Origin of the sequence: Escherichia sp. MOD1-EC5433, assembly GCF_002966005.1 — a bacterium.
Classification (GTDB): Bacteria; Pseudomonadota; Gammaproteobacteria; order Enterobacterales; family Enterobacteriaceae; genus Escherichia; species Escherichia ruysiae.
Map to the genome: position 1 here is coordinate 57,152 of NZ_PTRL01000005.1, position 55,373 is coordinate 112,524.

The 55,373-nt window shown below is 49.1% G+C and carries 66 protein-coding genes and 3 tRNA genes (2 of these 69 running past the window's edge); 35 read left to right on the forward strand and 34 right to left on the reverse strand.

The genetic code is table 11. The annotated features are described in order from the left end of the window. Positions 1-38 carry the start of a glycosyltransferase family 9 protein gene (locus C3D30_RS11860; protein ID WP_105286916.1) on the reverse strand. The gene continues 1,021 nt to the left of window position 1, outside the view, so only the first 38 of its 1,059 coding nucleotides appear in the window; it begins with the start codon at positions 36-38; its stop codon lies off the left edge, out of view. Between the two features lie 298 nt (positions 39-336). Beyond that, the gene (gene hchA / locus C3D30_RS11865; protein ID WP_105286917.1) at positions 337-1,188 is read right to left on the reverse strand and encodes a glyoxalase III HchA; all 852 of its coding nucleotides are present in this window, start codon (positions 1,186-1,188) and stop codon (positions 337-339) included. A 572-nt stretch (positions 1,189-1,760) separates the two neighbouring features. Here hchA and C3D30_RS11870 point away from each other — a divergent pair. Beyond that, positions 1,761-2,165, forward strand: a complete 405-nt coding sequence (locus C3D30_RS11870; protein WP_105286918.1) for a universal stress protein — start codon at positions 1,761-1,763, stop codon at positions 2,163-2,165. An 86-nt stretch (positions 2,166-2,251) separates the two neighbouring features. On the opposite strand, the gene C3D30_RS11875 is transcribed toward C3D30_RS11870, so the two are convergent. Continuing rightward, the gene (locus C3D30_RS11875) at positions 2,252-3,367 is read right to left on the reverse strand and encodes a porin (RefSeq protein WP_016158468.1); all 1,116 of its coding nucleotides are present in this window, start codon (positions 3,365-3,367) and stop codon (positions 2,252-2,254) included. A gap of 650 nt (positions 3,368-4,017) precedes the next feature. On the opposite strand from C3D30_RS11875, the gene drpB reads away from it, so the two are divergent. The 4 genes from drpB (at position 4,018) to C3D30_RS11895 (ending at position 6,970) form a co-directional block, all read left to right on the forward strand. Continuing rightward, on the forward strand, positions 4,018-4,299 hold the full coding sequence (drpB, locus tag C3D30_RS11880) for a cell division protein DrpB (protein WP_016231791.1): 282 nt from the start codon (positions 4,018-4,020) through the stop codon (positions 4,297-4,299). A gap of 39 nt (positions 4,300-4,338) precedes the next feature. Beyond that, a complete protein-coding gene (locus C3D30_RS11885; protein ID WP_001053190.1) occupies positions 4,339-5,034 on the forward strand; it encodes a phosphohydrolase in 696 nt (231 codons plus the stop codon). 66 nt (positions 5,035-5,100) lie between these two features. After that, positions 5,101-6,519: a DNA-cytosine methyltransferase gene (dcm, locus tag C3D30_RS11890; RefSeq protein ID WP_021550946.1), complete on the forward strand. Its 1,419-nt coding sequence runs from the start codon at positions 5,101-5,103 to the stop codon at positions 6,517-6,519. After that, positions 6,500-6,970, forward strand: a complete 471-nt coding sequence (locus tag C3D30_RS11895) for a very short patch repair endonuclease (RefSeq protein ID WP_000132886.1) — start codon at positions 6,500-6,502, stop codon at positions 6,968-6,970. Before dcm ends, C3D30_RS11895 begins: the two co-directional genes overlap by 20 nt. Here C3D30_RS11895 and yedA read toward each other — a convergent pair. After that, on the reverse strand, positions 6,959-7,879 hold the full coding sequence (gene yedA, locus C3D30_RS11900; RefSeq protein WP_001212254.1) for a drug/metabolite exporter YedA: 921 nt from the start codon (positions 7,877-7,879) through the stop codon (positions 6,959-6,961). The genes C3D30_RS11895 and yedA overlap by 12 nt on opposite strands. 171 nt (positions 7,880-8,050) lie before the next feature. Here yedA and C3D30_RS11905 point away from each other — a divergent pair, with 171 nt between their 5' ends. The 3 genes from C3D30_RS11905 to dgcQ all read left to right on the forward strand — a co-directional run bounded on the left by C3D30_RS11905 (position 8,051) and on the right by dgcQ (position 11,238). Beyond that, positions 8,051-8,968, forward strand: a complete 918-nt coding sequence (locus tag C3D30_RS11905) for a DUF808 domain-containing protein (RefSeq protein WP_000922669.1) — start codon at positions 8,051-8,053, stop codon at positions 8,966-8,968. 78 nt (positions 8,969-9,046) lie between these two features. Beyond that, positions 9,047-9,229 carry a YodC family protein gene (locus tag C3D30_RS11910; RefSeq protein ID WP_000011631.1) on the forward strand — a complete coding sequence of 61 codons (183 nt, stop codon included), beginning with the start codon at positions 9,047-9,049 and terminating at the stop codon, positions 9,227-9,229. A 314-nt stretch (positions 9,230-9,543) separates the two neighbouring features. Then, a complete protein-coding gene (gene dgcQ, locus C3D30_RS11920) occupies positions 9,544-11,238 on the forward strand; it encodes a cellulose biosynthesis regulator diguanylate cyclase DgcQ (RefSeq protein WP_010356097.1) in 1,695 nt (564 codons plus the stop codon). On the opposite strand, the gene C3D30_RS11925 is transcribed toward dgcQ, so the two are convergent. Together C3D30_RS11925 and yodD are read right to left on the reverse strand one after the other, a co-directional pair. Further along, complete coding sequence (locus tag C3D30_RS11925; RefSeq protein ID WP_105286919.1) at positions 11,235-12,050, reverse strand: mannosyl-3-phosphoglycerate phosphatase-related protein; 816 nt, start codon at positions 12,048-12,050, stop codon at positions 11,235-11,237. The two genes, dgcQ and C3D30_RS11925, sit on opposite strands and share 4 nt — an antisense overlap. 296 nt (positions 12,051-12,346) lie before the next feature. Next, a complete protein-coding gene (gene yodD / locus C3D30_RS11930) occupies positions 12,347-12,574 on the reverse strand; it encodes a peroxide/acid resistance protein YodD (RefSeq protein WP_010346997.1) in 228 nt (75 codons plus the stop codon). Positions 12,575-12,737: 163 nt separating this feature from the next. Between yodD and dsrB the strand changes: the two genes are divergently transcribed. Continuing rightward, positions 12,738-12,926 carry a protein DsrB gene (gene dsrB / locus C3D30_RS11935; protein ID WP_000867217.1) on the forward strand — a complete coding sequence of 63 codons (189 nt, stop codon included), beginning with the start codon at positions 12,738-12,740 and terminating at the stop codon, positions 12,924-12,926. Positions 12,927-12,969: 43 nt separating this feature from the next. On the opposite strand, the gene rcsA is transcribed toward dsrB, so the two are convergent. From rcsA to fliF, 14 genes are all read right to left on the reverse strand, one after another. Then, a complete protein-coding gene (gene rcsA / locus C3D30_RS11940) occupies positions 12,970-13,593 on the reverse strand; it encodes a transcriptional regulator RcsA (RefSeq protein WP_000104007.1) in 624 nt (207 codons plus the stop codon). Between the two features lie 289 nt (positions 13,594-13,882). Next, a complete protein-coding gene (fliR, locus tag C3D30_RS11945; protein WP_000942310.1) occupies positions 13,883-14,668 on the reverse strand; it encodes a flagellar biosynthetic protein FliR in 786 nt (261 codons plus the stop codon). A 7-nt stretch (positions 14,669-14,675) separates the two neighbouring features. Then, complete coding sequence (gene fliQ / locus C3D30_RS11950; RefSeq protein WP_000187358.1) at positions 14,676-14,945, reverse strand: flagellar biosynthesis protein FliQ; 270 nt, start codon at positions 14,943-14,945, stop codon at positions 14,676-14,678. 9 nt (positions 14,946-14,954) lie between these two features. Next, on the reverse strand, positions 14,955-15,692 hold the full coding sequence (gene fliP / locus C3D30_RS11955) for a flagellar type III secretion system pore protein FliP (RefSeq protein WP_001253450.1): 738 nt from the start codon (positions 15,690-15,692) through the stop codon (positions 14,955-14,957). Next, positions 15,692-16,057 (reverse strand): flagellar biosynthetic protein FliO, encoded by a 366-nt coding sequence (gene fliO, locus C3D30_RS11960; protein WP_010351023.1) that lies wholly within the window; start codon positions 16,055-16,057, stop codon positions 15,692-15,694. The genes fliP and fliO overlap by 1 nt, the downstream gene beginning before the upstream one ends. Positions 16,058-16,059: 2 nt before the next feature. Next, the gene (fliN, locus tag C3D30_RS11965; RefSeq protein WP_001281689.1) at positions 16,060-16,473 is read right to left on the reverse strand and encodes a flagellar motor switch protein FliN; all 414 of its coding nucleotides are present in this window, start codon (positions 16,471-16,473) and stop codon (positions 16,060-16,062) included. After that, positions 16,470-17,474, reverse strand: a complete 1,005-nt coding sequence (gene fliM / locus C3D30_RS11970; protein ID WP_010351026.1) for a flagellar motor switch protein FliM — start codon at positions 17,472-17,474, stop codon at positions 16,470-16,472. Before fliM ends, fliN begins: the two co-directional genes overlap by 4 nt. A 4-nt stretch (positions 17,475-17,478) precedes the next feature. Then, a complete protein-coding gene (fliL, locus tag C3D30_RS11975; RefSeq protein ID WP_000133128.1) occupies positions 17,479-17,943 on the reverse strand; it encodes a flagellar basal body-associated protein FliL in 465 nt (154 codons plus the stop codon). A gap of 104 nt (positions 17,944-18,047) precedes the next feature. Next, positions 18,048-19,175 carry a flagellar hook-length control protein FliK gene (locus C3D30_RS11980; protein WP_105286920.1) on the reverse strand — a complete coding sequence of 376 codons (1,128 nt, stop codon included), beginning with the start codon at positions 19,173-19,175 and terminating at the stop codon, positions 18,048-18,050. Continuing rightward, positions 19,172-19,615 carry a flagellar export protein FliJ gene (gene fliJ, locus C3D30_RS11985; RefSeq protein ID WP_000807573.1) on the reverse strand — a complete coding sequence of 148 codons (444 nt, stop codon included), beginning with the start codon at positions 19,613-19,615 and terminating at the stop codon, positions 19,172-19,174. Before fliJ ends, C3D30_RS11980 begins: the two co-directional genes overlap by 4 nt. 21 nt (positions 19,616-19,636) lie before the next feature. Then, positions 19,637-21,007, reverse strand: a complete 1,371-nt coding sequence (gene fliI, locus C3D30_RS11990; protein WP_105286921.1) for a flagellar protein export ATPase FliI — start codon at positions 21,005-21,007, stop codon at positions 19,637-19,639. Beyond that, on the reverse strand, positions 21,007-21,693 hold the full coding sequence (gene fliH / locus C3D30_RS11995; RefSeq protein WP_105286922.1) for a flagellar assembly protein FliH: 687 nt from the start codon (positions 21,691-21,693) through the stop codon (positions 21,007-21,009). Before fliH ends, fliI begins: the two co-directional genes overlap by 1 nt. Then, positions 21,686-22,681: a flagellar motor switch protein FliG gene (fliG, locus tag C3D30_RS12000; RefSeq protein ID WP_000067965.1), complete on the reverse strand. Its 996-nt coding sequence runs from the start codon at positions 22,679-22,681 to the stop codon at positions 21,686-21,688. Before fliG ends, fliH begins: the two co-directional genes overlap by 8 nt. Next, a complete protein-coding gene (fliF, locus tag C3D30_RS12005; RefSeq protein WP_105282718.1) occupies positions 22,674-24,332 on the reverse strand; it encodes a flagellar basal-body MS-ring/collar protein FliF in 1,659 nt (552 codons plus the stop codon). The genes fliG and fliF overlap by 8 nt, the downstream gene beginning before the upstream one ends. Positions 24,333-24,546: 214 nt before the next feature. Here fliF and fliE point away from each other — a divergent pair, with 214 nt between their 5' ends. Then, positions 24,547-24,861 (forward strand): flagellar hook-basal body complex protein FliE, encoded by a 315-nt coding sequence (gene fliE / locus C3D30_RS12010; protein WP_016231789.1) that lies wholly within the window; start codon positions 24,547-24,549, stop codon positions 24,859-24,861. Positions 24,862-25,451: 590 nt separating this feature from the next. Here the strand turns inward: fliE and pliG are convergent. Both pliG and C3D30_RS12025 read right to left on the reverse strand, forming a co-directional pair. After that, positions 25,452-25,853, reverse strand: coding sequence for a g-type lysoyme inhibitor PliG (pliG, locus tag C3D30_RS12020; protein WP_000700155.1), 402 nt, complete (start codon positions 25,851-25,853; stop codon positions 25,452-25,454). A gap of 185 nt (positions 25,854-26,038) precedes the next feature. Then, positions 26,039-26,443, reverse strand: coding sequence for a DUF1398 family protein (locus C3D30_RS12025; protein WP_000373062.1), 405 nt, complete (start codon positions 26,441-26,443; stop codon positions 26,039-26,041). Positions 26,444-26,666: 223 nt separating this feature from the next. Between C3D30_RS12025 and zinT the strand changes: the two genes are divergently transcribed. Beyond that, positions 26,667-27,314, forward strand: a complete 648-nt coding sequence (gene zinT, locus C3D30_RS12030) for a metal-binding protein ZinT (RefSeq protein ID WP_105286923.1) — start codon at positions 26,667-26,669, stop codon at positions 27,312-27,314. Between the two features lie 94 nt (positions 27,315-27,408). Here the strand turns inward: zinT and yedF are convergent, their stop codons facing one another. Next, entirely contained in the window at positions 27,409-27,642 is a 234-nt protein-coding gene (gene yedF, locus C3D30_RS12035) for a sulfurtransferase-like selenium metabolism protein YedF (RefSeq protein WP_000790504.1), read from the reverse strand. After that, positions 27,639-28,844, reverse strand: a complete 1,206-nt coding sequence (yedE, locus tag C3D30_RS12040; RefSeq protein WP_105286924.1) for a selenium metabolism membrane protein YedE/FdhT — start codon at positions 28,842-28,844, stop codon at positions 27,639-27,641. Before yedE ends, yedF begins: the two co-directional genes overlap by 4 nt. A gap of 185 nt (positions 28,845-29,029) precedes the next feature. Here yedE and yedD point away from each other — a divergent pair, with 185 nt between their 5' ends. Continuing rightward, a complete protein-coding gene (gene yedD, locus C3D30_RS12050; protein WP_105286037.1) occupies positions 29,030-29,443 on the forward strand; it encodes a lipoprotein YedD in 414 nt (137 codons plus the stop codon). A gap of 33 nt (positions 29,444-29,476) precedes the next feature. On the opposite strand, the gene amyA is transcribed toward yedD, so the two are convergent. The 4 genes from amyA to fliD form a co-directional block, all read right to left on the reverse strand. Continuing rightward, positions 29,477-30,964: an alpha-amylase gene (gene amyA / locus C3D30_RS12055; protein WP_001245730.1), complete on the reverse strand. Its 1,488-nt coding sequence runs from the start codon at positions 30,962-30,964 to the stop codon at positions 29,477-29,479. A gap of 87 nt (positions 30,965-31,051) precedes the next feature. Then, the gene (gene fliT / locus C3D30_RS12060; RefSeq protein WP_001015043.1) at positions 31,052-31,417 is read right to left on the reverse strand and encodes a flagella biosynthesis regulatory protein FliT; all 366 of its coding nucleotides are present in this window, start codon (positions 31,415-31,417) and stop codon (positions 31,052-31,054) included. Then, the gene (gene fliS, locus C3D30_RS12065) at positions 31,417-31,827 is read right to left on the reverse strand and encodes a flagellar export chaperone FliS (RefSeq protein ID WP_000286600.1); all 411 of its coding nucleotides are present in this window, start codon (positions 31,825-31,827) and stop codon (positions 31,417-31,419) included. The genes fliT and fliS overlap by 1 nt, the downstream gene beginning before the upstream one ends. 15 nt (positions 31,828-31,842) lie before the next feature. Continuing rightward, positions 31,843-33,258: a flagellar filament capping protein FliD gene (gene fliD, locus C3D30_RS12070; protein ID WP_000146818.1), complete on the reverse strand. Its 1,416-nt coding sequence runs from the start codon at positions 33,256-33,258 to the stop codon at positions 31,843-31,845. A gap of 246 nt (positions 33,259-33,504) precedes the next feature. Between fliD and C3D30_RS12075 the strand changes: the two genes are divergently transcribed. The 8 genes from C3D30_RS12075 (at position 33,505) to sdiA (ending at position 40,763) form a co-directional block, all read left to right on the forward strand. Next, the gene (locus tag C3D30_RS12075) at positions 33,505-34,779 is read left to right on the forward strand and encodes a FliC/FljB family flagellin (protein ID WP_105286925.1); all 1,275 of its coding nucleotides are present in this window, start codon (positions 33,505-33,507) and stop codon (positions 34,777-34,779) included. Positions 34,780-35,082: 303 nt separating this feature from the next. Continuing rightward, the gene (gene fliA / locus C3D30_RS12080) at positions 35,083-35,802 is read left to right on the forward strand and encodes an RNA polymerase sigma factor FliA (protein ID WP_000839543.1); all 720 of its coding nucleotides are present in this window, start codon (positions 35,083-35,085) and stop codon (positions 35,800-35,802) included. 45 nt (positions 35,803-35,847) lie between these two features. After that, positions 35,848-36,399, forward strand: coding sequence for a flagella biosynthesis regulatory protein FliZ (gene fliZ, locus C3D30_RS12085; RefSeq protein WP_024192242.1), 552 nt, complete (start codon positions 35,848-35,850; stop codon positions 36,397-36,399). An 87-nt stretch (positions 36,400-36,486) separates the two neighbouring features. After that, positions 36,487-37,287 (forward strand): cystine ABC transporter substrate-binding protein, encoded by an 801-nt coding sequence (tcyJ, locus tag C3D30_RS12090; RefSeq protein WP_105286926.1) that lies wholly within the window; start codon positions 36,487-36,489, stop codon positions 37,285-37,287. Between the two features lie 104 nt (positions 37,288-37,391). Continuing rightward, positions 37,392-38,378 (forward strand): D-cysteine desulfhydrase, encoded by a 987-nt coding sequence (dcyD, locus tag C3D30_RS12095; RefSeq protein ID WP_105286043.1) that lies wholly within the window; start codon positions 37,392-37,394, stop codon positions 38,376-38,378. Between the two features lie 14 nt (positions 38,379-38,392). After that, the gene (gene tcyL, locus C3D30_RS12100) at positions 38,393-39,061 is read left to right on the forward strand and encodes a cystine ABC transporter permease (protein ID WP_001158229.1); all 669 of its coding nucleotides are present in this window, start codon (positions 38,393-38,395) and stop codon (positions 39,059-39,061) included. Next, positions 39,058-39,810: an L-cystine ABC transporter ATP-binding protein TcyN gene (gene tcyN / locus C3D30_RS12105; protein WP_001273017.1), complete on the forward strand. Its 753-nt coding sequence runs from the start codon at positions 39,058-39,060 to the stop codon at positions 39,808-39,810. The genes tcyL and tcyN overlap by 4 nt, the downstream gene beginning before the upstream one ends. Positions 39,811-40,040: 230 nt before the next feature. Beyond that, complete coding sequence (sdiA, locus tag C3D30_RS12110; RefSeq protein ID WP_001154263.1) at positions 40,041-40,763, forward strand: quorum-sensing transcriptional regulator SdiA; 723 nt, start codon at positions 40,041-40,043, stop codon at positions 40,761-40,763. Between the two features lie 66 nt (positions 40,764-40,829). Here the strand turns inward: sdiA and yecF are convergent, their stop codons facing one another. Beyond that, entirely contained in the window at positions 40,830-41,054 is a 225-nt protein-coding gene (gene yecF / locus C3D30_RS12115) for a DUF2594 family protein YecF (RefSeq protein ID WP_000106474.1), read from the reverse strand. Further along, the gene (locus C3D30_RS20345; protein WP_032147866.1) at positions 41,041-41,217 is read right to left on the reverse strand and encodes a hypothetical protein; all 177 of its coding nucleotides are present in this window, start codon (positions 41,215-41,217) and stop codon (positions 41,041-41,043) included. Before C3D30_RS20345 ends, yecF begins: the two co-directional genes overlap by 14 nt. Before the next feature lie 296 nt (positions 41,218-41,513). On the opposite strand from C3D30_RS20345, the gene uvrY reads away from it, so the two are divergent. The 7 genes from uvrY to yecA all read left to right on the forward strand — a co-directional run bounded on the left by uvrY (position 41,514) and on the right by yecA (position 45,916). After that, complete coding sequence (gene uvrY / locus C3D30_RS12120) at positions 41,514-42,170, forward strand: UvrY/SirA/GacA family response regulator transcription factor (protein WP_000611331.1); 657 nt, start codon at positions 41,514-41,516, stop codon at positions 42,168-42,170. After that, entirely contained in the window at positions 42,167-43,999 is a 1,833-nt protein-coding gene (gene uvrC / locus C3D30_RS12125) for an excinuclease ABC subunit UvrC (RefSeq protein ID WP_000116021.1), read from the forward strand. Before uvrY ends, uvrC begins: the two co-directional genes overlap by 4 nt. A gap of 56 nt (positions 44,000-44,055) precedes the next feature. Further along, a complete protein-coding gene (gene pgsA / locus C3D30_RS12130; RefSeq protein ID WP_105286927.1) occupies positions 44,056-44,604 on the forward strand; it encodes a CDP-diacylglycerol--glycerol-3-phosphate 3-phosphatidyltransferase in 549 nt (182 codons plus the stop codon). Positions 44,605-44,755: 151 nt separating this feature from the next. After that, a tRNA-Gly gene (locus tag C3D30_RS12135) sits at positions 44,756-44,831 on the forward strand. Positions 44,832-44,883: 52 nt separating this feature from the next. Then, positions 44,884-44,957, forward strand: a tRNA-Cys gene (locus C3D30_RS12140). A gap of 12 nt (positions 44,958-44,969) precedes the next feature. Then, positions 44,970-45,056, forward strand: a tRNA-Leu gene (locus C3D30_RS12145). Between the two features lie 194 nt (positions 45,057-45,250). Continuing rightward, positions 45,251-45,916 carry a UPF0149 family protein YecA gene (gene yecA / locus C3D30_RS12150; protein WP_105285540.1) on the forward strand — a complete coding sequence of 222 codons (666 nt, stop codon included), beginning with the start codon at positions 45,251-45,253 and terminating at the stop codon, positions 45,914-45,916. A gap of 62 nt (positions 45,917-45,978) precedes the next feature. Here the strand turns inward: yecA and tyrP are convergent, their stop codons facing one another. Continuing rightward, the gene (gene tyrP, locus C3D30_RS12155) at positions 45,979-47,190 is read right to left on the reverse strand and encodes a tyrosine transporter TyrP (RefSeq protein ID WP_105286928.1); all 1,212 of its coding nucleotides are present in this window, start codon (positions 47,188-47,190) and stop codon (positions 45,979-45,981) included. 191 nt (positions 47,191-47,381) lie between these two features. Here tyrP and C3D30_RS12160 point away from each other — a divergent pair, with 191 nt between their 5' ends. Then, positions 47,382-47,621, forward strand: coding sequence for a YecH family metal-binding protein (locus C3D30_RS12160; RefSeq protein WP_105286929.1), 240 nt, complete (start codon positions 47,382-47,384; stop codon positions 47,619-47,621). 37 nt (positions 47,622-47,658) lie between these two features. Here C3D30_RS12160 and ftnA read toward each other — a convergent pair whose 3' ends face one another. Together ftnA and yecR are read right to left on the reverse strand one after the other, a co-directional pair. Further along, positions 47,659-48,156 carry a non-heme ferritin gene (gene ftnA, locus C3D30_RS12165; protein WP_000917207.1) on the reverse strand — a complete coding sequence of 166 codons (498 nt, stop codon included), beginning with the start codon at positions 48,154-48,156 and terminating at the stop codon, positions 47,659-47,661. A 178-nt stretch (positions 48,157-48,334) separates the two neighbouring features. Then, entirely contained in the window at positions 48,335-48,658 is a 324-nt protein-coding gene (yecR, locus tag C3D30_RS12170) for a YecR family lipoprotein (RefSeq protein ID WP_105286930.1), read from the reverse strand. Positions 48,659-48,922: 264 nt separating this feature from the next. Between yecR and azuC the strand changes: the two genes are divergently transcribed. Together azuC and yecJ are read left to right on the forward strand one after the other, a co-directional pair. Then, on the forward strand, positions 48,923-49,009 hold the full coding sequence (gene azuC, locus C3D30_RS20350) for a stress response protein AzuC (protein ID WP_077629254.1): 87 nt from the start codon (positions 48,923-48,925) through the stop codon (positions 49,007-49,009). A 114-nt stretch (positions 49,010-49,123) separates the two neighbouring features. Then, positions 49,124-49,375 carry a DUF2766 family protein YecJ gene (gene yecJ, locus C3D30_RS12180; RefSeq protein WP_000082114.1) on the forward strand — a complete coding sequence of 84 codons (252 nt, stop codon included), beginning with the start codon at positions 49,124-49,126 and terminating at the stop codon, positions 49,373-49,375. 83 nt (positions 49,376-49,458) lie between these two features. Here the strand turns inward: yecJ and C3D30_RS12185 are convergent, their stop codons facing one another. Further along, positions 49,459-49,962 carry a non-heme ferritin-like protein gene (locus C3D30_RS12185; RefSeq protein ID WP_000246122.1) on the reverse strand — a complete coding sequence of 168 codons (504 nt, stop codon included), beginning with the start codon at positions 49,960-49,962 and terminating at the stop codon, positions 49,459-49,461. 789 nt (positions 49,963-50,751) lie between these two features. Between C3D30_RS12185 and araF the strand changes: the two genes are divergently transcribed. The 5 genes from araF to otsA form a co-directional block, all read left to right on the forward strand. Next, complete coding sequence (gene araF, locus C3D30_RS12195; protein WP_000548667.1) at positions 50,752-51,741, forward strand: arabinose ABC transporter substrate-binding protein AraF; 990 nt, start codon at positions 50,752-50,754, stop codon at positions 51,739-51,741. Between the two features lie 73 nt (positions 51,742-51,814). After that, positions 51,815-53,329, forward strand: a complete 1,515-nt coding sequence (gene araG, locus C3D30_RS12200) for an arabinose ABC transporter ATP-binding protein AraG (protein ID WP_001187791.1) — start codon at positions 51,815-51,817, stop codon at positions 53,327-53,329. 14 nt (positions 53,330-53,343) lie between these two features. Next, positions 53,344-54,330: an arabinose ABC transporter permease AraH gene (gene araH / locus C3D30_RS12205; protein ID WP_010356944.1), complete on the forward strand. Its 987-nt coding sequence runs from the start codon at positions 53,344-53,346 to the stop codon at positions 54,328-54,330. Positions 54,331-54,493: 163 nt separating this feature from the next. Next, a complete protein-coding gene (gene otsB, locus C3D30_RS12210) occupies positions 54,494-55,297 on the forward strand; it encodes a trehalose-phosphatase (RefSeq protein ID WP_000138762.1) in 804 nt (267 codons plus the stop codon). Next, positions 55,272-55,373: the beginning of an alpha,alpha-trehalose-phosphate synthase gene (gene otsA / locus C3D30_RS12215; protein WP_105286932.1), read on the forward strand. Its footprint extends 1,323 nt past the window's final position; only the first 102 of its 1,425 coding nucleotides appear in the window; it begins with the start codon at positions 55,272-55,274; its stop codon lies off the right edge, out of view. The genes otsB and otsA overlap by 26 nt, the downstream gene beginning before the upstream one ends.

Consider the following 55,373-nt stretch of genomic DNA (forward strand, 5'->3'; position numbering starts at 1 on the left):
CTGAATGCAATGCGTCTAAAAATTGACACTAACGACATTTCCAACCTCGCTTCCCTACTGGTTAAAACGTGATGGAGTTTATCAGAGATAGTCGTTTTCTAAAATCGCTAAATAGCGAGATAATACATAATTTATTTCTATTATTAATTTTTAATTATTCAATTAAATTATGTTTGTATCGCAAAAATACTTGTATTGCATAGCTTCAATGTACATTTCAATCTGAAGTCGATGCTAAGTGAAGGTAAGAGAAGAGATAAAACGTCAGCAATCAGAGTGATTATCTAAGTGGGGGAAATACCCCCACTTTTTTACTATACCGTAAGTGATGTCCGATTAACCCTGGTACGCAGCCAACATTTCCTGTGCTGCGAGTTTACCCAGTGCATTTGCCGCAAAAGGACTGTCTCCGGTGAGAAGTTTACGATCCTTATGTACCCGGCCAGTAATATCATCATTGATGATATTCATTCCCATTTTTTTCAGTTCTTCACCAAAGTACCAGGTCAGATGACCAGGCATATAGCCAATATCTGGCGTTTGTTTATCTGCGGCGTCAGGGAACGCACAAATGGAATAACCGTTTAGTGGGTTATCGCCATGGCGAAGCGCCAGAAACGCAGCCGGACCATGGCAGAGGGAGATAACAAAACGGTCATTTTCAACTGCCCATTTTAAAGCGCTTGCAACTTCTTTGCTTTCCGGTAAGCCAATGAGAGCGCCATGACCGCCGGGAACAAAAATTGCTGCGTACTCGCTGTCTGCGTTCAAGCTGGCGACAACATCTGCTAATTTCTTCGGATTGCGGAACAAAGATTTATGTTGCTCAAAGAATGGCATCACTTTTTCATCTTTGTGCGGCATAGCCCAGTATTCAAACTTCGTCATCAGGCCGGAAATGGTCGCAACTTCAAACTCGAAACCTGCTGCATACAGGTGATACAGCGGCAGCAACGTTTCAATCGGATGGTTGCCCGTTGAGAACAGTTTACCGTTATCGGTCGGCAAATAGCGTTCGTCAGCGGCGATCACCAGAATTTTGTGCTTGCCGCTATACGGTTTTGGATAGTCCACACCATCAAGGTCAGATACCGGACTGGTATATTGGCTAAGCGAAAATTCTGAAGGGAAGAACGCATTATCTTCAGCAATATCGATCTGCGGATTCTTACTTGTTTGAACAGTCATAGTGTATTCCTTATTGTTACTTAGGTAGGTTAGTCACTATATTCGCGACTGAGCTGGGTGCTATATTTAACCAGGAGCGTAAAATGAGTCAATATACCGAAAGCGGTAGGGGAGGATGTTAAATACGGTTGGGTAAACACACAGCTATTATCGAATAGTGATCTCACCGATTCCACCTTATTTGCAATAAAAAACTCAAAGTGTAGCAATGTATTTTAGTTCATTTTTCAGAAAAGATGAGATTGCATACCCTCATCATAGTGGGGGATTGCAAGATTCGTCGATAAGATTTTTAGCAAAAAAATAATGATGAAACTGCCCTGTAAGGCCGTTAGTCGCGAAAAAATGATGATCCAGATTAAGGTTTAACTGATGACAGATATGATTAATTACATGTCATCAGATGTGATAATTACAGGAGCTGCCTGGAGCTGCTCTGCCAGGAGTGGCTAAGGCGCAGCTGATTTAATGTGCCCAATGATGCTGTATTTATGGCGTAAGTATAAAATTTAACAGATAAATTAATAATAATGTAAATTCTTTTTATATTCAGATGTTTTCAGGGATTTTCTATGTACCGAAATATTGTTATTCCGGTGAATGTCTTTTCCCGGGATGATAGAGAGCAAGCGTTTTGTCATGCGCAATTTTTCGCCAATGTTTCATCAGGGCATGTTCATTTGCTTGGCTTTATACCGGAGTATGTAAGGATACTGGAGCGGGGATATGTTTCTGACATGCATCGTCTGGAATATGTGCTACGTGACCAGGCTTTGCGCCGTTTAGCTACACTGGCAGAACAGTTGGTTTTGCCTGAAGGGTTTATCCATACCTATGTTTATTTTGGTACTCTTCCGGAAGGAGTGAAAGAGCTGGCTGAACAGCAACTGGAAGATGTTATTGTGCTGGGAGCTACTCAGGAATTGGGTTTTGTCGATATGCTACGGCAGTTTAGCGTGCCGCTGTTGCTGATTTGATGACGATAAAAAAGCCTGAGTTCGATGAGTGACGAACTCAGGCGGGTATTAGGTTTTACAGTAACACGCCGAGGCGCGTTGGCTGATTAGAACTGGTAAACGATACCAACTGCAAACTGGTCATCAGTTGCTGCGCCAGTAATTGCCGCGTCATCTTTATCCAGCATATTGAATTTGTACGCTGTATAAACGTTCATATTCTTATTAAAGAAGTACCAGGTGCCTACTTCGATGTAGTTCACGCGGTCGGCGTCAACATATCTATGGCCTGGGACGCCTTTGATATCCTTACCTTTGGAGTAAACATAACCCAAGGAAGGACGCAGACCAAAGTCGAACTGATACTGAACAACGGCTTCAAAGTTCTGAGTTTCGTTGATCAGTTGATCATGCATTATCGAGTTGCCGTCGTTGTCGAAGCCACCTGTATTAACTGATGTCGGTGTCATATTACGAGTTTCACCATACATCACAGCAGCGTAGACATTGTTAGCATCATATTTTGCTGCCAGAGACCATAATTCTGCATTAGAACCGTTTCCATCAGCAACTTGCTCATTAGTACGGTCAGATTTGCTATATGCACCTACAAAACCAAAACCTTCGATGTTGTAGTCTACAGACAACGCATAGCCATCACCGTTTTGTTTTGTAACGCTACGGTTGCTGTTCTTCCCTTGATACTGAACTGCAAAATTCAGACCATCGACCAGACCAAAGAAATCGGAGTTACGATAGGTTGCAACACCGTTGGTACGACCGTTCATAAAGTTATCAGCGGAAGCCCAGGAATCACCACCCCATTCAACTAACATATCGGTATAAGCTGCAGCGTCGTAGGCGACACCGTAGTTACGACCATAGTCGAAAGATCCGAGTTCGTTATATTTCAAACCAGCGAAGGTTAAACGGGTTTTTTCCTGGTTAGAACCTTCAGGTTTGCTGGCGTCGAGGTTGTATTCAAACTGACCAAAACCAGTCAGTTCGCTGGTGATTTGAGTTTCACCTTTAACACCGAAACGAGCATAGGAAGTATCTTCGTTTTCGCTGTTATTATCATCAGTGTTCGACCAGATGCGCTCGCCGACCATCTTGCCGTAGAAATCAACTTTATTGCCATTTTTATTATAAATTTCAGCCGCATTTGCTGCGCCAGCAACTAATAACGCCGGGACCAGCATTGCCAGAACTTTTCTTTTCATTATGTATTCCCTTGTGATTATAATCTTCATGAATATAACAATAAGTGCCGTTATCCAAAAAAAAGCACATTTGGATACTATTCTATGAAGTTCATTTTATTTTAAAGATTACATGTAACAAATGTATTTAAAAGATTTCAAAATGTTTCTAATCTATTTAATATAATTCAAGATTATGAATTGTAAATACAAACATTCATAGGGTTTATGGGTTTATATCAAATAGTTATTGGTTTTTTATAAGAATGGATTGAGTCAATGATTGTTTCGCTAAAACTCGAGTGTGATCTTGCGCACATTATAAAATGGCATAAAAAAAAGCCGGCTTCATGCCGGCTCAAAAATATAAACAAGACGATAAAAGGCTAATAACGGAGTTATCATGACACAGAAAACAAAAAAGGTATAATTGTATTCCTCGCTAATATATTGAATTAGTGAATTAATAAAACCACGATCAAAGTTAAATAAAATTTTTTATGACTGTTTTTCCAGTAATTATTGCCATTGAACAAAAATCATCTATTTGTTCAAAAAATGAGTGAGTCTTGACTGGCTCATCTAATGTGGAAAAATGTGACCTTTATCACATAACAACATGAAGTCTGAATTTTCCGGTTTAACTTAATATGGAGCATGGTTCGACAACAATGGAAGAAAGACTCTCTCGCAGCCCTGGCGGCAAACTGGCTTTATGGGCTTTCTATACATGGTGTGGCTATTTTGTCTGGGCGATGGCGCGTTACATCTGGGTAATGAGTCGGATCCCCGATGCCCCCGTGTCAGGATTTGAAAGTGATTTAGGTTCAACTGCGGGAAAGTGGTTAGGTGCGTTAGTGGGATTTTTATTTATGGCCATGGTAGGGGCATTGTTAGGTGGTATTGCCTGGTACACCCGACCACGGCCTGCGCGAAGCAGACGCTATGAGTAAAAACTGCTAAGGTTGCGACCCTTTGGCAGCGGAGCGCGTATGAACTTACAACACTGGCAGGCACAATTTGAACGTTGGTTGAAAAACCATCACACACACCAGGACGCGGCTCATGACCTGTGTCATTTTCGTCGCGTCTGGGCGACAGCGCAGAAACTGGCGGCAGATGAAGACGTCGATATGCTGGTCATTTTAACCGCCTGTTATTTTCATGATGTCGTGACTCTGGCGAAAAATCATCCGCAACGGCAGCGTTCCTCATTATTGGCAGCAGAAGAGACGCGTCGCATTTTAAGTGCGGAATTTGCTGATTTTCCGCCAGAGAAAATAGACGCCATTTGCCATGCCATCGCGGCACACAGTTTCAGCGCGCAAATTACGCCTTTAACGGTGGAAGCCAAAATCGTGCAGGATGCAGACCGGCTGGAAGCATTAGGTGCGATAGGTCTGGCGCGCGTGTTTGCAGTTTCAGGCTCATTGGGGGTGGCGCTGTTTGACGGTGAAGATCCGTTCGCGCAACGTCGCCCGCTCGATGATAAACGCTACGCGCTGGATCATTTCCAGACGAAGTTGCTGAAACTACCACAAACTATGCAAACGGCAAAAGGTAAACTGCTGGCACAACATAATGCCCGTTTTCTGGTGGAGTTTATGGCTAAGCTCAGTGCCGAACTGGCGGGCGAGAATGAAGGTGTGGATCATGCGGTGATTGATGCATTTTCGCCGGCTGACTGACCGCGTAGCCCTAAACAGAAGTAATTATGTTAACCTGTCGACCATCTCAGATGGCCGGTTAAATCTATGCAGGAAAATATATCAGTAACCGATTCATACAGCACCGGGAATGCCGCACAGGCAATGCTGGAGAAACTGCTGCAAATTTATGATGTAAAAACGCTGGTAGCGCAACTTAATGGCGTGGGAGAAAACCACTGGAGTCCGGCGATTTTAAAACGTGCGCTGGCTAACGACTCGGTGTGGCATCGTTTGAGTGAAAAAGAGTTCGCCCATTTGCAAACGTTGTTACCCAAACCGCCAGCACATCATCCGCATTATGCGTTTCGCTTTATCGATCTCTTTGCCGGTATTGGTGGCATCCGTCGCGGTTTTGAATCGATAGGCGGTCAGTGCGTGTTTACCAGCGAGTGGAATAAACATGCGGTGCGCACCTACAAAGCTAACCATTATTGCGACTCGGCGACGCATCACTTTAATGAAGATATCCGCGACATCACTCTGAGCCATAAAGAGGGCGTGAGCGATAAAGCGGCGGCAGAACATATTCGTCAGCACATTCCTGAACATGATGTTTTATTGGCCGGTTTTCCTTGCCAGCCGTTTTCACTGGCTGGCGTATCGAAAAAGAACTCACTTGGTCGTGCGCACGGTTTTGCTTGCGATACCCAGGGTACGCTGTTCTTTGATGTAGTGCGTATCATCAATGCCCGTCGTCCGGCGATATTTGTGCTTGAAAACGTCAAAAACCTGAAAAGCCACGACCAGGGCAAAACATTCCGTATCATCATGCAGACGCTGGATGAACTGGGCTATGACGTAGCCGATGCCGAAGATAATGGCCCGGACGATCCGAAAATCATCGACGGCAAACATTTTCTGCCGCAGCACCGTGAACGCATCGTGCTGGTGGGCTTTCGTCGCGATCTGAATTTGAAAGCAGATTTCACCTTGCGGGATATCAGTGGCTGCTATCCGGCACAACGTATTACGCTGGCGCAGTTACTGGACCCGGTTGTTGAAGCGAAATATATCCTGACGCCGGTACTGTGGAAGTACCTCTATCGTTATGCGAAAAAGCATCAGGCGCGCGGAAACGGCTTCGGTTACGGAATGGTTTATCCGAACAACCCACAGAGTGTTACGCGTACGCTTTCTGCCCGTTATTACAAAGATGGTGCGGAAATTTTAATCGATCGCGGCTGGGATATGGCGACAGGTGAGAAAGACTTTGACGATCCGCAGAATCAGCAACATCGTCCACGTCGGTTAACGCCTCGAGAATGCGCACGTTTGATGGGCTTTGAAGCACCCCATGAAGCAAAATTTCGCATTCCGGTTTCTGACACTCAGGCCTATCGCCAGTTCGGCAACTCGGTGGTAGTTCCGGTATTTGCTGCAGTGGCAAAATTGCTTGAGCCAAAAATCAAACAGGCGGTGGCGTTGCGTCAGCAAGAGGCACAACATGACCGACGTTCACGATAAGGCCACGCGTAGCAAAAATATGCGCGCGATTGCCACGCGCGATACGGCAATCGAGAAACGTCTCGCCAGCTTATTAACCGAGCAGGGGCTGGCGTTTCGTGTTCAGGATGCCAGTCTGCCAGGACGCCCGGATTTTGTCCTCGATGAGTATCGCTGTGTGATATTTACGCATGGCTGTTTCTGGCATCATCATCACTGCTATCTGTTTAAAGTGCCTGCTACACGCACTGAGTTCTGGCTGGAGAAGATTGGCAAGAATGTAACGCGTGACAAGCGGGACATTAGCCGCTTACAGGAATCGGGTTGGCGTGTATTGATTATCTGGGAGTGTGCGTTACGCGGACGGGAGAAGTTGACGGATGCGGCGCTTGCCGAGCGTCTGGAAGAGTGGATCTGCGGCGAGGGCGCCAGCGCGCAGATCGACACTCTGGGGATTCATCTACTCGCGTGATGCGTCCTGAATGACTGGCGCGACAACGGGTTTTGCAGGGAAGAGATATTTTCCCAACGTGACCAGCACCACAGCGAAGACAATTACGCCCAGCGCCAGCCATTCAATCCGCGATAGCGTTTCGCCACCCAGCCCTGTACCCAGCAATACCGCTACAACCGGATTAACGTATGCGTAGCTGGTAGCCAGAGCCGGGCTGACATTGCGGATTAAATACATATAAGCATTGATGGCGATGATCGAGCCGAACAGCGCCAGATATCCGACCGCAAGGAAGCCCGAAAGAGAAGGGAGCGCCGTCAGTTTTTCACCTGCAATCATCGACGCGATCATTAACACCACGCCTGCCGCCAGCATCTCAATGGCGCCCGCCATCATGCCTACTGGTAGGGTAATGCGCGAGCCATAAACCGAACCAAACGCCCAACTCACAGAACCGATCAAAATCAGAATCGCGCCCCACGGATTGCCGCTTAAATTACCGCCGCTATTGAGCATGATGATTCCGGCAAGCCCAATGGCGATACCCACCCATTCCAGCTTGCGCGTTTTAATGCCAAACAGGCGGCTGAAACAGAGAGTAAAGAGAGGTACTGTTGCCACCACTACGGCGGCAATGCCGGAGGGAACATTTTGATGCTCAGCCACCGTTACCATACCGTTACCGACAGCAAGCAGTAATAAACCAATCAACGCGGCATTAAGCAGAGGACGCAGTGGCGGCAGTTTGTGCCCACGCAGCAGTAAAAAGGCCATTAATAAAATACCGGCAGCCAGAAACCGCACGCCCGCCATCATTAACGGTGGCCAGCTTTCAACCCCAATCCGAATGACAAAATAGGTTGAGCCCCAAATGATATACAACGCAAACAGCGCGCCAAAAAGCGGTAACAACTGGCGGAAACGCATAATCCCTCACGATGGAAATAAAAAGCCGGTTCATAGTAAACGTGAAAATCATTTCGCTGGCGAGAGATATAATTGCGTTTGATTGTTAAAAAAATGTTGACCTGTGAAGCAAGTATCAGCCGGGCTGATTTTGCTTCATACTTAGCGCGTCAACGATAAAAATGAGAGGGAATGCTTTTGGCCGGGAGTAGTTTACTGACATTGCTCGATGATATCGCCACTTTGCTGGACGATATCTCCGTGATGGGCAAGCTGGCGGCGAAGAAAACCGCCGGTGTATTAGGGGATGACTTGTCGCTCAATGCGCAGCAAGTTTCAGGTGTGCGTGCCAATCGGGAGTTGCCCGTGGTCTGGGGCGTGGCGAAGGGATCGCTTATCAACAAAGTGATTCTGGTGCCGCTGGCGCTGATCATCAGTGCTTTTATCCCATGGGCGATTACGCCACTGTTGATGATTGGCGGCGCATTTCTCTGCTTTGAAGGGGTAGAGAAGGTGCTGCATATGCTGGAGGCGCGTAAGCACAAAGATGATCCGGCGCAGAGTCAGCAGCGTCTGGAGGCGCTGGCGGCGCAAGATCCGCTGAAGTTTGAAAAGGACAAAATAAAAGGGGCGATTCGTACCGATTTTATTTTGTCTGCGGAAATCGTCGCCATCACGCTGGGGATTGTGGCGGAAGCGCCGCTGCTTAATCAGGTGCTGGTACTTTCAGGGATCGCACTGGTGGTTACCGTGGGGGTTTATGGTCTGGTGGGTATCATCGTTAAGATTGATGATCTGGGCTACTGGCTGGCGGAAAAATCCAGTACGGTTATGCAAGCATTGGGTAAGGGGCTATTGATTATCGCCCCCTGGCTGATGAAAGCGTTATCGATCGTCGGCACACTGGCGATGTTCCTGGTTGGTGGCGGCATTGTGATACATGGCATCGCGCCGCTGCATCATGCGATTGAACATTTCGCCGGGCAGCAGAGTGCACTGGTCGCAATGATATTACCGACTGTTTTAAATCTGATTCTTGGTTTTATCATCGGTGGTATCGTCGTGTTGGGAGTGAAAACGATAGCAAAATTGCGCGGTCAGGCACATTAATATTCTCATTGGCTATTATGCAAAATTCGCCATTCTCGACTAAGGTGAACAAGTTTCACTCGAAAAAAGGAGGCGAGTATGAGCTTTGTGGTTAGTGAGGAAGTGACGGTCAAAGAGGGCGGCCCGAAGATGATTGTTACTGGGTATTCCAGCGGCATGGTTGAGTGTCGCTGGTATGACGGTTACGGTGTCAAACGGGAAGCCTTTCATGAAACTGAGCTTGTTCCGGGGGAGATGCGTCGTTCGCCGGAAGAAGCCTGAAAGCGTATAATTAACACCAGTCCGGATAAGGCTTTCATGCCGCATCCGGCTGTTGTGCAGCGTCTGCATTGAATGTCTGATGCGACGCTGGCTAGTCTTATCATGCCTGGGTTATAAAAATAATCGATGTCTGGCGGTAGAATCAAAAGTAGGCCGGATAAGGCATTCATGCCGCATCCGGCTGTTGTGCCAGCGTCTGCATTGAATGCCTGATGCGTCTTATCATGGCAACATTATAAAATTATTGCTGTTTGGCGGTACGTTATCGCCAGGTTATGCCAGAATCATAAGAAAGCAGGTTGGGAGTCGTCAGGGTGCAGCACGAGACAGAAATGGAAAACCAGAGCTGGCTGAAAAAACTCGCGCGCCGCCTGGGGCCTGGTCATGTCGTTAATCTCTGCTTTATTGTGGTGTTGATCTTCTCAACGTTACTCACCTGGCGTGAAGTGGTGGTTCTGGAAGATGCCTATATTTCAAGCCAGCGTAACCATCTGGAAAATGTTGCCAACGCGCTTGATAAACAACTGCAATATAACGTTGATAAATTATTGTTTTTACGTAACGGGATGCGTGAAGCTCTCGTTGCGCCGCTCGATTTCACCTCTCTGCGCAATGCCGTTACCGAGTTTGAACAACGTCGCGATGAACATGCCTGGCAGATAGAACTCAACAGACGGCGCACCTTGCCAGTAAACGGCGTTTCGGATGCATTAGTCAGCGAGGGGAGTCTGCTTTCCCGCGAAAATGAATCCCTGGATAATGAAATTACCGCCGCGCTGGAAGTCGGTTACTTACTACGCCTGGCGCACAACTCCTCATCAATGGTTGAACAGGCGATGTATGTCTCGCGCGCCGGATTTTACGTTTCAACGCAGCCGACGCTATTTATTCGCAATGTGCCTGGGCGTTACTACGAATTTGTCACCCAACCCTGGTTTATCGGTCATTCACAACGAGAAAACCGTCAACGCGCGGTGCGTTGGTTTACCTCTCAGCATGAGCATAACAATGCTACAGAGCCACAGGTCACTGTAAGCGTGCCGGTCGACAACAATAATTACTGGTATGGCGTATTGGGGATGAGTATTCCCGTGCGTTCAATGCAGCAATTTTTACAGAATGCTATCGATAAAAATCTCGATGGCGAATATCAACTCTATGACAGCAAACTGAAATTATTGACCTCGTCCAACCCGGACCATCCTGGCGAAGATCTCTTTGACCCTCGTGAACTGGCATCACTTGCGCAGGACATTGAACACGATACGCGCGGTGGTATTCGGATGAACAGCCGCTATGTTAGCTGGGAACGGCTGGATCATTTCGATGGCGTATTAGTGCGTATCCATACGCTTAGTGAAGGCGTACGTGGAGATTTCGGCAGCATAAGCATTGCATTAACCCTGTTGTGGGCGCTTTTCACCACCATGCTACTTATCTCCTGGTATGTGATTCGCCAGATGGTAAGTAATATGTTTGTCCTGCAAAGTTCGCTGCAATGGCAGGCGTGGCACGATACCTTAACCCGCATGTATAACCGTGGAGCACTGTTCGAAAAAGCGCGCCCGCTTGCTAAATTGTGCCAGACACATAAGCATCCTTTTTCTGTTATTCAGGTCGACCTTGACCATTTTAAAGCGATTAATGACCGCTTTGGTCACCAGGCGGGCGATCGTGTGTTGTCACATGCCGCTGGATTAATTAGCCGTTCATTGCGAGCCCAGGATGTTGCCGGACGAGTTGGCGGCGAGGAGTTTTGTGTGATTCTGCCGGGCGCTAACCTGGAGCAGGCAAAAGAAGTTGCCGAACGCATTCGTCTGAAGCTGAATGAAAAAGAGATGTTGATTGCCAAGAGCAAAACCATCCGCATTAGTGCTTCGTTGGGTGTGAGCAGCAGCGAGGAAACCGGTGATTATGATTTTGAACAATTACAGTCGCTTGCCGATCGTCGGCTTTATCTCGCTAAACAGGCAGGGCGTAATCGGGTCTTTGCGAGCGATAACGCTTAACGAGCGGTGAAAAAGTGATCCAGCCCTTCGCGCCAGCCTTCCGGTCCTTCTCGTTGCGTTCGCCAGACCCGGGCAGGGTTCTCATTTTGCAGATGAACACCTTCCCGGTTTAGCCCTTTCACAATGACTGCGTAATCCATCACCTCCAGTAAGGGGGCATCATTTGGACCATCGCCTAAGCCGAGCGTCGTCGGACGTTTTCCACCTGATTGTTGATATATCGCGATGATCCAGTTAGCCGCCTGATCTTTTCCGGCAGAGGCATCCAGCACATGCCAGAAGCGCGCACCTTGTACAAACTGTAATCCTAGCTCGTTCAGACGAGCAGTAAATTGCGCCATCCGCTCGTCACTGTCGCGCCAGATGAGCGTGACTGAGGCTTCATGCAACTGCGTCAGCGTCGCCTGGCTGCGGCTTAATCCCGTCCATTCCGCAATGGTTGTATCATCGACATCATCAAAGGTGGTGAATTTGAAATGTTCTTTCTCGCGCAGCGTATTCAACACCAGACTGATTTCACTATGGGCAATGCCCGAGATGATCCGGGGAAAACCGTCGATATCTTGCCATTGATGATCCAGTTGGATCACCGCGCCGTTTTCGGCAATCAGCGGCAAACCTTGTAGCCCTACGTTTTTTTGCAGGTACAGCATTTCCGCCGACGTTTTACTGCTACAGAGAATCACAGGCACGCCTGCTTCCCGTAAACGGTTTAGCCAGGGAGCAGCAGGCTGCCAGTCATAACTGTGACTATCTAACAGGGTGCCATCGAGATCGGTGAAAATTAGCAGTGGTTGTTGAATTGAAAGCATGGTAGCGCATACTCCCTTTACCAGGATGTTTCTCAAAATAGCACGATTTGTCTTTAATCATTTTTCGGGAGCGATCCCGCTCGTAGCAGAGCCCGTAAGGGGTGACGAAGGTCACAGATCCATTCATTAATGACATTAATCATTCACGCGAAGAATATTTCCTTGTCAGCGAAAAAAATTGCAGATAAGGTGATGAACACATCAGATTTCCTGGTGTAACGAATTTTTTAAGTGCTTCTTGCTTAAGCAAGTTTCATCCCGACCCCCACAAGGGTCGGGATTTTTTTATGTTACATTTAGCGGTTCACTTCCGAGACGCTAAAGTCATGGATATCCAGCTCAAAGGCATCTGCTAATTCACGCCATGTATGATATTCACGCCCATCAACGCTGACGTGTTCTGAATCGCTCTGGCTGCGATGAACTTCGCTTTCGCTAATTTCATTGATCGCCGCCAGCAGGGCATCGACATCGACGCTGACCTCTCGTTTTGCGGTATCGCTGTACTCTTTTGCGGTCTTCATCATCTTTCCTCGCAACCGTTACTCATTTGTTGCTGCCGACACGTTATGTAAGCCAGGCATCTCTTAAGTATAGACCGTCGAGAAAATCAGCACCCGCGCGCGCCCGACGCTGCCAGAAAAACGAAATTGTTCTACACTGGCACAAAGCCACAGGAGGAAAATGATGAAGGTGAATGATCGGGTAACAGTCAAAACGGATGGCGGTCCGCGTCGTCCTGGCGTGGTACTGGCAGTTGAGGAGTTTAGTGAAGGCACAATGTACCTGGTTTCGCTGGAAGACTACCCGCTCGGCATCTGGTTCTTTAATGAGGCAGGGCATCAGGACGGTATCTTTGTGGAGAAAGCAGAGTAATTTCATTCAGCCTGACTGGTGGGAAACCACCAGTCAGAATGTGTTAGCGCATGTTGACAAAAATACCATTAGTCACATTATCCGTCAGTCGGACGACATGATAGATAACCTGTTTATTATGCGTTTTGATCTTACGTTTAATATTGCCTTTATGAGATGAAACAGTCTTGGCTTTGATATTCATTTGGTCGGAGATTTGAATGGTTCCCTGACCTGCCATCCACATTCGCAACATACTCGATTCGGTTCGGCTCAATGATAACGTCGGCATATTTAAAACAGTGGCCATCGTTGTCTCTTTTTTCAGAATATCGCCAAGGATATCATCGAGAGATTCCGGTTTAATCGATTTGGAACTGATCAATAAATTTTTTCTGACCAACAGATATTCATCAAAATGAACGTTGGCAATCGCCATAAAAACGATAAATAACGTATTGGGATGTTGATTAATGATGTGCTTGATGCGCTGACTGTTAGAAGTATCGTGGATAAAACAGTCCTCATTAATAAACACCACTGAAGGGCGCTGTGAATCACAAGCGATGTCAAGGTCATCAACGGTTTCGATGTCGTTGATTTCTCTTTTTTTAACCCCTCTGCTCAACAGATACCCGGTTAAACCTAGTCGGGTGTAACTACATAAATCCATAATAATCGTTGACATGGCATACCCTCACTCAATGCGTAACGATAATTCCCCTTACCTGAATATTTCATCATGACTAAACGGAACAACATGGGTCACCTAATGCGCCACTCTCGCGATTTTTCAGGCGGACTTACTATCCCGTAAAGTGTTGTATAATTTGCCTGGAATTGTCTTAAAGTAAAGTAAATGTTGCGATATGTGAGTGAGCTTAAAACAAATATTTCGCTACAGGAGTATCCTGGAAGATGTTGTCTGATTTTATTTTTCAGATAATCCTTAGGATAACACGATAAACATTACGGAATCATATTGCTGGAAATTCGCTAATAATATCTGCCAGTAAATTAAAAATTTCACTAAATAAATGTTCGCAAAATGGAGCAATTAGCGGCATTAATGCTGCCATTAATGAAATGCCGACTGTCAGAGTTAATGGAAAACCGATAACGAATATTGATAATTGCGGAGCCATACGATTAAGTAATCCCAGCGCCAGATTCAGCGTCAGCAGCAGGGTAATAAGCGGTAATGCCAGCATAAATCCGTTGAGGAAAATCAAACTTCCCGCTTTGGTGAGTGCCAGAAACGCATTGCTGTTAAGCGGCTCACCGCCAATCGGCAGGGTGTGAAAGGTATCGACCAGCAGCGAAATCAACCATAAATGACCGTTAAATGTCAGGAACAGCAGTAGCGCCAGCATATCCATGATGCGTGCTAAGACGGGCATATTGAGATGGCTACCAGGATCCACAAACGTCGCAAATGACAGCCCCATTTGCAGACCGATAATTTCGCCTGCGGTTCGTACAGCGGCGAAAGCAAATTGCATGGTAAAGCCAAGCGCAATGCCAATCAGGATCTGCTGCATTGCCAGCCAGAGGGCATAAAACGAAAAAATGGGAACATCGTTGGCAGGTAATGCCGGAGCTATGGCGAACGTGATCATCATTGCGAGACCCAGTTTCACCCGTTTCGGCACGCTGCGTTCACTCAAAATGGGCGCGGTAGAAATGAGCGCCAGCACGCGCAGTAACGGCCAGAAATACAGACTTAACCAGGAAAGCCATTGATCGCTCGTCACCTGCAACATAGCACGGCTACCCGATGATATACGGCAGGTTAGTGAACAAGGTGCGGACGTAATCCAGCAACAGATTGAGCATCCACGGTCCGGCAATAATAATGGCGATAAATACGGCGATGATTTTCGGAATAAACGACAACGTCATTTCGTTAATCTGCGTGGCAGCCTGCAAAATGCTGATGATAAGGCCAGTGACCAGCGCCACCAGCAGCAGCGGGGCAGCCAGCGCCAGCGCGACTTTCATCGCTTCTGTCCCCATCATCATGACCGATTCGGGTGTCATTTTGCCTCTCTAGCTGTAAAAGCTTTGCGCCAGCGAACCGACAAGTAATTGCCAGCCATCCACCAGCACAAACAGCATAAGTTTAAAGGGCAGAGCAATGGTGGCTGGAGGCACCATCATCATCCCCAACGCCATCAAAACGCTGGCAATCACCAGGTCGATAATCAAAAAAGGAATGAAAATCGTGAAGCCTATCTGGAATGCGGTTTTCAGCTCGCTGGTCACGTAGGCCGGGAGCAAAATGCGCATCGGCACAGCTTCCGGTCCCTGCAACGGGCCAGTATTCGCCAGTCTGGCAAACAACCCTAAATCTGCTTCGCGGGTCTGACGCAGCATAAACTCACGCAGCGGCTGCGCCCCTTTTTCCAGCGCCTCCTGCATTGATATTTTCTCTTCGCTGAATGGCTGGTATGCATCGACATAAATTTTGTCGATCACCGGAGACATAATAAAAAAGGTCAAAAACAGCGCCAGCCCCAGCAATACCTGGTTGGGCGGTGCGGAGGGCGTTCCCAGCGCGTTACGCAATAAACCAAAAACAATGATGATGCGGGTGAAGCTGGTCATCATCAGTAAAATCGCCGGAATAAACGTCAACGAGGTGATGAACACCAGCGTCTGCACCGGGAGCGACCAGCTTTGTCCTCCGCCAGGTAGCGGTTGGCTGGTGATGCCTGGCAGTTGGGCGAACGCGAGGGGCGTAACCAGCCAGAGAAGAACCGGCGCGACAGACAACAAACGACGCATCAGGATCTCCCGCTACGCTTGAGCAAATTTTTCATGACCGACTGAAAATCGGCCTGTGGTATCTCTTCCGTGGGTGCTGAAGGGGGAAGTTTATGCAGCAAATTGATTTGCCCTGCGGTAACGCCGAGTACCAGCCGTGCATCGTCCACATCGACCACCACGACCCGTTCACGCGCGCCCAGCGAGGCGCTGGCGCTAATTTTCAGACCGTTAACGCCTGTGCGTTTAGGGGCAAATCCCAGCCGTTTTACCAGCCAGGCAGCGGCGAGGATCAGGACAATAATGGCGATTAGTGCGCCGCTCACCTGAAGTAGCGGTGCGGTGGAAACCGGCGCGGAAGATTGCACAGTGGCGTGGTTATTCATCACTAACGGCTCAGGCGGCGCATTCGCTCAGACGGGGTAATGATATCGGTGATCCGCACGCCATATTTATCGGCAACCACCACCACTTCGCCCTGGGCGATTAAATAGCCGTTGATCAGAATATCCAACGGTTCGCCCGCCAGACCGTCCAGCGCCACGACTGACCCTTGCGTCAGACGCAACAGCTCTTTGATGGTCATACGTGTGCGACCCAGCTCGACGGTCAGCTTAACCGGAATATCCATAATCAGGTCGATATCCTGCAATGTTCCACTGACGTCGCCGCCGCCAAGCTGCTGGAACACGGCTTCAGCCGCGCTTTTGCCGCTTGTTGATTTTTGTTCGCTCAACGCTTCAGCCCACAGATCGTCCATTGCGCCGTTGTTGTCATCGGCCGGATTATTCAAGTCACTCATTTGGGCTGTTCCTCGTTCAGAGAATTCAAAATCGGGTTAATCAAATGTTCTATCCGTAACGCATACTGACTGTTGATGGTGCCGTACTGGCTGGTCAGTACCGGAACGCCGTCAACATGGGCAATGATGCGATCGGGTTTTTCTATCGGCAGGACATCGCCGGGTTTCAGTTTCAAAATCTGCGACAGGCGCAGCGATATATCGGCAAAGTTGGCGACCAGTTCCAGCTGTGAGTGCTGCACCTGACGCACCAGGTTATCGCGCCAGTTCTGATCTTCATTACGCGAGTTTTCCAGCGGCGGGTTAACCAACAATTCCCGTAGCGGCTCGATCATGCTGAATGGCAGGCAGATATTAAATTCGCCGGTCAGGTTGCCAATCTCGACATGAAAAGGCGTGTTAACCACAATGTCGTTTGGCGAGGTGGTGATATTGGTAAATTTCACCTGCATTTCCGAACGCACGTACTCCACTTCCAGCGGATTAATCGCCTTCCAGGCGTCGCTATAGCCTTCAAGCGCCAGCTTCAACATGCGATTGATGACGCGCTGTTCGGTATGAGTAAACTCACGACCTTCTACTTTGGTCGGGAAGCGACCATCACCGCCAAACAGGTTATCCACGGCGATAAACACCAGACTTGGCGAGAACACCACCAGCCCGGTGCCGCGCAGCGGTTTCAGGTGGATAAGGTTCAGGTTGGTTGGCACCGGCAGATTGCGGGCAAATTCATGATACGGCTGTATGCGGATCGCCCCGACGGTAATGTCCGGGCTACGGCGCAGCAGGTTGAACAGCCCCATGCGGAAATGGCGGGCAAAACGTTCATTAATGATTTCCAGAGCCTGCAAACGTTCGCGCACAACCCGACGTTGGGTATTGGGGTCGTACGGACGAATGTCACTTTCGCCGCCAGCACTGGTTGTCGGTTCGTCTTTGACCTCGCTGTCACCATTCAACAGCGCATCAATTTCAGCTTGAGAAAGAATACTATCGCCCATGTCGTTATCGCAGAATAAAAGCGGTATACAGCACGTCGGTGACATCCTGTTTCGGTTGCCCGGCAACAAGCGGGGTGGAGAGTGTGGCTTTAATTGCGGCAATCAACTTTTGCTTGCCTTCTTCAGTTGCCAGCACGGCGGCATCCTGGCGCGAAAACAGTAACAGCAAGCGACTGCGGACTTCCGGCAAATACTCGCTCAGGCGCGAACGGGTGGCTTCATCTTTCAGCCGCAGCGTTATGCCGATATAAAGCACGCGATCCGCATCGCCAAGATTGACCGTAAAAGTGTCCAGCGCATAGAAGACAGGTGAGAGCACGACGCGTTGCTGTGCTTTGTCGTCAGTAGCAGCCTGACGTGAATGCCAGTAGCTGTAACCCGCGCTGGCACAGGCCGCGAGAGTAATGAATACCAGGATCGGGAGCCAAAGCGATCGCTTGCTTTTCTTGCTTATCGCGTAATCAGTCATGTGTTGCGGTCTTCCTGTGTTGCTACTGCTTATCGGCTAATTATCCTGTGTCTTAAGCGCGGCAAAGCGGGGAAAAGACGTGGATTACGGTGCCACCTCTGACGTTAGGCGAAAATATCAACGCCGCTATTGCCTGTTGCACGCCCTTGTAAAGAGGCGGGAACCGGCAGGACATCGTCATCTTCGACAGCCAGATGTTCATGGTTTGCTGTGCGCGGGTTTTGCTGTTGCTGGGAGGCGGCCTGCTGCTGACCGTTAAAACTCTCGCCGCTGATATTGCTCTGTCCCAACTGAATACCGCTTTCTGCCAGTTGTGTGCGCAGTGCTGGCAGAGCCGCTTCCAGTGCGGCGCGAACGTGCTGATGCGGCGAAACCATCTGGATTTGCGCCTGGTTGTCATCCACCTTAAGGGAGATTTGCACTTCGCCTAAATCCTGCGGATGCAAACGCAGTTCGGCACTTTGTTGCCCCTGACGGGTAAACAGCGAAATATGCTGACTTAAGGATTGTTGCCATTCGTGAGAACCCAGCGGTGCACTCAAAACAGGCGCTGCGACGGTGGGCTGTGGCTGCGTCTGGTGCGAAGTGATTAGCGGACTGACGGCAGCGGTCACCGGCGAAGGCGTGCTGATGACTTCCGCTTTACTCTGGGCTTCAGCAATCAGCGGTGTTAATGGCTGAGCTGGGGCGCCAGGGGCGTCGTCAGGCTGCGCTGTGGTGAGTTGCGCAGGAGTCAGTTTTGTGAAGGGCGTTGGCTTCTCTGTCGATAACACTGTTGACGGCGTATCAGTCACTTTGGGCGTATTGTCAAAACCTGGCAACATCGCAAAAAGGGCACTCAGGCTGGCGGTAACATCTTCATTCAGATCATCCGCTTTTTCGTCTTTTACTGCGTTTTTGTCTGACCCCGCTGCCAGCGTAATGGCCTGAGCGGTGGTTAACGGTGTTGATGTGGATTGTTCGTCGTTGATGACTGGCAGTGTTTCATTCGCAGGGATCAGTAAATCCGGTTGTTGCGCGTCGGTCAGAATATCGCTGACCAGCGACTCGCCTTTTGTCGCGGGCTTATCTGTCGCCACCTGCAACCGGATCGCAGCTTTGTCGGTTGTTGTAGCGTCTGCTAACGCCCCGCTCAACAACGCGAGAAAATCTTGTGCGGCATCACTGGCTTTGCCGCCGGGCAGTGCGGAGGTGTCAACGTCAGCGGTAATCAAGGGCGCTAAGCGAATCATTCAGGTTTCCTCATGGCGGCGCGCTGGGCGAACTCATCCATCTTTTTCTGATCGAGGCGGTTTTCTGCCAGCAGCGCCGCCGTGGATTGTCGTTCCTGCAGTGTCTGCCAGGCCTGCAAACGTTGTTTTTTCTCTCGCCAGTTATTCAGGGCAACATCAACTTTTTGTGTCCACTGCGTGAGTTGCTGGTGATGCTGGGTAATGGCTTTTTCCAGCGTCTGAATAAACTGCTGATAGTTGATCCAGCGGTTGCTGGTCATCCCGGCACTCATATCGCTATTCAGGTTGTTTCGATATTCATTCTGATAATCGATCAGCATTTTGAGTTGTTCTTCTGCCTGCTGACATCCGCGACGCATTTCACCCAACAGACGTGCGGCGTTATCCACCTCTTTTTCTGCCAGATCTTTCAGGGTCGCCAGTGCGCCATGTTCTGCCATCTGCTGTTATCTCCTGCTTAGTCACACTGTCGGAAAAATACGTTCCAGCCCCTGGAGAGAGTCTTCCCAGTCCGCGCGTTCAAAAATGCCTTGTTGCAAATAGCCCTCCAGCTGCGGCCACAGGGCGATGGCTTTATCGAGCATTGGATCGCTGCCTTTGGCGTAAGCGCCGACGCTGACCAGATCGCGATTACGCTGAAAACTCGATAACAACTGTTTGAATGTGCGCACTCGCGCATAATGTTGCTCGCTGATCAACGCCGTCATTGCACGGCTGATCGACGCTTCAATATCGATAGCCGGATAGTGCCCGGCTTCCGCAAGACGGCGAGACAGCACAATGTGACCGTCGAGGATTGCCCGCGCGGAGTCAGCAATCGGGTCCTGCTGGTCATCGCCTTCGGTGAGCACGGTATAAAACGCGGTAATCGAACCGCCGCCGCTAATGCCGTTTCCGGCACGCTCGACCAGTGCCGGCAATTTGGCAAACACCGACGGTGGATAACCTTTAGTGGCGGGTGGTTCGCCAATCGCCAGCGCAATCTCACGCTGAGCCATCGCGTAGCGGGTGAGGGAGTCCATAATCAGCAACACATGCTGACCACGATCGCGAAAATCCTCGGCAATGCGCGTGGCATAGGCGGCACCCTGCATTCGCAGAAGTGGGGAAACATCTGCCGGTGCGGCAATCACCACTGAGCGTGCACGTCCTTCAGCACCGAGGATATTCTCAATAAAATCTTTTACTTCGCGCCCACGCTCGCCAATCAAACCCACGACAATCACATCGGCGCGGGTGTAACGTGCCATCATTCCCAGCAGCACACTTTTACCGACGCCGGAACCGGCAAACAGCCCCATACGCTGCCCGCGCCCGACGGTAAGCAGGGCATTGATAGGACGCACGCCCGTGTCCAGCACATGTTCAATCGGTGTGCGTTGTAACGGGTTAAACGGCGGGGTAATCAGCGCACCGGTTTCAGTCGTATCGGGGGAGGGGAGGCCATCGAGCGGTTTACCGCCGCCGTCCAGAACGCGACCTAATAACGCCGAACCGAGCGGCAACTGTTTGCCGCTTTGCAGGCCATCGCCGGAGATATTTTTGGCATAAACGCGTGCGCCGGGCAGGACACCTTCCACTTCCTCCAGTGGCATTAAAAACAGTCGTTGACCATTAAAGCCAACCACTTCGCTTTCTACTTCGTGAGTTTCAGTGCCGTTCTGGCGTTCAATCACACAGGTTGCGCCGAGCGGCAATTGCAATCCGGTAGCTTCCAGCACCAGCCCGGTGGCGCGGGTTAATCGCCCGTAGCGACGCACCGCAGGCAACTGCGCCATTTTGGCTTCAAAGTTGTCCAGTGTGGTTAGCCAGCGTGTCAGGCGCGTGGTCATTACACTACTCCCGGCGCTGCCAGACGGCAGAGTTCTTGCCAGCGAGTGGCGACACTGGCGTCGAGATCGCCTTCATCGGCGGAGACTTTGCAGCCGCCGGGATGGAGTGTCGGATCGCCCCGCAAGCGCCAGCCATGCAAACCTAAGGTTGCGCCGAGCATTTCATCGATGCGTTGCAGATCGTCCGGGTGTACGCGCAGCTGCGGTTTGCCGCTGAATAACGGTTCTTGCTGTAACAACTGCTGGATCTGCTTAATCAACGCCGTATTGTCCACCGTTGGCGTCTGGCCGATCACCTGACGCGCCGCTTCCAGCGCCATCTGCATCAGGCGCGAAGCAATCACACTATCAAGCGCATCAAGTGTGGTTTGAAATTCGCTGACCAGTTGCTGCATCCGGGCATGAATTGGCGCTTGTTGAGACTTCGCCTCTGCCAGACCTTGTTCCAGCCCCTGGGCCAGACCCTCCTGATAGCCTTGTTCGTGACCTTGCTGGCGACCTTCGGCAATCCCCGCCTGATAACCTTGCTCGTGGGCCTGCATTTGCAGTTGCGCCAGTTGCTGCTCAAGGCTGGGTTCGGCCTCTTCAATGATGGTTTCTTCTGGTTCCATCAGTGGCACAAACTCCGCCTGCGGCGGCGCGAGATCGTCCGGTGTCCAGGTTTTCCACGGCAGATTATCAGACATAGGTATCCTCGCCGCTGCCAATCACCATCTCGCCGGTTTCGGCAAGACGGCGCACAATCAGCAGAATCGCCTTCTGCTCGTTCTCGACCTGCGACAGACGCACCGGACCACGGTTGGCGAGATCGTCGCGCAGAATATCGGCGGCACGCTGCGACATATTGCGCAGGAATTTCTCGCGCAGTGGCTGCTCGGCACCTTTCAGGGCGATCAGCAGCGATTCGGAATCCACTTCCTGCAACAGGCGCTGGATGCTGCGATCGTCGACATCCACCAGATTTTCGAACAGGAACATCTCGTCGATGATTTTCTGCGCCAGCTCGCCGTCAAATTCACGCACGGCGGTAATAACGGCTTCTTCCTGCTGGGTTTTCATCAGGTTGATAATTTCGGCCGCCGTTCTCACGCCGCCCATTTTGCTGCGTTTGAGATTCTGACCGTCGAGAAGGCCATTGAGTACTTCGGTCAGTTCCGCCAGCGCGGCAGGCTGTACGCCGCCAAAGGTGGCGATACGCAACATCACGTCGTGGCGCAGGCGTTCATCGAACAACGCCAGAATATCGGCGGCCTGCGCGCGCTTCAGATGCACCAGAATGGTGGCGATAATCTGCGGATGCTCATCACGAATCAGATCGGCGGCGCTCTGCGGTTCCATAAAGTTGAGCGTTTCGATGCCGCTGGCGGTATCGCGGGTTTCGAGAATATCTTCCAGCAGGCTGGCGGCACGCTCTTCACCAAGGGCTTTGACCAGCACCGAACGCAGATAATCGTTGGCGTTGATATTCAGTGCCGCAAACTGTTCAGCTTCTTGCTCAAACTCTGCCAGCACTTCAGTTAACTGCTTGTTGGAGATCTGCGTGATGTTCGCCATCGCCGCACTCAGGGTTTGCACTTCGCGCTGGGAGAGGTGTTTGAATACCTCAGCCGCCCGGTCTTCGCCAATGGTCATTAGCAGGATGACGCTCTTTTCGGTGCCTGTCAGGTTACTCATGGTCGTTATTTATCCACTGGCGAATGACCAGCGCCACCACGCGCGGATCGTTATCAGACATGTCACGGATACGCTGGCTCATTACCTCTGCCCCCAGACGTTGGTTAGCCCGGCGTTGCTGCAGTTGTTCATCTTTGCTCAGGCGAACTTCCACCGCATCTTCCACTTCCTCGCGGGTCTGTGCCTGTTGCTGCACAGCTTTCACCGCCTCGGCGCGACGTGTTAGCTGCGGGCGTACCGCTTTACGCCACAGCAGCCACGCCACCAGCAGCACCAGCAACCAGCGCCCGGCAGCCAGCAACTGATCGATAAACGCTTGCTGTTGCCAGAACGGCAGTTCTCCACCGCTTTCGTCAGTGCTATTGAATGGCGAGTTGACGACATTGAGCGAGTCGCCGCGTTTTTCCGAAAAGCCCATCGCTTCGCGGGTCAGATCTTCAATCTGCTTCATCTGCTCGGTGCTGAGAGGCAACGGTTTGCCATCTGGCAACGTTTTGTAATTCACCACTACCGCGACAGACAGACGCTGCACATCGCCCACGTTCATCTTGGTATGACGAATGGTGCGATCGACTTCGTAGTTACTGGTTTCATTACGCTGCGTGCTACGCGGCCCACTATTGCTGGTGGTGCTCGCCTGCTGCTGGCGATTATTTTGATTTGCCGGAGGCGTACTGATTGGTGCGTTATTCGCAGGCGCTGGTTGATTCGACAACGCGCCTGGTACGCCGCCCGGATAACCGGAACCGCTTTGCTCGCTCTCATTAAGCTGGCGTGAGCGGAGCGCCGCCTGTGATTGGTTGCCGTTAGGGCGATACTGTTCTTCTGTTTGCTCTTTACTGGCGAAGTCCAGCTGTGCCGTCACCTGGGCGTGAATATTACCGTTGCCGACAACAGGCGACAGGATCGCTTCAATACGTCGCTGAATACGTCCTTCGACATCGCTGGCATATTTCAACTGGACGTCATTAAGATCGCGTCCGCTGGTGTTGGACTGGGTTAACAGATGTCCACTCTGATCCACCAACGTGACATTTCCCGGAGGCAGACCAGCAACCGCGCTGGAAACCAGATGTACAATGGCGCTAATTTGCCCTTCATCCAGCGCGCGGCCTGGCAACAAATTTACTGTCACTGATGCCGAAGGAGATTTTTGTTCACGAACAAATAAAGAGGGCTTTGGCATCGCCAGATGCACGCGCGCTCCTTTTACCGGGCCGATAGTTTCGATGGTACGGGAAAGCTCGCCTTCCAGCGCCCGCTGATAATTCACCTGTTCGCTGAACTGGCTGATGCCAAATTTTTCCTGATCGAGCAGCTCAAACCCAACAGCACCGCCTTTAGGCAAGCCTTGCTGCGCCAGACGCAGACGCAACTCGTGAACTTTATCGGCCGGAACTTCAATCGCGCCGCTGGCTTCGCTGAAGCGGTAAGGAATGTTCATTTGCGTCAGCTGGCTGACGATTGCGCCGCCATCCTGATCGGAAAGATTGCTGAATAACGTGCGGTAATCAGGGGCTTTTGCCCACAGAATTAACGCGACTATCACTGCCACCGCAGCGGAACCAGCAACAATCAGGGGGATTCTCGGATTCGCGCGTAGGCGATTGAGCCACTCAAGAGATTTTGTCTGGGCTGCGGTCGTATTCATCGCGCACCTCGCGGCAGATGATAGACGGCGGTATTGGCAAAGTGGAACAAGACGCACTCCCGGGTCAGCACACTCGAAAAATTAACGGCCTCATTATTTGTGGTTTTATTTTTTTCTATGCGCCAATTAACCCGTTTTTTTATCGTTATTTAACGCCTTTATCTTATTGACTTGCTGATAGGCTCTGCTACCAGAAACTATTTGGGAGATGAGTATGTCAGCTATACAAGGGATCGAAGGGGTTATCAGCCAGTTACAGGCCACGGCAATGAGTGCGCGTGCCCAGGAGCCGCTGTCGCAACCCACTATCAGTTTTGCCGGACAGCTTCATGCCGCTCTCGATCGCATAAGCGATACGCAAACCGCCGCCCGCACGCAGGCAGAAAAATTCACCCTCGGCGAACCCGGCGTGGCGCTAAACGATGTGATGGCCGATATGCAAAAAGCGTCGGTTTCGATGCAAATGGGGATTCAGGTGCGTAATAAGCTGGTGGCAGCGTACCAGGAAGTGATGTCCATGCAGGTGTAGGTTTTATAACCTGTTGACTATGCATGTTTAATGACATCCGATCCCACAGCGTGGGGCATGGATGGGGCAAACTCACTCAATTTCTTATTTAAAATAGATACCTGCTCCTGATTGTTTTCTGCCATCCACAACGCTTTGCACTGGATACAATCCAGACTCTCTTCTCCCGTGCAGCCGATCTTTTGTATTCCGTGTTTGAAAGCCTGAAGGTAAAGTTTGTAAGTTAGCGATGGATTAAACAGTGAAAAGAAACGCGGCTGTCGGATTGGAGCCGCGGGACAAGGCCAAAAATTTTCCAAGAGTTGTTGAATTTCCCAGCTTTTTTGGAAGCGCATGTATCTTACTAATAACTAAAAAAGGTTTAAACCATAAAATTAATCGTATTTTTAGGTAACACTTACCGATATATCCCCACGCCATTCAGACGGTTAAAGCAGCAAGTATTTAACGCGTAAACAGGGCGTGGGTTTGTCGCTCGCGCCAGTAGGTGTGATGTGGGGAAACCGTGTCACAGCCAGCTCCTGTCTGTTACTGACAGTCATTTTCAGGTACAGGAAAGTAATGACGGGGATAGCCCCGTCGGTCTCTGTTTACTTAATCTGTATGTTGACGCTGTATTTTTTAGCCTTGTTTTTACGAGCGTCATTGCGGGTTTGAAGCACTCTTAGCTCATATTTACCGGAAGCGGGAAGGATGTACTGACCATTGTCATCAAGTTCGGGAGAGTATCTGGAGAGATCAACCGAATCGCTGATTCCGGGCCCAAAGAGGACAATATCAGCACCCTCATTGGAGATACTGACGTGCACCTTCTGGCCTTTTTTGGCATAGAAGTTATATGTGTCGTAATCGTATCCCTTTATCTCTCCTGAGTACTGCGCACTACTATGACCCTTCCTGAACTCAACATTAACGTCCTTGCCAGCGGCAGAGGCCGTTGAGGTTAGCAGTGCAAAAAGAAAAATGGCTTTACTTACACCATTGATTTTCATGTGTGTTCTCCTCAGTCATGGAAAAACTATTCGTTGTTATAATATAACAATTTTTGACAGGTATTTTCCATGAGCCTCCCGCCTGGAAGTTGCTATGGAGCGTGAGTGGTGTCAGGGAAGAGATAATCTGACAGATACCTGTACAAATAACGGATAACTGTCAGATCTGAGATGAGCTAATACATCTAAATTAAGGGTTTATTGTTCTCAACATCTTCAATATATAAGAGTGTATTATCGATAGAATAGTAACGACGTTTATTATCATTAACGTCAGTAACCCACCGGAAGACACCCGCATTCGCGAGCGTTATACAATATTCCCGAAAAGTAGACTTTCTGGAAATGTGAGTCCGGGCTGCTTTTATTACTTGCTCAGGGTTCTTAGTGGCACTGACTTTTAATAGGTTTCTGCTTCCTCTTATTAACAACACCTTGTCATCGTGTGTGACGATCCTAATGTTATCTGTAGCAAGATAGTAAATGTAATGCGCAATATGATGACGTTTTAACTCTGTGTAAAACCAGGAAAAGTTTAGCTCCGTTCTCACTTGCTCAAACATCTTTTGGAAAATAGCAACCTGATCCATCAGGGGGAATAATCTCTTGTTGGTTGTGAGAGTTTGTAGTTTGCATGATTGGTGCTATTCCTTCAATCAGATCCGATGACTTAATGCCGGTGATAAAGGCATACTAAGTATAGGGTTATGATGCGTGTGTCTGGTTAGGTTTTGCTATTCGTTCTTCAGTATTGCACTCGCCAAACGTTATGTTATAACATTTAATGAATATTGAAGCGGGAGGATAAACTGGATGATGGTTGTTAATAAATTGGCTTTTGCGCTGGGGTTACTATTGACTGGCAACTATGCACTTGCTCATGGGCATCATTCACATGGGGCACCACTGACAGAAATAGAACAAAAAGCAGCAGAGGGTATTTTTGATGATAATAACGTGAAAGATAGAAAACTTACTGACTGGGGGGGTGTTTGGCAATCGGTATATCCCTTGCTTCAAAGTGGTGACCTTGATCCTGTTTTTAAAATGAAAGCAGAAAAAGATCCGGGTAAATCATTTGCGGATATTAAGTCCTACTATCAGCAAGGATATGCGACGGATATTGACACAATCGGTATCGAAAATGGTGTTATGGAGTTCCACAGAGGAGAGGAGGTGACTTCCTGTAAATATAATTATAGTGGATTTAAGATATTGACATATAAATCAGGAAAGAAAGGGGTTCGTTATCTGTTTGAGTGCCAGGAGCCTGCCAGTAAAGCACCTAAGTTTGTGCAGTTTAGCGATCATATAATTGCCCCCCGAAAATCCTCTCATTTCCATATATTTATGGGGAATACGTCACAACAGCAATTACTTGAAGAGATGGACAACTGGCCAACTTATTATCCTTATCAGTTACAGACGAAAGAAATTGTGGATGAGATGCTTCATCACTAATTCATTTCAGGATTGCCATAAATCCTTGAGAATATTTATCTGATATATCGCGTACTATAGACACTCCCGCTGCCTGAAACAGCGGGAGAAAAGATTACTTTTGAATCAAATAACGAATGGTCGGCCCATCTTGCTGGATATCCAGTACGGTATAGCCGTGATTACGTGCATCCAGCGGAATATTGTTAATTGACTGCGGGCAATCGCTGACCACTTCGAGGATCTCACCTTTCTTTAACTGCGGCATCGCCTCAAGAGTAGCGACCGCTGGATAAGGGCAGGGTTCGCCCACCATATCAAGACGGTAATCAGGAACGATATTTTTCATGCGATCTCCTTAGCAGTTTGCGGCGCCGCACGGCGGAAGAAGCGTTTCTCCCAGCCGATAACCAACATTAACGCAGCGAACAGCAGTAAATATGTCACCAGCAGGCCGCCCATTGGGCCAAAGGTTTTCAGCAGGTTGATTTTGTCCCAGTCGGTTGCCAGCGCCGGGGCGAAATCATCCCAGTAATAAGCCAGAATCGTCGAGCCGATAACGTTGCCCAGTCCAACCCACCAGTAGTGCACCTGGCCTTCCACCGCGCGGTACATCCAGCCAGTTTCACAGCCGCCTGCCAGAACAATACCAAAACCAAACAGTAACCCACCAATGACAGCGTTCGGACCCGCCCACATGATTTTCGGTTCTACGCCTAACTGTACATAACTGAAAATACCGATGGCACTCACCGCCATACCGATAATGATCGCTTTCGCCATATGGGTTCGTCCGGTGATCCACATATCGCGGAACGCCGAGGTAAAACAGATTTGCGCGCGTTCAATCAGTAAGCCAAAGCCGACGCCAAACAGCATCGCCAGCCCCAGCTTCGGTTGGTTCATTGCTGTCAGCTGCGCCCAGCCCAGCATACCGAAAAATACCAGCATACCGAGGCGGAAGCGACGCCGTGCCTGATCCGGTTTTTGTGTTAGCGGTGATGCGGCAGAGACTTTCTGCATTTTTACCGGGATGCGGAACATCGGCAGTAGGGTAAAGCGCGCACCAAACCATGAGCCGATGGCGGTGGCGATGGCAAAGAACCAGGCGTGCAGCGAGAATTGCGGAATACCGGTGAAGAACGCGGCCAGGTTACAGCCCATCGCCAGACGCGCGCCGAAACCGGCGATAATGCCGCCAATAATGGCCTGCATAATGCGGATACGGCTGCGCGGCATACGTAATTTAACGTTGTTGGCCCACAGAGCAGCGGCAAAACAGCCGCCAAACATACCCAAAATCATCATCCCGTCGATGCGGGTTAATGGCGATCCTTCCAGATGGATTATTTTAAAATAACCCCACTCTTCAGCATGGACGCCAAACAGTTGCAGGAGCTGACCGCCCCAGCGGGTAAATTCACCCGTCACTGCCCAAAAGGTGCCGGTGATGCCAAAATAATAAGTGGAGAGAATACCCGCCGCGATGACTGCGGGGATGGGGGCCCAGAATTTAATCAACCAGGCTTGCTTGAATTGCTGCCATGACATGTATGTAGCCTCTGAACTCAGAAGGTTTAAACAAGAGTCGCGAATCATACACCAGGAGAATTTATTTGCGTGGCAATAATTCACAAAAATAATGGTTAGATCAAATTTCACCTTAGGCCTGGAAAGGCTGGCAGCATCAAGGCATTAATGCCACAATCCTCTTTTCTTCTCATGCAGGATGAATGATGAAAAAACTCGCAATTGCAGGCGCACTTATGCTGCTGGCTGGCTGTGCCGAAGTTGAAAATTATAACAATGTTGTGAAAGCGCCCGCGCCAGACTGGCTGGCGGGTTACTGGCAGACCAAAGGGCCGCAGCGTGCTCTGGTCAGCCCTGAAGCGATAGGTAGCCTGATTGTTACTAAAGAGGGTGATACGCTGGATTGTCGTCAGTGGCAGCGGGTGATTGCTTTACCGGGTAAGTTGACGCTGATATCGGATGATCTCACTAACGTTACTGTCAAACGTGAGCTATATGAAATTGAACGTGATGGTAACACTATCGAATATGACGGCATGACGATGGAACGCGTGAATCGTCCGACGGCTGAATGTGCTGCCGTACTGGAAAAAGCGCCGTTGCCGACGCCACTGCCGTAATGAAATCTCCCCGGCTTGCCACCGGGGATGAATTTAAATCACCTCTTCGATAACCCACACACTGACGCTACCGCCGTTGCAAAAGAAGGTCGCTTCGCCATTTTCATCGGTTACTACGCTCTCTTGTCGATTACCCAGAAAGTCGCGCCAGGTTTTATTGCCGTAATTCTCTCCCAGATTAATGGTTTTTTCGCCATCGTCGCCGTTTGACATGACCACCACGCAGCCAGGATATTCGTCAGTACCGCTGCGACTAAACGCAATACAGTTCGGATGGTCGAAAAATAACGTCTGTACACCGTGGGCGAAACGCTGACGGGCGAGAATCAACTCATCAAGCTGTTCGATTATCGGCATATCTATGGGATAAGTTTGCCCGTCACCGCCGACATCTTCGTAATGGGCACCATACAAATCAGGGTAGAACACGGAAGGGACGCCATTTTCTCGCAGCAAAATAAGGGCATAAGCCAGCGGTTTAAACCACGGTTCAACCGGCGCTTCGAGAGCTTGTAACGGTTGGGTGTCGTGATTGGCGACCAGCGTAACAGCATGGAAAGGATCGGCTTCCACCAGCGTACCGGTGAAAATCTGCGTCATGTCGTAGTCGCGCCCCATGCGTGATGCTTCGTGGAATTTCATCTGTAGCGGCGCATCAAACAGCATGGTTTTGCCTTCGACTTGATCAATATACGTTTGCAGCTTATCAACTTCGCGCGACCAGTATTCCGCCACAATAAATAGCGGCTTTGGCGCGACTTCCTGCACGTGTTCGATCCACTCTTTATAAAACCAGGCCGGAATATGTTTTACTGCGTCGAGACGAAAACCGTCGCATTGCGTTTGCTCCATCACCCAGCGCGCCCAGTACTTGAGCTCTTCCGTAACGGCATGGTTGCGAAAGTCGATATTTTCGCCCATCAGATAGTCAAAATTACCAAGCTCATCATCAACCTGGTCGTTCCAGCCTTCGCCGGTGTAGTCGTTGACGATTTTAAATATACCGTCTTCGTTTGGGTTTTCGATATGGTCGATACCGCTAAAACATTTGAAATCCCAGATAAACTGCGAGTATTGCCCGGCGCGAGCAGGAAAGGTGTAACGCGTCCAGCCTTCGCACTCAATGATTTCATCATCAATTTGCGTGCGATCGTCAGCATTGACGCGCTGTACGCGAATGGCTTCTTTTTCATCTGCGCCCATTTTGTGGTTGACAACCACGTCCAGCAGTACCGCAATGTCATTGCGTTTGAGTGCGTCAATGGCGGCCAGCAGTTGTGCTTTATCGCCATATTTGGTGGGGATGCTGCCTTTTTGATCAAACTCGCCTAAATCAAATAAATCGTAAGAGTCGTAGCCGACCGAATACCCGCCCGATGCGCCTTTATAGGCTGGTGGCAGCCAGATCATATTGATACCAATATCATTAAAACCGTCGGCGCGCTCGACCAGTTCAGGCCAGAGCTTGCCGCCTTCCGGGTAATACCAGTGAAAACATTGCAACAGCGTGGGATTACGCATTCTTCGACTCCACTCAAGGGGAACATTAGAAGCGTAGCCGTAATCGGATTATTCGCGAGCCACCATCTCTTTAAGCGTTGCCTGAACTCAAAAGAGGTTTTCCTGCGGTGCCAGCACATAGCCCCCCTGATCACCGTAGGCGCTTAACACAGATTTTTGCATTGATGACTGACCGACCAGTTTCGCCAGTTCATCCATCCGAATCTGCAATAACTGTTTTACTTTGTTTTCGTTTTCCAGAACGAGGCGCAGCAGCGGTCTGAGTTGCTCCTGTATCATGGCAGAGGGTTCCGTTTCTTCCGTTAGGTGTGCGATCTTTTGCACCGCATTGACATATTCCATTTCGCTGGCGATGAGTTCATCCCATCGTCCTTCTGTCGCCAGGCGTAACATGAGTTGGCTTTTTTCGACGAGTTGTTGCCAGGCAAAATACAAGTGCGGTGCGTGGTTCATCAGACAGGATCCTGAATCAAAGAAGGGGAGAGTAAAGACTCTTTCCAGGCATCGGCAAGGTTACGCATCAACGTTTCCACTTCTTCAACTGCGGAGACATCGTTGCGTAAATTGGCTTGCAGCAAACGCCTGATCATATAGCTATACAGGGCTATCAAATTCTGGGTTAATTCGTCCTGGCTTTCTTCGTCAAGACCGATCCTCAGCCCGTTATCAATAATGCTGATCGCTTTCGACAAAGAGACGCCTTTTCCTTCCTGATTGTTGTCCTGCATAAACAGGCGTGCTCTTACCAGTGCGCTCAACACGCCGTCAAACAGCATGGTGACCAGTTGTTGTTGGCTGGCGCTCATTACGGCGCTTTCGACGCCAATTTGGGCATAGGCCTGGGTGCCTTTTGCGCTGTACATAGTCTCTCCTGAAGATTATTTCGAGCTGCTATTTGAGGTGTCGAACTGCTGTGTCAGATAGCTACTGGTGGAGTTCAGCGAGTTCATTAACACATCTAATTGGGTGAACTGGGCTTTATAGCGCGCCATTAAGGTATCGATACGTTCACTGGCTGCGTTGTACTGATCAGTCAAATTGTTCAGCGTTTTGCTGACGCCATCTTTTGCGGCCTGGATTATCCCTGTGGAGGAGAGCCAACTGGTCAGGTTGCTGCTAATGCCGGTGGTTACTCCAGTACTTTTACCGTCACCAATAAACATTTCACCGACGCCAGCGGCATCTTTCTTCAGCGCCGTTTGCAGCTTGTCGGTCGCGATTTCCAGCTTGCCGGTACTGGCATCGCTGGTAATGCCAATCTGTGCCAGCGTTTTATAGTTTGAACTGCTGTGGGTATTGGCGAGCAAGGTTTTAAGCTGAGTCTGGATGGTACGCAGTGTGGAGTCGCCAAGTAATGCGCCATTGCTGGAGTCCTGACTTTCTGCTCCGGCATCGACTGCGGTGTATTTGGTTAAGCTGCTGAACGTATCCTGCAATGTGTTATAGGCATCCACCCACGCTTTAATCGCATTTTCAGCTTTGGATGTGTCTTTACTGATGGTCAGTGTCTGATTACCGGTGGTGACGTCATTCAGGTTGAGGGTGATATCTTCCAGCGCGTCACTGATAGTGTTACTGCTGTTTTCAATCTCAACGTTATTGACCGTCAGTTTGGCGTTTTGCGCGGTGACGCTTTCAATCATGCCATTGCTGCTATCACCTGAAGTTCCGTTGTAACCCATAAAACTTTCCAGGACGCTGTCGCCGCTGACGCTAAGTTTCATCGCGTTATCGCTGCCCGTATCGTTAGCGGTGATGGACAGACGATACTCGCCGTTACCCACATTGATGATACTGGCGCTGACGCCAGCTTTGGCGTTGTTAATGGCATCACGAATACCGGAAAGTGACGAGTTGACCGCGCTGATATCAATCGTGACCGGATCTTTACCGCCGCCTTGCTGGATGGTCAGTACGCTATCGCTGGTGGCGATGGCGGCTTTACTGTCTTTTTGACTATTTTTGGTGGTCAGCGTCTGAGCCTGCGCCAGTTGGCTGACGCTAATGGTGTATTTCCCGGCAATCGCGCTACCCGTGGTAGTGGCGCTGAAAGCCGATGAACTGCTGGTGGTTGAGGTGGCGGTAAATAAATCGGCTTTATTCAGTGCTGTGTTGGCGGTCTGGAAACTCTCCAGTGCGCTTTTCAGCGTCCCGTAGGCGCTCAGTTTCGCGGTGTAAGAGCTTTGCTGTTTTGATATCGGCGTCAGGGTAGATTTTTCTGCCGCCTCCAGACTGTCGAGGATGTTGCTTAAGTCCAGCCCCGACCCAACCCCAAGCGTTGAAATACTAGCCATATTGATTCCTTAATCATGCGACATGTAGAACGAATACCGGGGTTATCGGCGTAAGCGGGGTAAAGTTTACGATTTATTTTTTGGCTTAATGACACGAACAGCAACGAGGAAGGGGAGTATTTCGACCGCTAGAAAAAAATTCTAAAGGTTGTGAGAGACCAGACGATAACAGGGTTGACGGCGACGAAGCCGAAGGGTGGAAGCCCGATACTTAAACCGTAGAGCTAAAAAACAGGAATAAAAATTATGGCACAAGTCATTAACACCAACAGCCTCTCGCTGATCACTCAGAACAACATCAACAAAAATCAGTCTGCGCTGTCGACTTCTATCGAGCGCCTCTCTTCTGGTCTGCGTATTAACAGCGCGAAAGATGACGCCGCAGGTCAGGCGATTGCTAACCGCTTCACCTCTAACATTAAAGGTCTGACTCAGGCCGCGCGTAACGCCAACGATGGTATTTCTCTGGCGCAGACCGCAGAAGGCGCACTGTCTGAAATCAACAACAACTTGCAACGTGTGCGTGAGTTGACTGTTCAGGCGACGACCGGCACTAACTCTGATTCTGACCTGTCTTCTATTCAGGACGAAATCAAATCCCGTCTGGATGAGATTGACCGCGTTTCCGGTCAGACCCAGTTCAACGGCGTGAACGTGCTGGCGAAAAACGGTTCTCTGAATATTCAGGTTGGCGCGAATGATGGGCAGACCATCTCTATCGACTTGCAGAAAATTGATTCTTCTGCCCTTGGTTTAAGTGGTTTTAGCGTTGCCGGCGGGGCGCTGAAATTAAGCGATACAGTGACACAGGTAGGTGATGGTTCAGCCGCGCCAGTTAAAGTGGATCTGGATGCAGCAGCAACAGATATTGGTACTGCTTTGGGGCAAAAGATTAGCGCCAGTTCTTTAACGTTGCACAATATCTTAGACAAAGATGGTGCGGCAACTAAGAACTATGTTGTGAGCTATGGTAGTGATAATTACGCTGCTTCGGTTGCAACTGATGGAAGCATAACTCTTAATAAAGCGGATATTACTTATTCTGGCGGTGATATTACCGGTGCTACCAAAAATGATACTTTGATTAAAGTTGCTGCTAATTCTGACGGAGAGGCCGTTGGTTTCGCAACCGTTCAGGGTAAGAATTATGAAATTACAAAAGGGGCGGATAATCAGGCTACACCTGCAAATATTACTCAGGCTATAGATCTGGATACGGATACTGAATTTGCGGGTGCTTCCACTTCTGATCCACTGGCACTTTTAGACAAAGCCATTGCACAGGTTGATACTTTCCGCTCCTCCCTCGGTGCCGTTCAAAACCGTCTGGATTCTGCGGTCACTAACCTGAACAACACCACCACCAACCTGTCTGAAGCGCAGTCCCGTATTCAGGACGCCGACTATGCGACCGAAGTGTCTAACATGTCGAAAGCGCAGATCATCCAACAGGCGGGTAACTCCGTGTTGTCTAAAGCTAACCAGGTGCCGCAACAAGTTCTGTCTCTGCTGCAGGGCTAATCGTCGTAATATAATGACAGCAAACGCCAAATTGCCTGATGCGCTGCGCTTATCTGCCTACAAGGTGAATCGCAATTAATAAATTTGCATATTCGCGTAGGCCGAATAAGGCGTTCACGCCGCATCCGGCAAGATGAGGCGGACCTTGTCAGCTATCTTAACCCCGCTCCGGCGGGGTTATTCTGCTCGTTATTTACCGATTACCCCAAATAACCCCTTATTTCACCCATTAATCGTCCGATTAAAAAACCTGCAGAAACGGATAATTATGCCGATTATTTATATAACGCAGGGCTGTTTATCGTGAAATCACTCTATACCGCTGAAGGTGTAATGGATAAACATTCGCTGTGGCAGCGTTATATCCCGCTGGTGCGTCACGAAGCATTGCGCCTGCAGGTTCGACTGCCCGCGAGTGTAGAACTTGACGATCTGCTACAGGCAGGCGGCATTGGATTACTTAATGCTGTTGAACGTTATGATGCCCTGCAAGGAACGGCATTTACAACTTACGCAGTGCAGCGTATCCGTGGTGCTATGCTGGATGAACTTCGCAGCCGTGACTGGGTGCCGCGCAGCGTGCGACGCAATGCACGTGAAGTGGCACAGGCAATAGGGCAACTGGAGCAGGAACTTGGCCGCAATGCCACAGAAACTGAAGTGGCAGAACGTTTAGGGATTGAAATCGCCGACTATCGACAAATGTTGCTTGATACGAATAACAGCCAACTTTTCTCTTATGATGAGTGGCGCGAAGAGCACGGTGATAGCATTGAACTGGTTACTGACGATCATCAGCGGGATAACCCATTACAGCAATTACTGGACGGTAATTTGCGTCAGCGGGTGATGGAAGCCATCGAAATGTTACCGGAGCGCGAACAGTTGGTATTAACGCTCTATTACCAGGAAGAGCTTAATCTCAAAGAGATTGGCGCAGTGCTGGAAGTCGGTGAATCTCGGGTCAGTCAGTTACATAGCCAGGCTATTAAACGGTTACGCACCAAACTGGGTAAGTTATAACTTAGGTAAATGCCGCACATTAATTTTGAATACCAGGAGTTCTTAATAATGGTGCAGCACCAGAAAAGGCGGCCATTGAGTCGCTATCTTAAAGACTTTAAACATAGCCAGACTCATTGCGCATATTGCCGTAAATTACTCGATCGCATTACTCTCGTTCGCGATGGCAAGATAGTGAATAAAATCGCGATATCTCGCCTTGATACACTGCTTGATGAAAATGGCTGGTATGAAGAACAAAAATCATGGGCGGCATTATGCCGTTTCTGCGGCGATTTACATTGCAAAACCCAGAGTGATTTTTTTGATATTATCGGCTTTAAACAGTTTCTCTTTGATCATACTGAAATGAGCCCCGGCACCGTGCGCGAATATGTGGTACGCCTACGTCGTTTGGGAAATTATTTAAGCGAACACGATATTTCCTCCGACCTGCTTCAGGATGGTTTTCTTGATGAAAACCTGGCTCCCTGGCTGCCCACCACCAGCACCAATAATTATCGCATCGCATTACGTAAGTACCAGTGCTACCAGATGCAAACCCGTGGTGACCTTACGCAGAAATCCCCCAGCCTGTCAGCTTCTGATATATATTAAATAAGAATAAGATGTAGCAGAGTTGTTTTTGTGTCTTCGAACAATGGCTCTACACTGCAAACCAACATAACAACATTCGGGGTGAATATGAAATTAGTACATCTGGGACGTCAGGCGCTGATGGGGGTTATGGCTGTGGCGCTGGTTGCGGGTATGAGCGTGAAAAGTTTTGCCGATGAAGGTCTGCTCAATAAAGTGAAAGAGCGGGGCACTTTGCTGGTGGGACTGGAAGGGACTTACCCGCCGTTTAGCTTTCAGGGCGATGACGGTAAATTGACCGGTTTTGAAGTGGAGTTTGCGCAACAACTGGCAAAACATCTGGGCGTGGAAGCCGCATTAAAACCGACAAAGTGGGACGGTATGCTGGCGTCACTGGATTCTAAGCGCATTGATGTGGTGATTAATCAGGTCACCATCTCTGATGAACGTAAGAAAAAATACGATTTCTCTACCCCGTACACCATTTCCGGTATTCAGGCGCTGGTGAAAAAAGGCAATGAAGGCACCATTAAAACCGCCGACGATTTGAAAGGTAAAAAAGTTGGCGTTGGTCTGGGGACTAACTACGAAGAGTGGCTGCGGCAGAATGTCCAGGGTGTTGATGTGCGTACCTATGATGATGATCCGACCAAATATCAGGATCTGCGTGTAGGTCGTATTGATGCCATCCTGGTTGATCGTCTGGCTGCGCTGGATCTGGTGAAAAAAACCAATGATACGCTGGCAGTAACCGGCGAAGCCTTCTCCCGCCAGGAGTCAGGTGTGGCGCTGCGCAAAGGTAACGAAGACCTGCTGAAAGCGGTTAACGATGCCATTGCAGAAATGCAAAAAGACGGCACCCTACAAACCCTTTCCGAAAAATGGTTTGGTGCTGATGTGACCAAATAACCCGCATAATGACAAAAAAGGGCGCTTTAATTAGCGCCTTTTTTATTTAAGCGTTTTCTGCGTGCATAATAACAATATCACAACAACACACACCGGAGGCTTTTATGCCACTGCATAATTTAACTCGTTTCCCACGGCTGGAGTTTATCGGCGCACCAACGCCGCTCGAATATCTGCCGCGTCTTTCTGATTATCTTGGGCGGGAAATTTTCATTAAACGGGATGACGTCACTCCGATGGCGATGGGCGGCAATAAATTACGCAAACTGGAGTTTCTCGCGGCAGATGCCCTGCGTGAAGGTGCCGACACTCTGATTACCGCCGGAGCGATTCAGTCTAACCACGTGCGCCAGACGGCCGCCGTCGCCGCAAAACTTGGGCTGCATTGTGTGGCGCTGCTGGAGAATCCTATCGGAACAGCCGCAGAAAACTATTTAACCAACGGCAATCGCTTGTTGTTGGATCTCTTCAATACCCAGATTGAAATGTGCGATGCGCTGACCGATCCCAATGCCCAACTGGAAGAGCTGGCAACGCGAGTCGAAGCGCAAGGGTTCCGTCCGTATGTCATTCCGGTTGGAGGTTCTAATGCTTTAGGCGCGCTGGGCTATGTGGAGAGCGCGCTGGAAATCGCGCAACAGTGTGAAGGGGCGGTTAATATTTCTTCGGTGGTGGTGGCGTCGGGCAGCGCCGGAACTCACGCCGGACTGGCAGTAGGACTGGAACATCTAATGCCAGAAAGCGAACTGATTGGCGTGACCGTGTCACGTTCCGTTGCTGACCAGTTGCCAAAAGTGGTTAACCTACAACAGTCAATCGCGAAAGAACTGGAACTGAGCGCATCAGCGGAAATTTTACTCTGGGATGACTATTTTGCGCCTGGCTACGGCGTGCCGAACGACGAAGGCATGGAAGCGGTGAAACTGTTGGCGCGGCTGGAAGGCATTCTGCTTGATCCTGTGTATACCGGAAAAGCGATGGCGGGGCTGATTGATGGCATCAGTCAGAAACGCTTCAAAGACGAAGGGCCGATTCTGTTTATTCATACTGGCGGCGCGCCTGCGCTGTTCGCCTATCATCCTCACGTCTAGCCCCGGAAACGCTCATGCAAGAAAGTATACAACTGGTTATTGATTCTTTGCCGTTCCTGCTTAAAGGGGCTGGGTATACGCTGCAACTCAGTATCGGCGGCATGTTTTTTGGCTTACTGCTGGGATTTATTCTCGCGCTGATGCGCCTGTCGCCGCTCTGGCCCGTGCGCTGGCTGGCGCGTTTTTACATTTCCATTTTTCGCGGTACGCCGCTCATCGCGCAACTGTTTATGATCTACTACGGCCTACCGCAGTTTGGCATTGAATTAGATCCGATTCCGTCGGCGATGATTGGTCTGTCACTGAACACCGCTGCCTATGCTGCCGAAACGCTGCGCGCCGCCATTTCATCTATTGATAAAGGTCAGTGGGAAGCAGCCGCCAGTATTGGCATGACGCCGTGGCAAACTATGCGTCGCGCAATTTTGCCGCAGGCGGCTCGGGTGGCACTGCCGCCACTGTCGAACAGCTTTATCAGCCTGGTAAAAGATACCTCGCTGGCAGCGACGATTCAGGTGCCGGAGCTGTTTCGTCAGGCGCAGTTGATTACCTCGCGCACGCTGGAAGTTTTCACTATGTATCTGGCGGCTTCGCTCATCTACTGGATTATGGCGACAGTGTTATCGACGCTACAGAACCATTTTGAGAATCAACTTAACCGCCAGGAGAGAGAGCCAAAATGAGTGCCATAGAAGTTAAAAACCTGGTGAAAAAATTCCACGGTCAAACGGTACTGCACGGTATCGATCTGGAGGTCAAAACCGGCGAAGTGGTGGCGATTATCGGCCCAAGTGGCTCCGGCAAAACCACGTTGCTACGCAGCATAAATTTGCTGGAACAACCGGAGGCGGGGAGCATCACCGTTGGCGATATCACTATTGATACTGCGCGTTCGTTAAGCCAGCAAAAATCGCTGATTCGCCAGTTGCGCCAGCATGTCGGATTTGTCTTTCAGAATTTTAATCTGTTTCCGCATCGCACAGTGCTGGAAAACATTATTGAAGGGCCGGTGATCGTTAAAGGCGAGCCGAAGGAAGAGGCCACGGCGCGCGCTCGCGAGCTGCTGGCAAAAGTTGGACTGGAAGGGAAAGAGACCAGCTATCCGCGTCGTTTGTCCGGCGGTCAACAGCAACGTGTGGCGATTGCGCGTGCGCTGGCGATGCGACCTGAAGTCATTCTGTTTGACGAACCTACTTCGGCGCTGGACCCGGAGCTGGTGGGTGAAGTCCTGAATACCATACGCCAGTTGGCACAGGAAAAGCGTACCATGGTGATTGTAACGCACGAAATGAGCTTTGCTCGTGACGTTGCTGACCGCGCGATCTTTATGGATCAAGGGCGGATAGTGGAGCAGGGCCCTGCAAAAACCTTATTTGCCGATCCTCAGCATCCCCGCACACGCCAGTTCCTTGAGAAGTTTCTGTTGCAATAAAATAAGAAAAAATCAGCCCCGGCAGCTTTTTAGTCGGGGCGAAAATGTATTCCTGACTGCATAAATCGCTTAATAAATCAGCATAACTTATTAATAACATAAGAGAATGCTATGTCTTGCAAAAGTAATTCATTGTCTGAATAATATAAATTATATATAAATCTTATTTATGTGATAGTTTGAGTTATCAGTATAAATGATACTCACTCTCAGGGGCGTAGCGGTTAACTATGCAGGATACGGATTTTTTCAGCTGGCGTCGCACAATGTTGTTGCGTTTTCAGAGGATGGAGGCCGCAGAAGAGGTCTACCATGAAATAGAGCATCAGACTTACCAACTGGAGTACGATTTTTATTCATTATGTGTGCGTCACCCGGTGCCATTCACGCGACCGAAAGTGGCTTTCTACACCAATTATCCGGAGTCATGGGTCAGTTATTATCAAACCAACAACTTTCTCGCGATTGATCCGGTACTTAACCCTGAAAACTTCAGTCAGGGGCATTTATTGTGGAATGATGATTTATTCAACGAAGCACAGCCGCTATGGGAAGCCGCACGTGCGCATGGTTTACGCCGTGGCGTCACTCAGTATTTAATGCTGCCGAATCGTGCGCTGGGGTTTTTGTCTTTTTCCCGTAGCAGTACGCGTGAAATACCCATTCTTAGTGATGAACTGCAATTAAAAATGCAGCTATTGGTGCGTGAAAGTCTGATGGCGTTGATACGTTTAAATGATGAAATAGTGATGACGCCAGAGATGAATTTCAGCAAGCGGGAAAAAGAAATACTGAAATGGACCGCAGAAGGTAAAACGTCAGCAGAGATAGCGATGATCCTGTCAATCTCTGAGAATACTGTCAATTTCCATCAGAAAAATATGCAGAAAAAAATCAATGCACCGAATAAGACGCAGGTTGCCTGCTACGCAGCCGCAACTGGCTTAATATGATATCTATTACATTGGGCGTGCAAGATGCCAAACCGGCTGAAAGGTGAGCTTTCAGCCGGTTTTATATTACTGACGGTAGGCTTGTTTAATTTGCTTAACCGTTTTGGAAAATACCGCAGCCTGGGTTTCGTCTTCGATCAGCGCAAGCTGTTTTTCCATCTTTAACATCACGCGGCCCGCGTCAGCTTGTCCCATCGCCTGCAGCATCAGCGTCAGCATCGCTTTCAGGCAGGAGACTTCATTTGCCAGTTCTTGATTATTCTCGGCAGTAGAAAAATCAGGCGTACTCATTTATTTTCCTCGTCATGTTGCAATGAAAATTTGCGGTGAAAAATGTTAAGGCGGCGGAGTATACCATAAGCTTTGCTAAAAATAGCAGTGGTTGTTTTTTGCTCACGATATCAGCAATAGTAATAAAACAGGGAATATAACGCGTAATAAATATTTTTATCATGAATGTTTTTCGCACGTATTGTTCGGGTTAATTCATGTTACATATTCATGCCGCTGATTTTTCATTTATGCTGAATAAAGTCAATTTTTGTCACATTTCGGCGTTAGCCTTACTGCGAAACGAGCTGGCAAACCTTTGATGACGGACGTGACGATAACTCTGGACAATCGAATTTACAAAAACGAGAGAAAAATCGAATACCCACCATTTTTAACGTTTCAAAGTTGCAATAAAACCCGCTAATATACGAATGACTAACTATCAGTAGCGTTATCCCTATTTCTGGAGATATTCCTTTGATCAACGTTCTACTTGTTGATGACCACGAACTGGTGCGCGCAGGGATACGACGCATTCTGGAAGATATAAAGGGTATTAAAGTCGTCGGTGAGGCATCCTGCGGTGAAGACGCCGTTAAGTGGTGCCGGGCAAACACCGTTGACGTCGTGCTAATGGACATGAGTATGCCTGGCATTGGCGGTCTTGAGGCGACGCGTAAAATCGCTCGCTCGACAGCAGATGTCAAAATCATCATGCTTACGGTTCATACTGAAAACCCTTTACCAGCGAAAGTAATGCAGGCCGGTGCTGCGGGCTATCTCAGCAAAGGTGCGGCTCCGCAGGAAGTTGTGAGTGCGATTCGCTCTGTCTATTCAGGGCAGCGTTATATTGCTTCTGACATTGCTCAACAAATGGCATTAAGCCAGATCGAACCAGAAAAAACAGAAAGCCCATTTGCCAGTTTGTCTGAACGTGAATTGCAGATTATGCTGATGATTACCAAAGGCCAAAAGGTCAATGAGATCTCAGAACAGCTTAATCTCAGCCCGAAAACGGTGAACAGCTATCGCTACCGTATGTTCAGTAAATTAAACATTCATGGCGATGTGGAGCTGACTCACCTGGCAATTCGCCATGGTCTGTGTAATGCGGAGACATTAACAAGTCAGTGAGTGTTCAGTTTGACGCAAAAGCGTTTTTAAAAACCGTAACCAGCCAACCGGGCGTTTATCGCATGTATGATGCTGGTGGTACGGTTATCTATGTCGGCAAAGCGAAAGACCTGAAAAAACGGCTTTCCAGCTATTTCCGTAGCAACCTCGCTTCGCGCAAAACCGAAGCGTTGGTTGCCCAGATCCAGCAAATTGATGTGACGGTTACCCATACCGAAACCGAAGCTCTGTTGCTGGAACACAACTACATCAAACTTTATCAGCCGCGTTACAACGTTCTGTTACGCGATGATAAATCTTATCCTTTTATTTTTCTTAGTGGCGATACCCATCCGCGTCTGGCTATGCATCGCGGCGCAAAACACGCCAAAGGTGAATATTTCGGCCCGTTCCCAAATGGCTATGCGGTGCGTGAAACCCTGGCGCTGCTACAAAAGATTTTCCCGATTCGCCAGTGTGAAAATAGCGTTTATCGCAACCGCTCGCGTCCGTGTCTGCAATATCAGATAGGGCGCTGTCTGGGTCCGTGCGTTGAAGGACTGGTGAGTGAAGAAGAGTACGCCCAGCAGGTAGAGTATGTGCGCCTGTTTTTATCCGGCAAGGACGATCAGGTACTTACTCAACTGATTAGTCGCATGGAAACAGCCAGCCAGAATCTGGAGTTTGAAGAAGCGGCACGTATTCGCGACCAAATCCAGGCGGTGCGACGTGTAACCGAAAAACAGTTTGTCTCCAATACAGGTGATGACCTTGACGTTATTGGCGTCGCTTTCGATGCAGGCATGGCTTGTGTCCACGTCTTGTTTATTCGTCAGGGCAAGGTGCTCGGTAGCCGTAGTTATTTCCCGAAAGTACCTGGCGGTACGGAGCTGGGCGAAGTGGTGGAAACCTTTGTCGGTCAGTTCTATTTACAGGGCAGCCAGATGCGCACCTTGCCGGGTGAGATCCTGCTCGACTTTAATCTTAGCGATAAAACGCTGCTCGCCGATTCCCTTTCAGAACTGGCAGGGCGCAAGATTAACGTTCAGACTAAACCGCGTGGCGATCGGGCACGTTACCTGAAGCTGGCGCGCACCAATGCGGCGACAGCGTTAACCACCAAACTTTCGCAACAATCTACCGTTCACCAGCGTCTGACCGCGCTTGCCAGCGTGTTGAAATTGCCGGAAGTGAAGCGGATGGAGTGTTTTGACATCAGCCATACCATGGGTGAACAAACGGTCGCTTCGTGTGTGGTGTTCGATGCTAACGGCCCGCTGCGTGCAGAGTATCGGCGCTATAACATTACCGGCATTACGCCTGGTGATGATTATGCGGCAATGAATCAGGTGCTGCGTCGGCGTTACGGTAAAGCCATCGACGACAGTAAGATTCCGGACGTGATCCTGATTGATGGCGGCAAAGGCCAGCTTGCGCAGGCGAAAAATGTTTTTGCCGAGCTGGATGTCTCATGGGATAAAAACCATCCGCTGTTGCTTGGTGTGGCGAAAGGAGCCGATCGTAAGGCTGGGCTGGAAACGTTGTTCTTCGAACCTGAAGGTGAGGGCTTCAGTTTGCCGCCAGATTCACCGGCGCTGCATGTCATTCAGCATATCCGAGATGAATCACACGATCACGCGATTGGTGGGCATCGCAAAAAACGCGCAAAAGTCAAAAATACCAGCACGCTGGAAACCATCGAAGGCGTTGGACCAAAACGTCGGCAAATGTTGTTGAAATATATGGGCGGTTTGCAAGGTTTACGTAACGCCAGCGTTGAGGAAATTGCAAAAGTGCCGGGTATTTCGCAAGGTCTGGCAGAAAAGATCTTCTGGTCGTTGAAACATTGATGTCTCTGTAGCAACATAGGGGTAATCTTACTGACAACAGATAGTTACCCGTCATTATGCAATTTAATATCCCTACGTTGCTCACACTGTTCCGTGTCATCCTTATCCCATTCTTTGTATTGGTCTTTTATCTGCCTGTCATCTGGTCGCCGTTTGCTGCCGCACTCATTTTCTGCGTTGCGGCGGTGACTGACTGGTTCGATGGTTTTCTGGCGCGTCGCTGGAATCAGAGTACCCGTTTTGGCGCTTTCCTTGATCCAGTAGCTGATAAAGTGCTGGTTGCCATTGCCATGGTGCTGGTAACTGAGCATTACCATAGCTGGTGGGTCACTTTGCCAGCGGCAACGATGATCGCCCGTGAAATTATCATTTCTGCTCTACGCGAGTGGATGGCTGAACTCGGTAAACGCAGCAGTGTGGCTGTCTCCTGGATTGGTAAAGTAAAAACGACCGCCCAAATGGTGGCGCTGGCCTGGCTGTTATGGCGTCCGAACATTTGGGTTGAGTATGCTGGTATTGCACTTTTCTTTGTGGCTGCGGTACTGACTCTGTGGTCTATGTTGCAATATTTGAGCGCAGCTCGCGCAGATTTGCTTGATCAGTGATCGTTTCGGCGCAAAATTCAGCAAACGATCAAAAGTGGTGAAAAATATCGTTGACTCATCGCGTCAGGTAAGTAGAATGCAACGCATCGAACGGCGGCACTGATTGCCAGACGATAATAAAATCAAGTGATTAGATGATTGCTTGATGAATGCGGGAATAGCTCAGTTGGTAGAGCACGACCTTGCCAAGGTCGGGGTCGCGAGTTCGAGTCTCGTTTCCCGCTCCAGTTAAAAGACATCGGCTTAAGCGGGTGTCTGGCTGAAAAGCCTGAAGAATTTGGCGCGTTAACAAAGCGGTTATGTAGCGGATTGCAAATCCGTCTAGTCCGGTTCGACTCCGGAACGCGCCTCCAATTTTTTCCCGAGCCCGGATGGTGGAATCGGTAGACACAAGGGATTTAAAATCCCTCGGCGTTCGCGCTGTGCGGGTTCAAGTCCCGCTCCGGGTACCATGGGAAAGACAAGAATAAAATCAAAGCAATAAGCAGTGTCGTGAAACCACCTTCGGGTGGTTTTTTTGTGTCTGCCACTTATCGTTATACCCCTCTTATTTTTAATCACCAGGTAATCCACTCAAAAAGTATCTCTATGCCAGAGCGACATGTAAGATAGACGCTGGCGAGTCGAGATCCACAAGGAAAAGCGTATGAAAACGGGACCGTTGAACGAAAGTGAGTTGGAATGGCTGGATGATATCCTGACCAAATACAACACAGACCACGCCATCCTTGATGTAGCTGAGCTGGACGGTTTATTGACGGCGGTGTTGAGTTCTCCGCAAGAAATTGAACCAGAACAGTGGTTGGTGGCCGTCTGGGGTGGGGCGGACTATGTACCGCGCTGGGCGTCAGAAAAAGAGATGACGCGCTTTATGAACCTGGCTTTTCAACATATGGCCGATACCGCAGAGCGTCTGAACGAATTTCCTGATCAGTTTGAGCCGTTATTTGGTCTGCGAGAGGTTGATGGTCGTGAGCTGACGATCGTTGAGGAGTGGTGCTTTGGCTATATGCGTGGCGTTGCCCTCTCTGACTGGTCGGCATTGCCGGAATCCTTAAAACCGGCGCTTGAGGCGATTGCGCTGCACGGTACGGAAGAAAACTTCGAGCGGGTAGAGAAGCTGTCACCGGAAGCGTTTGATGAGAGTGTGGATGCCATTCGACTGGCGGCACTTGATTTGCACGCTTACTGGATGGCTCATCAGCAGGAAAAGCCTGTTCAGCAACCGATCAAAGCAGAAGAAAAACCGGGTCGTAACGATCCTTGTCCGTGCGGTAGTGGTAAGAAATTTAAGCAGTGCTGCCTGCATTAAGAGGTCACATTGGGTGCCAGAGTTAATTCTGGCACCGAACAAGGATATGTGAGGCTATTTAATCACCCCACTTCTGGTAACCATCCTGCTGCAATCAAAAATTGCACTCCAATCACGCCAATACCACAGAGAAACACCAGTACCAGCGCCGGACGGCCGCCTTTAACCCGATAACCTGCTTGTGGATTATGCTTTCTGCTTTGCCAGGTCAGCAGGGAAGGGATAATCAACGCCAGTACAGCAAGCGCCACACCGGCGTAACCCAGCGCCATCACAAAGCCACGTGGGTAAAACAGAGCAAATGCCAGCGGTGGCAGAAAAGTAATTGCCCCGGTTTGCATTCTCCCGCCAACGCTATTTGAACGCTGAAACAGATCCGCAAGATAATCAAATAAGCCTAATGCTACGCCGAGGAAGGACGTTGCGAGGGCTAAGTCCGCAAATAAATGCACCGCCAGTTCGACATGCGGTGAGGCCACCACTTCGCGTAATGCCTGTAACAGCCCGTTGAGCCCGGCATGATTAGCCAGCAGTCCCATAAAAGTTGTTGAATCAATGCTGCCCAGCGTCGCCAGTTGCCAGAAGATATACGCCACCAGAGGGATCGCACTACCTGTAATAAATACCCAGCGCAGCTTGCGAATGTTGCCATCCATATAACTGACGATGCTAGGTACACTACCGTGGAAGCCAAATGACGTAAAAATTACCGGGATCGCAGACAACGCGAGTCCTTGTTGCAGCGGTAGAGTTAAAAGATTCACTTTATGAATATGCGGTAGCAGCAGTACCAGCATCACCACCAGAAAAATAATTTTGGCGCTAAACAGAAAGCGGTTAAATAAATCGACCAGCGACGTCCCGACACAAACCACACCACCGGCAACAAAAGTGAACAACAACACGCCAGCGGTTGCCGACACTGGAATACCGGTCCAGTCACTGATGCTGGAGGCAAGTAATTCACCGGCACCGCTAATGTACGCCGCTGTCAGGGCATACATTAAAAACATTATACTGAAGCCAGTGAGCCACTGCCCATAACGCCCCAAATAGCGTTTTGCCAGCGTGCCCAGACCGGTATCTGCGGGGACATGCTGGTACACCTCCAGCAATAGCAGTGCGGTGTAACACATCAATGCCCACAGACCAACTAACAATGTCAATGTGACACTAAAACCGACGCCTGCTGCCGCCAGTGGCATTGCCAACATACCCGCGCCAATTGTGGTTCCTGCCACGATAAAAACACTTCCCAGAGTTCTGTTTTTCACGCTTTCTTCTGTCCTGACGATCTTTATGAGAGATATCTGCGGCGCAGGTTAAGGCATTCTACATTCCTCGTCAAATCGACGTTACATTTGCTGTAAATAAAAATGTACAATGAAATGCATTCAGAACTGCGCTGGCGCAAAGCCTTGATGAGCGGATATCGCATACGCTATGCCCTTTTTGAGGAGGAACGATGGACTCTATTCACGGTCATGAAGTGTTAAATATGATGATTGAATCAGGCGAGCAATATACGCACGCCAGTCTGGAAGCGGCGATCAAAGCGCGTTTTGGTGAACAGGCGCGTTTTCATACCTGCTCGGCGGAAGGGATGACGGTGGGAGAGCTGGTGGCGTTTCTGGCGGCGAAAGGTAAATTTATTCCCGGCGAAGAAGGGTTCTCAACCGATACAAGTAAAATTTGTCGCCACTGATATGAAACGGCGGCAGTAAATCTGCCGCCAGAATAGATTAGTTTTGCGCGTCGAGGGTAGAAAGTTCTTTATCGATGAAATAAAGACCTTCGCCGCTTTTACCGGCCAGACTTAATTTATCAATAATCGATTTGAACAACTTCTCTTCTTCATGCTGCTCAGAAACATACCATTGCAGGAAATTAAACGTTGGGTAATCCTGGTTGGTCATGGCGGCGTGAGCCAGTTCATTAATTTTCTGCGTGATTAATTGTTCATGCTTATAGGTTTCCTGGAATAATTCATCAAGTGAAGAATATTCAGCAAACGGGGATTCAACGGTATTAATACGCGGTAAGTTTCCGGTATCGGTCAGATAATCAAACAGACGCTGCATATGCGTCATCTCTTCCTGGGCGTGGCGGCGCAGAAATGCAGCCGCACCTTCAAAGGTATGATAGCTGCACCAGGCGCTCATTTGCTGATAAAGCAGTGAAGAGTACAGTTCCAGGTTCATCTGCTCATTGAGTTTTTCAATCATTTCTGGTTTCAGCATGATAGTGCTCCACAAAGGTTATTTTTGTTGCTGTGGCGCCACTATAATTTGTTATTTTATTATTTGCAAAAGGTAAAATATTAAATTCAATTATTAAAAATACGAATGGGAATAAAACGCATTAACGCTATTCGTGGAATTAATTAACCAGCGAAGCATCCCTCGCTGATTAAGGTCTTTATTGATAAGTCGAGGGCATTAAATTTTGGCACTGATACGACAACGTAAATTCCGTATTCAGACATAACGACCCCGCAAACAGACTACAGTTACTTACAGGTTGCCCAAACGCAATGGCGCGGGTAAACCCAGCGTGCTGACATGCGCGTTCCGCTATTCTCTGATTAAGATAACTGTCAGTACGGGCGTGTTGTAAAAACGCCTGGTCATAAACGAGGCGTACAATACCGCTCGTGACATTAACCTCGCTCAATTGAGCCTGACGAGTTACGGTGCAGCCCGCTAATGTTAAAAGCGAAAAAACAATTATCAGATGTTTCATGTCACGGCCTGAAAAGGGAGAAGAAACAGGTATTGTACCTGCGCGCAGGATCAGGTTATGGACAGAAAAGACGACGGATCGGCGCTATTCCTTGCTTTTCCCAGAAGTCAGATGCTTTATGGTGACTTTGTGGGTTATCAATTTCATAACATTAAAGGGATATTTGTGTGATGTAAATCACATAAAGATTGATTTTTGTGATGGATATCATATTATAAGCGTAAAGACGATAACACCTGCATAACAAATGGTCGGAGTACCTCAATGAAACTGCGCAAAATCCTGAAAAGCATGTTCGATAACTATTGCAAGACGTTCAAAGACGTACCGCCAGGCAATATGTTCAGATAACAAAAAACCTGCTTCGGCAGGTTTTTTTGTGCCCTGGTGATGGCGGATGTGACTATCGCTGTGGAGGGGAAGTCGCTACTATAGCGGCTTTCAAAATGCTATCAGGAGTTTACAATGTCCCAGCCGCTGAATGCCGATCAGGAACTGGTCTCTGATGTTGTCGCTTGCCAGTTGGTAATCAAACAAATTCTCGACGTACTCGATGTGATCGCACCTGTTGAGTTGCGTGAAAAAATGTCCAGCCAGCTGAAGAATATCGATTTTACTAACCATCCCGCCGCAGCCGATCCGGTAACGATGCGCGCTATCCAAAAAGCTATCGCGCTGATTGAACTGAAATTTACTCCGCAAGGTGAATCCCATTAAAAAAACCGCTGCTTCAAAGTATGAAGCAGCGGTTTTCTCAAAATTATTTGTATCCGGCGCATGTTTTAAAGCGCCGAACATGATTAATGTATCTGATGCGACACGACATTAAGAACATGCTGGTCGGTCTGGACAGGGCACATACCGGCAAGTTTCGCGCTGCGCACTTCATCAAGAATGGTTTGCAACAACAGGCCATCGTGCTGCTGTTCTTTTTCCAGATCGCGCAGGAAATCGACGGTAGAATCATCATTCAATTCTTTAGCTTCATCGGCTAATTGTGACAGCTTGCTTGAACGCTGCTCATATTCTTCCATCGTTTTTTGGAAGAGTTCTTCCAGAGAGTTAAGCTTTTCTCCTGGTACATCGATAGCTTTAACGATGGGAGTTGCTCCGATACTTTTCATAAAGTTAAACATGCGCATCATTTGCGTCACGTTACTTTGAGCCTGGGCGCGAAGGAAAGTAGCGGTGCCATTCAGACTTTGTTCAGAACACCATTTGCTCAGGTGAAGGTAGAGATTGGATGCGTAAAACTCGCGGTTCATTTGGGTGTTGAGTTTGAGAAGCATTCCAGTGGTTGCCATACCTAATATCCTTATATCCAGAAGACGTGAGGTGCAAGATGAATCAAAACACCGTAATTACTGCTTGCAGAATAATTCCTTTCTGCATGTCCAAAATGTGATCGTGGAGTCAATTCTGACGATGATCTGAAATAAGCATAACGTCTGAACTGATATAAGAAAATCCTTAAATCACCGGATTTATATTTTTTTACATTTCATTGGTGAGATCAATTAGTTTGCAATAATTCCTAATGCGTCATATTGATGTATTTCATTGATATTAAAATGATTTCTTAATGACATGATGATGTTTTGATATTTTAAGGTGTTTTTTCGATTATGCGATAATGCTCTCGTTATAGCGTTACCTTTAATTAATAAATGAGGTGATAATTAATGTAGAAATTGATTGGTGCAAGGTTTAGAGACTTCTTTCTCCTTTCACTATTCAGCGCAAATGAACAACCTCTTGCCCGGTAATAATTAGATTAAAAAAGACACTCCCTGCCTCTCAAAGCACACCACAAGGATTTCCAGGCTAATGTCATGGATTATTCTGCTAATGCTTTTTTGATTTGTCAGACAATTACCGATTCCAGTATGTCATTTCTCGCTGAATTTATGCACGTTCTCACTGTAATTCTGCTATGTGATATTGCTCTCCTATGGAGAATTAATTTCTCGCTAAAACTATGCCAACACAGTCAATTATCTTTTCGATAAAGGTAATGCTTTGTTTTCCGATTGAATTAACAAAAGTTCTTAGTTTTTGCCCTACACAAAATGACGCTAAAGCTGGAGATAACCATGCACAAATTTACTAAAGCTCTTGCAGCCATTGGTCTGGCTGCCGTTATGTCACAATCCGCTATGGCGGAAAACCTGAAACTCGGTTTCCTGGTAAAGCAACCAGAAGAGCCGTGGTTCCAGACCGAATGGAAGTTTGCCGATAAAGCCGGGAAAGATTTAGGGTTTGACGTTATTAAGATTGCCGTGCCGGATGGCGAAAAGACGCTGAACGCCATCGACAGTCTGGCTGCCAGCGGTGCGAAAGGGTTTGTCATTTGTACGCCAGACCCGAAACTGGGTTCCGCAATTGTGGCGAAAGCACGTGGCTATGGTATGAAAGTGATTGCCGTGGATGACCAGTTTGTAAATGCCAAAGGTAAGCCGATGGATACCGTGCCGCTGGTGATGATGGCGGCGACCAAAATTGGTGAGCGTCAGGGCCAGGAACTGTATAAAGAGATGCAGAAACGTGGTTGGGACGTAAAAGAAAGTGCCGTAATGGCGATTACTGCCAACGAACTGGATACCGCTCGTCGCCGTACCACGGGTTCTATGGATGCGCTGAAAGCCGCCGGATTCCCGGAAAAACAAATTTATCAGGTTCCCACCAAATCTAACGACATCCCAGGGGCATTTGACGCCGCCAACTCCATGCTGGTTCAGCATCCTGAAGTTAAACACTGGTTGATTGTCGGGATGAATGACAGCACCGTGCTGGGCGGTGTACGTGCAACGGAAGGTCAGGGCTTTAAAGCGGCGGACATCATTGGTATTGGTATCAATGGGGTGGATGCGGTGAGCGAGCTGTCAAAAGCGCAGGCTACCGGTTTCTACGGTTCACTCCTGCCAAGCCCGGACGTACATGGCTATAAATCCAGCGAAATGCTCTACAACTGGGTAGCGAAAGACGTAGAACCACCAAAATTCACTGAAGTTACCGATGTAGTTCTGATTACGCGCGACAACTTTAAAGAAGAACTGGAGAAAAAAGGTTTAGGCGGTAAGTAATCTGCCGTAAAAATTCCCCTCTGCCTTTATTGTGCAGAGGGGGTGTGAAAGACCAGTGATTCACGGAGACGTTATGCAACAGTCTACCCCGTATCTCTCATTTCGCGGCATTGGTAAAACTTTCCCCGGCGTTAAGGCGTTGACGGATATCAGTTTTGACTGCTATGCCGGTCAGGTTCATGCGTTGATGGGTGAAAATGGCGCAGGAAAATCAACACTCTTAAAAATCCTTAGTGGAAACTATGCGCCAACCACGGGTTCTGTAGTGATTAATGGACAAGAAATGTCCTTTTCCGACACGACCGCTGCGCTTAACGCGGGTGTGGCGATTATTTACCAGGAACTGCATCTCGTGCCGGAAATGACCGTCGCGGAAAATATTTATCTCGGCCAGCTTCCCCATAAAGGCGGCATTGTGAATCGTTCACTGCTGAATTATGAAGCAGGTTTACAACTCAAACATCTGGGTATGGATATTGACCCGGCTACGCCGCTGAAATATCTCTCCATTGGTCAGTGGCAGATGGTTGAAATTGCCAAAGCTCTGGCGCGTAACGCCAAAATTATCGCCTTTGATGAGCCAACCAGCTCCCTGTCTGCCCGTGAAATCGACAATCTTTTCCGCGTTATTCGTGAACTGCGAAAAGAGGGGCGGGTGATCTTATACGTTTCTCACCGTATGGAAGAAATATTTGCCCTCAGCGATGCCATCACCGTCTTTAAAGATGGGCGTTATGTCAAAACCTTTACCGATATGCAGCAGGTTGACCACGACGCACTGGTACAGGCGATGGTTGGTCGCGATATCGGCGATATCTACGGCTGGCAACCGCGTAGCTATGGTGAGGAGCGATTGCGTCTGGATGCCGTGAAGGCGCCTGGTGTGCGTACGCCAATAAGCCTGACCGTTCGCAGTGGTGAAATCGTTGGTCTGTTTGGTCTGGTGGGGGCAGGACGCAGCGAATTAATGAAAGGCATGTTTGGTGGGACGCAAATCACCGCCGGTCAGGTTTATATCGACCAAAAGCCGATCGATATCCGTAAACCAGGCCACGCCATTGCTGCTGGCATGATGCTCTGTCCAGAAGATCGTAAAGCGGAAGGCATTATTCCGGTGCATTCCGTCCGTGACAATATCAACATCAGCGCCCGTCGCAAGCATGTTCTCGGCGGTTGCGTGATCAATAACGGCTGGGAAGCAAATAATGCTGATCACCATATTCGTTCGCTCAATATCAAAACGCCAGGAGCAGAGCAATTAATCATGAATCTCTCCGGTGGTAATCAGCAAAAAGCCATTCTGGGACGCTGGTTATCGGAAGATATGAAAGTCATTTTGCTGGATGAACCTACGCGCGGTATTGATGTGGGAGCCAAGCACGAAATATATAATGTGATTTATGCGCTGGCGGCGCAGGGGGTGGCGGTGCTGTTTGCCTCCAGCGATCTGCCCGAAGTCCTCGGCGTCGCCGACCGTATTGTCGTCATGCGTGAAGGTGAAATCGCTGGTGAATTGCTACACGAGCAGGCAGATGAGCGTCAGGCACTAAGCCTTGCTATGCCTAAAGTCAGTCAGGCAGTTGCCTGAGTAAGGAGAGTATGATGTCTTCTGTTTCTACATCGGGTTCTGGCGCACCTAAGTCGTCATTCAGCTTCGGCCGTATCTGGGATCAGTACGGTATGCTGGTGGTGTTTGCGGTGCTGTTTATTGCCTGTGCCATTTTTGTCCCGAACTTTGCCACCTTCATTAATATGAAAGGGCTGGGGCTGGCAATCTCCATGTCGGGGATGGTGGCGTGCGGTATGTTGTTCTGTCTCGCGTCGGGTGACTTTGACCTTTCTGTTGCTTCGGTCATTGCCTGTGCAGGTGTCACTACGGCGGTGGTTATCAATCTGACCGAAAGCCTGTGGATAGGCGTGGCGGCAGGTTTGCTGCTGGGCGTCCTCTGCGGTCTGGTGAATGGCTTTGTTATCGCTAAACTTAAAATTAACGCCTTGATTACCACGCTGGCGACGATGCAGATTGTCCGTGGTCTGGCGTATATCATCTCTGACGGTAAAGCGGTCGGTATCGAAGATGAAAGTTTCTTTGCTCTCGGTTATGCCAACTGGTTCGGCCTGCCTGCGCCAATCTGGCTCACTGTCGCTTGCCTGATAATCTTTGGCTTGCTGCTGAACAAAACTACCTTTGGTCGTAATACGCTGGCGATTGGCGGTAACGAAGAGGCCGCGCGTCTGGCGGGTGTACCTGTTGTCCGCACCAAAATCATTATCTTCGTTCTCTCTGGTCTGGTATCGGCGATTGCCGGGATTGTTCTGGCTTCGCGCATGACCAGCGGTCAGCCGATGACCTCGATTGGCTATGAGTTGATTGTTATCTCAGCCTGCGTTTTAGGTGGCGTTTCTCTGAAAGGTGGCATCGGAAAAATCTCATATGTGGTGGCGGGTATCTTAATTTTAGGGACTGTAGAAAATGCTATGAACCTGCTCAATATTTCTCCTTTCGCGCAGTACGTGGTTCGTGGCTTAATCCTGCTGGCGGCGGTGATCTTCGACCGTTACAAGCAAAAAGCGAAACGCACTGTCTGATGCTTTTTTTCGCAACAATTTAGCTCTTTTTTCCATCACAGCCAGCCGCCACAACGGCTGGCTGTTCTTTTTTGCAAATGGCGAGCTACGTCACACTGTCTATACTTACATGTCTGTAAAGCGCGTTCTGCGCGAACTATAAAAAGATAAGGAGGAGTACCGGGTGACAGAACCGTTAACCGAACCCCCTGAACTATCCGCGAAATATGCCTGGTTTTTTGATCTCGATGGAACGCTGGCGGAAATTAAACCGCATCCCGATCAGGTCGTCGTGCCTGACAATATTCTGCAAGGACTTCAGCTACTGGCAACCGCAAGTGATGGTGCATTGGCATTGATATCAGGGCGCTCAATGGTCGAGCTTGACGCACTGGCAAAACCTTATCGCTTCCCGTTAGCGGGCGTGCATGGGGCGGAGCGCCGTGACATCAATGGTAAAACGCATATCGTTCATTTGCCGGATGCGATTGCCCGCGATATCAGCGTTCAACTGCATACGGCAATCAGCCACTATCCCGGTGCGGAAGTGGAGGCGAAAGGGATGGCGTTTGCGCTGCATTATCGTCAGGCGCCGCAGCACGAAGACGCCTTATTGACATTAGCGCAACGCATTACCCAGATTTGGCCGCAAATGGCATTACAGCAGGGAAAGTGTGTCGTCGAGATTAAACCAGGAAACACCAGTAAAGGGGAGGCGATTGCAGCCTTTATGCAGGAAGCTCCCTTTGTCGGCCGTAAGCCCGTTTTTCTGGGCGATGATTTAACCGATGAATCTGGCTTCGCGGTCGTTAACCGACTGGGTGGAATGTCAGTGAAAATTGGCACCGGAGCGACTCAGGCATCATGGCGGCTGGCGGGCGTGCCGGATGTCTGGAGCTGGCTTGAAATGATAACCAACGCATTACAACAACAAAAAAGAGAAAATAACAGGAGTGATGACTATGAGTCGTTTAGTCGTAGTATCTAACCGGATTGCACCACCAGACGAGCACGCCGCCAGTGCCGGTGGCCTTGCTGTCGGCATACTGGGGGCACTGAAAGCC

Coding starts and splice junctions, on each gene's coding strand:
- yecR (WP_105286930.1), bottom strand. CDS start 48,658: ATGAAACATCTGATAATTGTTTTTTCGCTTTTAACATTAGCGGGCTGC.
- pgsA (WP_105286927.1), top strand. CDS start 44,056: ATGCAATTTAATATCCCTACGTTGCTCACACTGTTCCGTGTCATCCTT.
- dcm (WP_021550946.1), top strand. CDS start 5,101: ATGCAGGAAAATATATCAGTAACCGATTCATACAGCACCGGGAATGCC.
- C3D30_RS11885 (WP_001053190.1), top strand. CDS start 4,339: ATGAACTTACAACACTGGCAGGCACAATTTGAACGTTGGTTGAAAAAC.
- fliF (WP_105282718.1), bottom strand. CDS start 24,332: ATGAATACGACCGCAGCCCAGACAAAATCTCTTGAGTGGCTCAATCGC.
- fliI (WP_105286921.1), bottom strand. CDS start 21,007: ATGACCACGCGCCTGACACGCTGGCTAACCACACTGGACAACTTTGAA.
- C3D30_RS12075 (WP_105286925.1), top strand. CDS start 33,505: ATGGCACAAGTCATTAACACCAACAGCCTCTCGCTGATCACTCAGAAC.
- fliO (WP_010351023.1), bottom strand. CDS start 16,057: ATGAATAACCACGCCACTGTGCAATCTTCCGCGCCGGTTTCCACCGCA.
- C3D30_RS11980 (WP_105286920.1), bottom strand. CDS start 19,175: ATGATTCGCTTAGCGCCCTTGATTACCGCTGACGTTGACACCTCCGCA.
- fliR (WP_000942310.1), bottom strand. CDS start 14,668: ATGTTGCAGGTGACGAGCGATCAATGGCTTTCCTGGTTAAGTCTGTAT.
- C3D30_RS11925 (WP_105286919.1), bottom strand. CDS start 12,050: ATGCTTTCAATTCAACAACCACTGCTAATTTTCACCGATCTCGATGGC.
- yedF (WP_000790504.1), bottom strand. CDS start 27,642: ATGAAAAATATCGTTCCTGATTACCGTCTTGATATGGTGGGCGAACCC.
- C3D30_RS11870 (WP_105286918.1), top strand. CDS start 1,761: ATGTACCGAAATATTGTTATTCCGGTGAATGTCTTTTCCCGGGATGAT.
- yedA (WP_001212254.1), bottom strand. CDS start 7,879: ATGCGTTTCCGCCAGTTGTTACCGCTTTTTGGCGCGCTGTTTGCGTTG.
- araF (WP_000548667.1), top strand. CDS start 50,752: ATGCACAAATTTACTAAAGCTCTTGCAGCCATTGGTCTGGCTGCCGTT.
- tcyJ (WP_105286926.1), top strand. CDS start 36,487: ATGAAATTAGTACATCTGGGACGTCAGGCGCTGATGGGGGTTATGGCT.
- fliN (WP_001281689.1), bottom strand. CDS start 16,473: ATGAGTGACTTGAATAATCCGGCCGATGACAACAACGGCGCAATGGAC.
- yecA (WP_105285540.1), top strand. CDS start 45,251: ATGAAAACGGGACCGTTGAACGAAAGTGAGTTGGAATGGCTGGATGAT.
- C3D30_RS11910 (WP_000011631.1), top strand. CDS start 9,047: ATGAGCTTTGTGGTTAGTGAGGAAGTGACGGTCAAAGAGGGCGGCCCG.
- fliM (WP_010351026.1), bottom strand. CDS start 17,474: ATGGGCGATAGTATTCTTTCTCAAGCTGAAATTGATGCGCTGTTGAAT.
- amyA (WP_001245730.1), bottom strand. CDS start 30,964: ATGCGTAATCCCACGCTGTTGCAATGTTTTCACTGGTATTACCCGGAA.
- C3D30_RS12185 (WP_000246122.1), bottom strand. CDS start 49,962: ATGGCAACCACTGGAATGCTTCTCAAACTCAACACCCAAATGAACCGC.
- fliT (WP_001015043.1), bottom strand. CDS start 31,417: ATGAACCACGCACCGCACTTGTATTTTGCCTGGCAACAACTCGTCGAA.
- fliS (WP_000286600.1), bottom strand. CDS start 31,827: ATGTACAGCGCAAAAGGCACCCAGGCCTATGCCCAAATTGGCGTCGAA.
- fliJ (WP_000807573.1), bottom strand. CDS start 19,615: ATGGCAGAACATGGCGCACTGGCGACCCTGAAAGATCTGGCAGAAAAA.
- araG (WP_001187791.1), top strand. CDS start 51,815: ATGCAACAGTCTACCCCGTATCTCTCATTTCGCGGCATTGGTAAAACT.
- fliQ (WP_000187358.1), bottom strand. CDS start 14,945: ATGACACCCGAATCGGTCATGATGATGGGGACAGAAGCGATGAAAGTC.
- C3D30_RS11895 (WP_000132886.1), top strand. CDS start 6,500: ATGACCGACGTTCACGATAAGGCCACGCGTAGCAAAAATATGCGCGCG.
- zinT (WP_105286923.1), top strand. CDS start 26,667: ATGATGGTTGTTAATAAATTGGCTTTTGCGCTGGGGTTACTATTGACT.
- dsrB (WP_000867217.1), top strand. CDS start 12,738: ATGAAGGTGAATGATCGGGTAACAGTCAAAACGGATGGCGGTCCGCGT.
- araH (WP_010356944.1), top strand. CDS start 53,344: ATGTCTTCTGTTTCTACATCGGGTTCTGGCGCACCTAAGTCGTCATTC.
- fliH (WP_105286922.1), bottom strand. CDS start 21,693: ATGTCTGATAATCTGCCGTGGAAAACCTGGACACCGGACGATCTCGCG.
- drpB (WP_016231791.1), top strand. CDS start 4,018: ATGGAAGAAAGACTCTCTCGCAGCCCTGGCGGCAAACTGGCTTTATGG.
- fliP (WP_001253450.1), bottom strand. CDS start 15,692: ATGCGTCGTTTGTTGTCTGTCGCGCCGGTTCTTCTCTGGCTGGTTACG.
- C3D30_RS12025 (WP_000373062.1), bottom strand. CDS start 26,443: ATGGATCAGGTTGCTATTTTCCAAAAGATGTTTGAGCAAGTGAGAACG.
- yedE (WP_105286924.1), bottom strand. CDS start 28,844: ATGTCATGGCAGCAATTCAAGCAAGCCTGGTTGATTAAATTCTGGGCC.
- dcyD (WP_105286043.1), top strand. CDS start 37,392: ATGCCACTGCATAATTTAACTCGTTTCCCACGGCTGGAGTTTATCGGC.
- azuC (WP_077629254.1), top strand. CDS start 48,923: ATGAAACTGCGCAAAATCCTGAAAAGCATGTTCGATAACTATTGCAAG.
- C3D30_RS11875 (WP_016158468.1), bottom strand. CDS start 3,367: ATGAAAAGAAAAGTTCTGGCAATGCTGGTCCCGGCGTTATTAGTTGCT.
- tcyL (WP_001158229.1), top strand. CDS start 38,393: ATGCAAGAAAGTATACAACTGGTTATTGATTCTTTGCCGTTCCTGCTT.
- fliG (WP_000067965.1), bottom strand. CDS start 22,681: ATGAGTAACCTGACAGGCACCGAAAAGAGCGTCATCCTGCTAATGACC.
- fliD (WP_000146818.1), bottom strand. CDS start 33,258: ATGGCTAGTATTTCAACGCTTGGGGTTGGGTCGGGGCTGGACTTAAGC.
- yodD (WP_010346997.1), bottom strand. CDS start 12,574: ATGAAGACCGCAAAAGAGTACAGCGATACCGCAAAACGAGAGGTCAGC.
- ftnA (WP_000917207.1), bottom strand. CDS start 48,156: ATGCTGAAACCAGAAATGATTGAAAAACTCAATGAGCAGATGAACCTG.
- yecF (WP_000106474.1), bottom strand. CDS start 41,054: ATGAGTACGCCTGATTTTTCTACTGCCGAGAATAATCAAGAACTGGCA.
- rcsA (WP_000104007.1), bottom strand. CDS start 13,593: ATGTCAACGATTATTATGGATTTATGTAGTTACACCCGACTAGGTTTA.
- yedD (WP_105286037.1), top strand. CDS start 29,030: ATGAAAAAACTCGCAATTGCAGGCGCACTTATGCTGCTGGCTGGCTGT.
- fliE (WP_016231789.1), top strand. CDS start 24,547: ATGTCAGCTATACAAGGGATCGAAGGGGTTATCAGCCAGTTACAGGCC.
- hchA (WP_105286917.1), bottom strand. CDS start 1,188: ATGACTGTTCAAACAAGTAAGAATCCGCAGATCGATATTGCTGAAGAT.
- C3D30_RS11905 (WP_000922669.1), top strand. CDS start 8,051: ATGCTTTTGGCCGGGAGTAGTTTACTGACATTGCTCGATGATATCGCC.
- fliL (WP_000133128.1), bottom strand. CDS start 17,943: ATGACTGATTACGCGATAAGCAAGAAAAGCAAGCGATCGCTTTGGCTC.
- yecJ (WP_000082114.1), top strand. CDS start 49,124: ATGTCCCAGCCGCTGAATGCCGATCAGGAACTGGTCTCTGATGTTGTC.
- sdiA (WP_001154263.1), top strand. CDS start 40,041: ATGCAGGATACGGATTTTTTCAGCTGGCGTCGCACAATGTTGTTGCGT.
- C3D30_RS20345 (WP_032147866.1), bottom strand. CDS start 41,217: ATGATAAAAATATTTATTACGCGTTATATTCCCTGTTTTATTACTATT.
- tcyN (WP_001273017.1), top strand. CDS start 39,058: ATGAGTGCCATAGAAGTTAAAAACCTGGTGAAAAAATTCCACGGTCAA.
- C3D30_RS12160 (WP_105286929.1), top strand. CDS start 47,382: ATGGACTCTATTCACGGTCATGAAGTGTTAAATATGATGATTGAATCA.
- pliG (WP_000700155.1), bottom strand. CDS start 25,853: ATGAAAATCAATGGTGTAAGTAAAGCCATTTTTCTTTTTGCACTGCTA.